Source organism: Okeania sp. SIO1H4, from assembly GCF_010672695.1.
Lineage (GTDB): Bacteria > Cyanobacteriota > Cyanobacteriia > Cyanobacteriales > Microcoleaceae > Okeania > Okeania hirsuta.
In genome coordinates this window covers 1-54,301 of sequence record NZ_JAAHGB010000049.1, presented here as the reverse complement: position 1 = coordinate 54,301, position 54,301 = coordinate 1, and the positions used below count along the sequence as shown (strand labels likewise).

The 54,301-nt window shown below is 36.0% G+C and carries 37 protein-coding genes and 2 pseudogenes; 17 read left to right on the top strand and 22 right to left on the bottom strand.

What is annotated here, in order from left to right:
- Nucleotides 1–46: 46 nt before the first annotated feature.
- Nucleotides 47–487 carry a hypothetical protein gene (locus F6K06_RS24340; RefSeq protein ID WP_287243229.1) on the bottom strand — a complete coding sequence of 147 codons (441 nt, stop codon included), beginning with the start codon at nt 485–487 and terminating at the stop codon, nt 47–49.
- A 429-nt stretch (nt 488–916) separates the two neighbouring features.
- Here F6K06_RS24340 and F6K06_RS24335 point away from each other — a divergent pair, with 429 nt between their 5' ends.
- Nucleotides 917–1,672: a class I SAM-dependent methyltransferase gene (locus F6K06_RS24335; protein ID WP_287243228.1), complete on the top strand. Its 756-nt coding sequence runs from the start codon at nt 917–919 to the stop codon at nt 1,670–1,672.
- 61 nt (nt 1,673–1,733) lie between these two features.
- Entirely contained in the window at nt 1,734–3,095 is a 1,362-nt protein-coding gene (locus F6K06_RS24330) for a phenylacetate--CoA ligase family protein (protein WP_287243226.1), read from the top strand.
- Between the two features lie 894 nt (nt 3,096–3,989).
- Here the strand turns inward: F6K06_RS24330 and F6K06_RS24325 are convergent.
- On the bottom strand, nt 3,990–5,999 hold the full coding sequence (locus F6K06_RS24325; RefSeq protein WP_287243224.1) for an FAD-dependent oxidoreductase: 2,010 nt from the start codon (nt 5,997–5,999) through the stop codon (nt 3,990–3,992).
- 630 nt (nt 6,000–6,629) lie between these two features.
- On the opposite strand from F6K06_RS24325, the gene F6K06_RS24320 reads away from it, so the two are divergent.
- Both F6K06_RS24320 and F6K06_RS24315 read left to right on the top strand, forming a co-directional pair.
- A complete protein-coding gene (locus F6K06_RS24320) occupies nt 6,630–8,435 on the top strand; it encodes an ammonium transporter (protein ID WP_124143232.1) in 1,806 nt (601 codons plus the stop codon).
- Nucleotides 8,436–8,445: 10 nt separating this feature from the next.
- The gene (locus F6K06_RS24315; RefSeq protein WP_124143233.1) at nt 8,446–9,333 is read left to right on the top strand and encodes a GTPase family protein; all 888 of its coding nucleotides are present in this window, start codon (nt 8,446–8,448) and stop codon (nt 9,331–9,333) included.
- A gap of 181 nt (nt 9,334–9,514) precedes the next feature.
- On the opposite strand, the gene F6K06_RS34230 is transcribed toward F6K06_RS24315, so the two are convergent.
- From F6K06_RS34230 to F6K06_RS24285, 5 genes and pseudogenes are all read right to left on the bottom strand, one after another.
- Nucleotides 9,515–10,618, bottom strand: a complete 1,104-nt coding sequence (locus tag F6K06_RS34230; RefSeq protein ID WP_124143234.1) for a DM13 domain-containing protein — start codon at nt 10,616–10,618, stop codon at nt 9,515–9,517.
- A 920-nt stretch (nt 10,619–11,538) separates the two neighbouring features.
- The gene (locus F6K06_RS24300; RefSeq protein ID WP_124143235.1) at nt 11,539–12,069 is read right to left on the bottom strand and encodes a hypothetical protein; all 531 of its coding nucleotides are present in this window, start codon (nt 12,067–12,069) and stop codon (nt 11,539–11,541) included.
- A 387-nt stretch (nt 12,070–12,456) separates the two neighbouring features.
- Complete coding sequence (locus F6K06_RS24295; protein ID WP_124143236.1) at nt 12,457–12,699, bottom strand: PEP-CTERM sorting domain-containing protein; 243 nt, start codon at nt 12,697–12,699, stop codon at nt 12,457–12,459.
- Between the two features lie 312 nt (nt 12,700–13,011).
- A pseudogene (locus F6K06_RS24290) lies at nt 13,012–13,991 on the bottom strand (IS5 family transposase).
- 146 nt (nt 13,992–14,137) lie between these two features.
- The gene (locus F6K06_RS24285) at nt 14,138–16,816 is read right to left on the bottom strand and encodes a bifunctional serine/threonine-protein kinase/ABC transporter substrate-binding protein (RefSeq protein ID WP_287243222.1); all 2,679 of its coding nucleotides are present in this window, start codon (nt 16,814–16,816) and stop codon (nt 14,138–14,140) included.
- A 117-nt stretch (nt 16,817–16,933) separates the two neighbouring features.
- Between F6K06_RS24285 and F6K06_RS24280 the strand changes: the two are divergent.
- Nucleotides 16,934–17,068: pseudogene (locus F6K06_RS24280) on the top strand (IS1 family transposase); the annotation flags it as partial.
- 265 nt (nt 17,069–17,333) lie between these two features.
- On the opposite strand, the gene F6K06_RS24275 reads toward F6K06_RS24280, so the two are convergent.
- The 10 genes from F6K06_RS24275 to F6K06_RS24240 form a co-directional block, all read right to left on the bottom strand.
- Nucleotides 17,334–18,476 carry a DegT/DnrJ/EryC1/StrS family aminotransferase gene (locus F6K06_RS24275; protein WP_124143238.1) on the bottom strand — a complete coding sequence of 381 codons (1,143 nt, stop codon included), beginning with the start codon at nt 18,474–18,476 and terminating at the stop codon, nt 17,334–17,336.
- Nucleotides 18,477–19,161: 685 nt separating this feature from the next.
- A complete protein-coding gene (locus F6K06_RS34225; RefSeq protein ID WP_353734894.1) occupies nt 19,162–19,242 on the bottom strand; it encodes a hypothetical protein in 81 nt (26 codons plus the stop codon).
- Nucleotides 19,239–19,760, bottom strand: a complete 522-nt coding sequence (locus F6K06_RS24270) for an L-histidine N(alpha)-methyltransferase (RefSeq protein WP_287243220.1) — start codon at nt 19,758–19,760, stop codon at nt 19,239–19,241. Before F6K06_RS24270 ends, F6K06_RS34225 begins: the two co-directional genes overlap by 4 nt.
- A 230-nt stretch (nt 19,761–19,990) precedes the next feature.
- A complete protein-coding gene (locus F6K06_RS24265) occupies nt 19,991–21,157 on the bottom strand; it encodes a glycosyltransferase (RefSeq protein WP_287243219.1) in 1,167 nt (388 codons plus the stop codon).
- Nucleotides 21,158–21,417: 260 nt separating this feature from the next.
- Complete coding sequence (locus F6K06_RS24260; RefSeq protein WP_287243218.1) at nt 21,418–21,777, bottom strand: class I SAM-dependent methyltransferase; 360 nt, start codon at nt 21,775–21,777, stop codon at nt 21,418–21,420.
- Nucleotides 21,778–22,030: 253 nt separating this feature from the next.
- Nucleotides 22,031–22,696: a glycosyltransferase 61 family protein gene (locus F6K06_RS24255; protein WP_124143241.1), complete on the bottom strand. Its 666-nt coding sequence runs from the start codon at nt 22,694–22,696 to the stop codon at nt 22,031–22,033.
- A 40-nt stretch (nt 22,697–22,736) separates the two neighbouring features.
- Nucleotides 22,737–23,597 carry a hypothetical protein gene (locus F6K06_RS24250; protein WP_124143242.1) on the bottom strand — a complete coding sequence of 287 codons (861 nt, stop codon included), beginning with the start codon at nt 23,595–23,597 and terminating at the stop codon, nt 22,737–22,739.
- Nucleotides 23,598–23,812: 215 nt separating this feature from the next.
- The gene (locus tag F6K06_RS24245) at nt 23,813–26,383 is read right to left on the bottom strand and encodes a chromosome partitioning protein ParA (RefSeq protein ID WP_124154102.1); all 2,571 of its coding nucleotides are present in this window, start codon (nt 26,381–26,383) and stop codon (nt 23,813–23,815) included.
- 18 nt (nt 26,384–26,401) lie between these two features.
- Nucleotides 26,402–26,620, bottom strand: a complete 219-nt coding sequence (locus F6K06_RS34220; RefSeq protein WP_353734893.1) for a transposase — start codon at nt 26,618–26,620, stop codon at nt 26,402–26,404.
- 36 nt (nt 26,621–26,656) lie between these two features.
- Entirely contained in the window at nt 26,657–27,010 is a 354-nt protein-coding gene (locus F6K06_RS24240) for a hypothetical protein (RefSeq protein ID WP_124143244.1), read from the bottom strand.
- A gap of 1,124 nt (nt 27,011–28,134) precedes the next feature.
- Between F6K06_RS24240 and F6K06_RS24235 the strand changes: the two genes are divergently transcribed.
- A complete protein-coding gene (locus F6K06_RS24235) occupies nt 28,135–29,616 on the top strand; it encodes a tetratricopeptide repeat protein (protein WP_287243216.1) in 1,482 nt (493 codons plus the stop codon).
- 1,076 nt (nt 29,617–30,692) lie between these two features.
- On the opposite strand, the gene F6K06_RS24230 is transcribed toward F6K06_RS24235, so the two are convergent.
- Nucleotides 30,693–32,072 (bottom strand): aldehyde dehydrogenase, encoded by a 1,380-nt coding sequence (locus F6K06_RS24230; RefSeq protein WP_124154104.1) that lies wholly within the window; start codon nt 32,070–32,072, stop codon nt 30,693–30,695.
- Between the two features lie 1,030 nt (nt 32,073–33,102).
- Nucleotides 33,103–35,370, bottom strand: a complete 2,268-nt coding sequence (locus tag F6K06_RS24225; RefSeq protein ID WP_124143247.1) for a bifunctional (p)ppGpp synthetase/guanosine-3',5'-bis(diphosphate) 3'-pyrophosphohydrolase — start codon at nt 35,368–35,370, stop codon at nt 33,103–33,105.
- Nucleotides 35,371–36,142: 772 nt separating this feature from the next.
- Here F6K06_RS24225 and patD point away from each other — a divergent pair.
- The 3 genes from patD to F6K06_RS24210 all read left to right on the top strand — a co-directional run bounded on the left by patD (nt 36,143) and on the right by F6K06_RS24210 (nt 39,622).
- A complete protein-coding gene (patD, locus tag F6K06_RS24220) occupies nt 36,143–36,520 on the top strand; it encodes a heterocyst frequency control protein PatD (RefSeq protein WP_124143248.1) in 378 nt (125 codons plus the stop codon).
- Between the two features lie 8 nt (nt 36,521–36,528).
- On the top strand, nt 36,529–37,137 hold the full coding sequence (locus F6K06_RS24215) for a zf-TFIIB domain-containing protein (protein WP_240038768.1): 609 nt from the start codon (nt 36,529–36,531) through the stop codon (nt 37,135–37,137).
- An 826-nt stretch (nt 37,138–37,963) separates the two neighbouring features.
- Nucleotides 37,964–39,622, top strand: a complete 1,659-nt coding sequence (locus F6K06_RS24210; protein ID WP_124143249.1) for an ABC transporter ATP-binding protein — start codon at nt 37,964–37,966, stop codon at nt 39,620–39,622.
- A 147-nt stretch (nt 39,623–39,769) separates the two neighbouring features.
- On the opposite strand, the gene F6K06_RS24205 is transcribed toward F6K06_RS24210, so the two are convergent.
- Nucleotides 39,770–41,008: a transposase gene (locus tag F6K06_RS24205; RefSeq protein WP_240038769.1), complete on the bottom strand. Its 1,239-nt coding sequence runs from the start codon at nt 41,006–41,008 to the stop codon at nt 39,770–39,772.
- 157 nt (nt 41,009–41,165) lie between these two features.
- On the opposite strand from F6K06_RS24205, the gene F6K06_RS24200 reads away from it, so the two are divergent.
- The 8 genes from F6K06_RS24200 to F6K06_RS24165 all read left to right on the top strand — a co-directional run bounded on the left by F6K06_RS24200 (nt 41,166) and on the right by F6K06_RS24165 (nt 51,707).
- Entirely contained in the window at nt 41,166–41,363 is a 198-nt protein-coding gene (locus F6K06_RS24200) for a nitroreductase family protein (protein ID WP_240038770.1), read from the top strand.
- A 113-nt stretch (nt 41,364–41,476) separates the two neighbouring features.
- A complete protein-coding gene (glyA, locus tag F6K06_RS24195; RefSeq protein WP_124143250.1) occupies nt 41,477–42,754 on the top strand; it encodes a serine hydroxymethyltransferase in 1,278 nt (425 codons plus the stop codon).
- A gap of 814 nt (nt 42,755–43,568) precedes the next feature.
- The gene (locus F6K06_RS24190; RefSeq protein ID WP_124143302.1) at nt 43,569–44,627 is read left to right on the top strand and encodes a glycosyltransferase family 4 protein; all 1,059 of its coding nucleotides are present in this window, start codon (nt 43,569–43,571) and stop codon (nt 44,625–44,627) included.
- Between the two features lie 338 nt (nt 44,628–44,965).
- Nucleotides 44,966–46,231 carry a competence/damage-inducible protein A gene (locus tag F6K06_RS24185; protein WP_287243208.1) on the top strand — a complete coding sequence of 422 codons (1,266 nt, stop codon included), beginning with the start codon at nt 44,966–44,968 and terminating at the stop codon, nt 46,229–46,231.
- 292 nt (nt 46,232–46,523) lie between these two features.
- Nucleotides 46,524–46,658 (top strand): hypothetical protein, encoded by a 135-nt coding sequence (locus F6K06_RS24180; RefSeq protein WP_275670273.1) that lies wholly within the window; start codon nt 46,524–46,526, stop codon nt 46,656–46,658.
- 28 nt (nt 46,659–46,686) lie between these two features.
- Complete coding sequence (aroQ, locus tag F6K06_RS24175) at nt 46,687–47,133, top strand: type II 3-dehydroquinate dehydratase (protein WP_124143251.1); 447 nt, start codon at nt 46,687–46,689, stop codon at nt 47,131–47,133.
- An 884-nt stretch (nt 47,134–48,017) separates the two neighbouring features.
- Complete coding sequence (locus F6K06_RS24170) at nt 48,018–49,157, top strand: ADP-ribosylglycohydrolase family protein (RefSeq protein ID WP_287243207.1); 1,140 nt, start codon at nt 48,018–48,020, stop codon at nt 49,155–49,157.
- A gap of 30 nt (nt 49,158–49,187) precedes the next feature.
- The gene (locus tag F6K06_RS24165; protein ID WP_287309009.1) at nt 49,188–51,707 is read left to right on the top strand and encodes an HD family phosphohydrolase; all 2,520 of its coding nucleotides are present in this window, start codon (nt 49,188–49,190) and stop codon (nt 51,705–51,707) included.
- Nucleotides 51,708–52,366: 659 nt separating this feature from the next.
- Here the strand turns inward: F6K06_RS24165 and radC are convergent.
- Both radC and F6K06_RS24155 read right to left on the bottom strand, forming a co-directional pair.
- A complete protein-coding gene (radC, locus tag F6K06_RS24160; RefSeq protein WP_124143254.1) occupies nt 52,367–53,098 on the bottom strand; it encodes a DNA repair protein RadC in 732 nt (243 codons plus the stop codon).
- Nucleotides 53,099–53,947: 849 nt separating this feature from the next.
- Nucleotides 53,948–54,079, bottom strand: a complete 132-nt coding sequence (locus F6K06_RS24155; protein WP_275670274.1) for a DUF6653 family protein — start codon at nt 54,077–54,079, stop codon at nt 53,948–53,950.
- Nucleotides 54,080–54,301 lie beyond the last annotated feature (222 nt).

The following is a 54,301-nucleotide window of genomic DNA, read 5'->3' as shown; positions in this document are numbered from 1 at the left end:
GTCGGGAGGTAGACAAACATCTTGATCGAAGCGGATCAACATTTATTTATGTAAGGGGGTGCTTTCCGCCCCACCCTGTGGAGGAGTGGGGAAACCAGCACCCCCTTACCAACCCCCTTATGGTTGTTACATAAGAACTATCTTCAACAGAGAATAAAGATGCAGGATCTGTAAAAGAAAGAATGAGAAATTCCAGTGGATTAATATCATCTTCATCAGAATCAAAAGAAAAAGAAGAAGAAGAAGCAAAGACATTAACGAACTCGACACCTTCAGGAAAGTTACCAGAAGAAGGCTCGACAATTGCTTGTGAACCCCCTGGTATAAAAACAAAATCTGGAGCTTCACCATTAAGCTCAATTTCCAAGTTTACCTGATCTCCAATCAAAGATGCTTGAGCCGGAATTTGTCCTAATAATCCTAAGCTTAATGCTAATGCAGTCATACTGCCAGCAGCTTTAGCAATCTGTTGAAATTTGTTACTCATGATTTTTCTCCAATGTTTTTAAGTTTGTACTAATTACAATAACTTGATTTTTTCTTAAAAGCAAGGCTATTTTTCCTTCTTCATCAAATCTTCATGAAATCCATATAAGCTTCATGAAAACTTCATATATTCAGGATTAATATGGTTTAAAATTAGAGAAAATTGAATACTGTAAGTAAGTAGTTGAGGATAAATAAAGATATAAAAATGAGGCCAAAATAAAGTTTTATATCTTATTTTTAACTTATTAAATTTTCATCACTATTTTACGGATAATAAAACCAACTTACCTATATAGCATAATAATTAGTAATGCATAGGTTGTACTTAAGAATGCTTTTATTATCAAAATAAAACTAAAATAAGTGGGATATGATCAGGATTTAACATTAGTAAATACTAGAGCATAATTCTTGGAGGTTGCTAACGATGTTTGATAGTTATAAAGATATTTTCAATCAAAGAGGGCTTTCGTATCATCAAGCCATGATGACCTATCCTTTGGCTAGAGCTGAAGAATTTAATCAAGTGTTAAAGCTAGCTAAAATTAAAGATGACAACGTAATTTGTGATGTGCCTTCAGGGGGTTGCTATCTGAGTAATTTTATACCTCGATGTGCCAAGTTAATTTCAATAGAAACTTCAGAAAAATTTATTGAATGTTCTCAAAAGAAAGACCACAACATTGCTCTAGTTTGTGAAAATATTAGTCACATTCCTTTGCTTTCAGAAAGTATTGATCGGGTGATTAGTTTAGCTGCTTTACATCATGTAGATGATAAGTTTGGTTTTTATCAAGAAGCTTACCGTTTACTTGCTCAAGGAGGAATTTGCTGTCTGGCAGATGTCAGGAAAGGCTCGAAAGTAGCTGACTTTTTAAATATCTTTGTTGATCGATACAACTCTATGGGGCATCAGGGTGCATTTTGGGACAAAAATACTGCCAATCAGTTAGAAACAGTAGGTTTTCAAGTGCTTGTTCATCAAGCAATTTCCTTTGATTGGCAGTTTGATAGCTTAGAAGATATGGTGAACTTCTGTAAGTTACTGTTTGGTATTGACAAAACTGACAACTCCAAAATTTTAGAGGGAATTGAACAATATCTGAGCTATCGCATTGAAGAGAATCACTATTATCTGTGTTGGGAATTAGAATTTTTCCAAGCTCTCAAATCAGGAATTTAATGCTCTCCCTGCTAGATTAATAAAAACTAATAAAACAAAACCAACAATTCTTTAATTAAATATGCCAATTCCTATTTCTGCGATCAAAGGAGTTATTTGGCCAGCCTTACCAAACCCTAACAATTCCTTGCTTTTGGCCTTGCAATATCAGTTAGAACAAACTCAATGGTGGTCTCCTGAAGAAATCCAAAAGTGGCAGATGTTCCAACTCACAGCACTCCTTGCCCATGCTGATCACACTGTTCCCTTCTATCGTCAACGACTGGGTGTTTTACTCGAAGTACGCGATCGCTTCCTCAACTATAGTGACCTACAGCAGATTCCGATTCTGACTCGTCAGGATATTCAACAGCAAAGCAAGGAGATGATTAGCACTGCCTTACCCAAAGAACATTTGCCTACTTCAGAAAGTCAAACTTCTGGCTCTACAGGGCGACCAATTACTTTTCAAACAACCAAAACAAAAGGAATTTTTTACCGAGCATTAAATCTTCGCAGTCATCTATGGCATCAGCGTAACTTTTCGGCAAAAGTGGCAGCTATTCGAGTGCCTCGCTCTAAATTACGACAGTCCAAGCAAAAACAAGAGGGTAAGAAAATTTGGGCTGATGCTTTTCCCAGTGGTGCGCTCGTAGAATTGGATAGTGGTAAAACAATTGCAGAACAGTTAGCTTGGTTAGAAAAAGAAAATCCCGAGCATATACTAACTTACCCTTCTAATCTCCTAGCTTTAGCAAAACAAGCCAAGAAGAAAGGAATAAAGATACCAAATCTTCAAGCTCTCAGCACATTTGGAGAAGTTGTTACCCCGGAAATACGTCAGGTTTGTCAAGCTGTCTGGAACATTTCCATTGTTGATATCTATAGCTGTCAGGAAATTGGTCTGATTGCTCTGCAGTGTCCCAAACACGAACACTATCATATTCAGTCTGAAAGCGTGATCGTAGAAATTTTAGACGAAAATGACCAACCTTGTGCTCCTGGTCAAATTGGGCGGGTAGTACTAACAGATCTTCATAACTATGCCATGCCCTTTATTCGCTACGAAATTGGAGATTATGCAGAAGTGGGTGAATATTGTTCCTGTGGCCGAAAACTACCAGTGTTGCGACGAATATTAGGACGAAGCCGTAATCTACTGGTTTTGCCATCGGGGGATCTTATTTGGCCTTCATATATACTCAGTAATTGGGCTAAATTAGGTCCTATTCTCCAGATTCAGGTTATACAGAGAAGTGTGGAAGTTATTGAAGTTCGGATGGTGCTTTCCAGAGCAATAACTGAGAATGAGGAAGCAATTCTCCATCAACACATTTGCGCAGATTTAAAAAATCAATTCCAAGTCAAGCTTTTGTATGTTGATGAAATTCCTAGAGCTGCTAACGGTAAATATGAAGATTTTATTTCAGAAGTAGTGGTTTGATTTTAGGTGATGATCGAGGCTTTGTTGCATACAGGATGATTAGACATCAGGCAACAGCTCATCTGGCAACAGGCAACAGAGAATTAATAAGCTGTACTTCACGCTTCCTAAAAAGTGCTGTAACCATTCTATAACTGTTTAACCGGACTTAATATCATGGGTAAGTCCTAAAATTGCCAAAGAAAAACTACCTGCACTTTATTCATCTGGCGTTGGTGATTTGAGGTATGATATCATGTCCTGATAAGAGTTCTATAGAACTCCGTGACCTTTACGCGACCAAAAAACTTTCTCCTTCTACATCCTGTTTCTGATTCTTTATTCCCTCCTGAGGAGGTCCTCCTGACTTCCCCTCCTGGGAGGGGAAGTCAGGAGTCAGGAGGAGAAAGAATTACAAAGATGAGGGTAGTTATGACGATTGAAGATTTTTTTTATGCCCAATTAAACGGATTTGATATAATTAAAATTATAGCAATGTGCGCTGGCATATTTACAAATTACAGTAACTGTCCAATAGCTAAAAGCCTGATATTATCGGTTTTTTATTCCCCCAGATGAGCTGTTGCCAGATGAGCTGTTGCCTGCGCACAGCGCTTTGAAGAAGGAGACAGGAGACAGGAGACAGGAGACAGGAGGAAAATTACTTATGGATTCGCTCCCCCAAGTAATTTTGAACACCCTGTAGACGGTGGGGTATTAAACCCACAAAGAAAATGATAATGGTAGTCCTGTATGGGTTTTGGTGAAGATATATATTTTTTAATTTCTCCCATACTCCCCATCTCCCCATCCCCCCATCTCCCCACACTCTCTCTACCATTACTATGCACCACCACCAAATTAATATCATACACGCGCTTCACCAACGCCATTCATCTCAACTAAGCAACAATACTATTTCCATTCATCCCAAGTATTATTAAAAATAGAAGTTTCAGGAAAAGCTGTGGGATTACCATTTTCTTGTAAGCGACCTTGTAAAACCTCCAATTCCCATTCCTTAGAAGGCATATCATCAATCAATTCATCAGGAAAAATACCTCGCTCCAAAGCAAAATCAATTGTTGTACCAGCAGCAGCACCAGCAGACCATTCAAAAGAATGAACCCGATAAGCAGCAGCAGCAATATAACTTGTAGCAATAGTCTTCCCCGCTACCAACAAATTATCAATTTGCTGAGGGATCATTGCCCGTAAAGGAATTTGAAAAGGATAAGCAGAACCTTGACCCCTCCTAATACCTGCTCGTTCAGAATTACCAGGTGCTTCTGCCGGACTTTTTGTCATGCAGGGATGAAAATCAATTGCATAATGACCAATACCCACACTATCAGGAAAAATAGTCGCCCGAGCACGTTGAGGCATTTCTGCCATTGAGTTAATTTGTGCATCTGGAGGTACAAAAGCAGAAACAGCTCCCCACAAATAATGTAATGTATCCGGTGCTAAATTTTGCAGATAAAAATCATCCCGAAAATTCTTTTTAGCAATATCAACCTCTGCCACGGTAAAACCTTCTGGATGAGTCTTTCCCCGACGACCAATAATACGTCTTCCCTCTCGCATATAAGGATATTTTGACAACCCGTGAGCTGTTCCCATCGGTGCATCAAACCCACTCAAAAAACGATTATTGGGATGTTTTTCTTTTACCCCTGCTCCCAATTGAGAGTCAGTAGTTCCCTCAACCAACCAATGGAAATAACCGAGAGCATTTTCCTCACCTCGACGGAGGGTTTCCGCACGCAAACCACCCATCCAACCCCCCGGTTGCAGTTGACCTGTAGCTTGTAGTTGCCCTCGACTGTAAATCAAATTGTCGTCGCGGTTGCCAGGACGGTAGTCATTACCCCAAGTCCAATTTTGCATGGAAATATCACCGGGATAAATAGTTCGTTTTCTGTAGTCGGGGGGTTGGGGTATATCTGGTTGCATTGACCAAATTTGCCGATAGCTGAAAACTAGGTTGAAATTAGCTAATCTGGATAATTCATAACTATAGTAGGGAGCATACTGAGAATAAAATGGCGGTTCCACATGAATTTGAGGTGTTTCAGTTGCCTCCATCGCGAAGGTGTAGGTAAAACCTTGAGTGCAGTAGGGGTCTCTGGTGTCAACGGGAGATGAGGGGTTAACGTAAGTTTGTGGATCGATACCGAGACGATAGGGAACATCTGCAAGAGCAATAATTTCTCCCGTTTCAGTTGCTTCCACAACATACCAGTCAGCACCACCTGTTTTTTCTGGGGATGGTTGGGGTACAAACTGAATTATGGTTTTGTCAAATCTTGCTGAGTTTTGGTAGCGGTAAGCATCTTCAATAATCTGAGATAGGGGTTCGGTGTTTATAGGTGGGGTGTTACTTACTGGTTGATGTTGGATGGCGATCGCTCTATTAATTTGATTATTAGATATATCTAATTCTTTGATAATAGTATTGGGAAACCATTTTAATGTACCTCCTCCTTTTTTGGCAGCATCCTCTAACATTTGAAATAGGATACCGTGACCATCGTAAGGCATAAAACAGGAGACACTTACCCAACAGGTGCCGGGGTTAAGTCTACCGTATTTTTCCTCAATGCGTTCCCGTAATTCTAAATAACCGCGCGGATAAAATAGGAGACTGCGTTGAGTTCCGCGTTCGTCGAGAGCGGAGGTACCTTGGGAGGAAATTTGACCGCCCACCCAGTCGGTAATTTCGGTTATACAAACAGTGCGCCCTACTAATAGTGATTCGTAGGCGCTTGCCGCTCCTGATAACCCACCACCGATGACTAAAATTTCGCAGGTTTCTTCTTTATCTGGGGTACGGGGTGGTGCTGCTAAGGTGGGAGCGATCGTTGGAGTTAGGGAAAATAAGCTGAGAATTAGACTAATTATTGGTTTAGTTTTTTTGAGCATAATTACAGTTGTATTGTTAATAATCAAATACTGAAATTTTAGATTAATTTGAACAAGCTTGATTAGACTTCCATAGATTTATCTGGCCAATTGAATAATTACTCCATAGTTGACGATTTTTATTTTTGGAGGATATTATAAATACTGTACATTTTAAAAATAATAGAGTTATCGTTCGATCAACGTAAGAGACTGTTTGTAAAAAAAAACTAAAGGTGGCCATAAAAAAGTATTTAAGGTAGGGAAATAAAAAAATCAATGTCCCGAAAATCTTATGGCAGCGCTCCAAGTGGTTTCCTTTGGGATGCTACGCGATCGCGAGTTGGAACTACTCAAATCTTTACTACTAGATTCAATATAAGGGATTTTCAGGTTAATAAAGTACCAATTATTCATGGGAAAAAATCCCCGTAGCTGTCATTGCGAGGCGGCTATATTAGACTAAACCTCAATAGGAAAGAGTCAAGTCAGCCGTAGGCGAAGCCTTCTCGCAGAGTAGCAATCTCTACTCTATACAATTAAATGGTAGTCTATTTTTTGGTTATCCCTAACAGTGGTGCATTAACTGACTACCCAAGAAGTAACAACGTAGTGATTTTTCATCTATATCTACTAATTACACAGAATTTTATGCAAACTGTTCCAATAGATATTGTCTTTATTATATTTTGTGCAATCCTAGTCATTTTAATGCAGCTAGGTTTTGCTCTTTTAGAAGCAGGGTTGCTTCCTTCCAAGCACACAGTCTCAATCATATTCAAAAATTTTGCTGACTTTGGCGTTAGCTTTATCGCTTTTTTCTTTTTTGGTTACTGGATATTGAAGGGTTTTGATAATTCCTTACATCCCTTCAATATTATAGTATCAGAACCAGGAAATATTGAGAATGCAAAGCACTTAGTAGATTTTATTTACCAGGGAGCTTTTGCTGCAACCGCTGCAACTATATGTTCAGGAGCGATCGCTGGTAGGATGAAGTTGTCTGATTACTTAATAATGAGTAGCTTCATTTCTGGCATTATATATCCCCTCTCAGGTTTCCTATTGTGGGAAGTTTTCGATGAAGTATTTAAAGATTACGCTGGTTCAGTCGTAGTACATGCAACTGGTGGAGCTACAGCCTTAGCAGCTACTTTACTTATAGGGTCGCGACCTGTAAGAGAAAGACGACTACCAGCTCATAATATTCCTCTAGCGACAACAGGTGTGTTTCTATTGCTTATCGGATGGTACGGCTTTAATATGGGCAGTACACAATTATCTGTCGGGATGGCAGAAGGTTTACATGAAATTGCTCGTGTTGCGATTAATACAACCTTGGCAGCGACTGTCAGTATGATGGTGACAATTTTTCTGAGTTGGTTCAACAATATTCCGAGGCTAACGATCGCAATAAATGGCTTACTGGGTGGATTAGTCGGAATTACAGCTGCACCAGATGTAGCAATGATTTGGTATCCATTTTTTGTTGGCGGTGTTTGTGGTTGGCTAGTTTTCTCATATTCAAAATTTATTATTGAGGATGAATTTTCATGGGAGGTAATGGATGATCCGGTTGGCGCCGTGATTGTTCACTTGGTTTGTGGTGTAGTAGGAGGTTCCGCTGTAGGAATAATTAGGCTTTTTGAGAATGAGCCACATGGAAGAACTCAAATTGGGATTTCTGTGCTAGCTCCCATCTTGGTTTTCCTTTGTTTCATAATATTTTTGTTGGCTTTGCACGGGATGGTTGCATCTAATCGGAAACCAAGATTACCAAAAAATCAAGATGAAGGTCTTTTCGCAATGCTTGGTATTCTTAATCGTCTTCGCAGTGAAAACTCTGAAATAGATAGGGGTTTAGATTTAGCAAATCATCAGGAGACAGCTTATGATATTCCTGGTCCTCTAGAAACTCCTCGGCTATTTCAAGAAAGGATAGATGCCTTATTCATTCAGTATATTCAGAAAGAGAAAAAGAATGAATTTATTGCAGGGAAAATCTATCCTTCCAGAGAATATGGGAGGAGCCATTTTACATATAAAAATGCTGCTAAGGCAAGAAATCTTCCAGACGAAGCGAGTACCAGAATAAGAGCTAATCGTCAACCTTTTGATGTAGCTTTAGAGTCATGGCTTGGGGAAGCTTCATCACTTGTTGAAAGGTATTTTAAGCTTTATGGTGATGTTATCAAGATTAATGATGAAAATTTAGTTGAAAACTTTAAGAATGCAATTCAAGAGGTTGAGCAATATCGTTTCCAACTTAGAAGAAATAGAGAAAATTTCTTTAATCAAAAAATGAACGAAGTTATTAAGCAGTTATGGCATATTAGAACGATAGCTAATACACATAATGAGCTTACTCAAGAATCAGTAGAAAAGTTGACATATATGTCAAATGAAATATCTAAATTAAAACAAGAAATTAGGGCTTTGAAGGGTAGAAATAGATAGGAGTTTAGACATGAACAACGAAATAGATCGAGAACTGAAGAAAATAGAAGAAAGACTCAAACCACCAAGTATTGCTCTAATTGGTAGAACTGGTGCAGGAAAGAGTAGTCTAATTAAAGCTATTTTTGGGCTAGATGATAATGAAATCAGAGTAGATGTTGGGTTGCCAGTAACAAAACGTTATAACAAATATCCAAACCCATATAATCCAGATATTCCAATCATACTCTATGATTCTGCTGGTTATGAAGTTAGCAAAACAGATGATTTTTTACAAGAGACTTTAGGATTCCTTGGGGAAAAATCTCTTTCCAATACCCAATCTGTAGATGACAGTATTCACCTTGTTTGGTACCTCATTCATGCAGGATTAACTAGGATTGAACATTTCGATCTAAAAGTGATTGAAACAGCACTTAGCTTAAAAATTCCTGTAATCATAGTGTTAAGTCAGTGTGATATTGCTAAACCAAAAGAGCTTTCTGAACTAAAAAAAAGGCTGAGTGACTCCTTAGCTGAAATTGAACAGAGAGCAAATACTCAACTCAAAATTATGGAAGTTTCTGCCGATCCTATTGCAGGCAAGACAGTTTCAGGTCTAAAAGAATTAACAGAAGCGTCTATAAAAGCCATTCCTGAATCATATTCGCAAGCATTTATAACAGCTCAGGCAGTTAATGTCAAACTAAAAAGGACAGTAGCATACTCTCTTGTTGCTACAGCAGCTGGGGTATGTTTTGGTTCAGCTTTTATTCCTATTCCAGGTTCTACTCCACTGAGTATTATTGCAACTCAGCCAACTTTACTAGCATCTATTGCCAAAGTTTATAATCTCGATCGTTTTCTTAATAGTTGTCGCATAAGTGCAACGGTAAATAGTAACTCATATTCAGTATAACAGTTATAATTGCTCGTAGTTTTGCTCTATAGTCCTAAAGGGTTTAGCATCCTTTTATGGTTGTTAATGATAGTTGTGCGCCAGCAAACGGCCGTTTCCTCCGCGACATATTTGCGTAGCATTCCGCAGGAAAATACCCCTACTACTAAATTGAAGTGAGGTTGTTCAACCAGATTTAATATCACTTAAGTTTTGCTGATCCAAAAGTGACATCAAATTTTTCACACCAGACCACAACATTTGGATAATCTTGCCAATTTATTCCTTCTGGAATGTCATAAACTTGTTCTCCTGTAAAACTTTTTAAATCTCCCAAACGCACATAATTTTCTGTGGTATAACTTTCCGGACGATTTTCTTTATGTAATAACAATTTTACTGCCGGACCTTCAATGGCAGAAAAGTTTTCCGCTAACCGAACTTGAGTTTTATTACCTGCTTGAATAATTTCTGCTGTACCTTCGGTATCTTCCCCCGGAGTAATAGTTACAAATTCTCCAGAAGCTAAAACAGTATTTGTCTGAGCTAAAGTTGGATAATTAGAAATAGAAGCAACAATTATTTCTGGTGATAAAATTTGTGATTGTGCATCTGGACAAACTTGTTTTTCCCAATCACATTTATATAAATATTTTTCTTGCCAACTTAGAGAAATTTCTAACAAATCCCGACTTCCTGTTATTCCTTGCCCTAAAAATACTAGAATCGCCAAACAGTTTAAAGCAGTATGAATTTTGCGCCATTTGTGAGTCCTATCTTTATATATTTCCGGCACAATAGTCAAAGAAAAAATCATCAATATTGAAGCTATTATACCATAATAAAAATGAGAAACTGCCCACTCATAGTCGCGTCGGAAAACACCATCTTGAAAACCTAAAATTACGATACCTGCTCCGGTTAAGGTCGCAAATACTCCTCGCCATAATTTAGTTTTAGCTTGATAAAGAAATATTAGAGAAGCAACCGTAGTCATAAAGATGGTTACTATTAATATTGCTAGGGTCATATTTTCACTTTTAAAATCTTTAAAAATACCCTTAAAATATATTGAGTAAGCAATAGCGACTAAAGTTATTCCCACAACGGAACCCGTCAACAAATTACCTATTTTTCTATGTTCCGGTCCTACCACTGGAGGAATTTTACTTTTACTTTTATCCGCAGTTTGTAGCCTTCGTTGACGAGTCTGCCAAGCCAAGTTGAGAACTATACCAATGATTGGGAAAACCACCACAACTGCCAATGCTGGATGTATCAATCCCGCAATATCCTTTGCATTCATAATTTACCTCTCAGATATAACTTTACATATTATATTTAAGCAGGTTGAGTGTCGGTTAAATTATTTTTTGCTGAAAATTTTCTAAAAATTAGGTGTTAGGGGAATTTGGCAAGATTGAGAATAGTTGAAAGGTCTTAAAATCTATATCCTGGTATTAAAACTCTATTGTTACTGAAGCATTCTCATAACTGATAATTAGAGATGATCATTTCTATAAAAAGAGTAAATTATGTGGTCAATAAAAATGCAAAATATTGCTTTAATTTCAGCAAGAATGAAACAAATAATTCTCTGAATAGAGCTTTTCAATTTACTGTAATAGATCGAGTTCTTTAGATTAATCTATTAAAAAAGATAGTTGGTGTAATTCATTAGCTCACTATTGCAAAATGAGGGTAATGAAAGTGCTATTCAGTTTGAGAAAGCCATCAACCAGGAGATAATTAAAACTGTAGACTTTGAGATCAAATACGCCCGGGTTCGGTATAAAAAAATGTTTCATTGTCAGCCAGATCGCAAATATTTCTACATTTTATTCCCTCCTGACTCCTAATTAACTAATCTAGTTATACCAATGCTACCGGATTTGATATAAACGGACGATATTCACCTCCAAAAAGTCATTCTCTGAAAAGTTGGTGGGAAAATACTTCTGAGGACTCACTCATATCATGTCCGTTGGTATCGTTTGTGTAAAAGTTAGCGTGGATATCTACAGGAAATTTAAGTTTTTTTCTTGCTCAATTGCCTTCCTGTCTGTTGCCTGTTGCCTTCCGGAGCTGTTGCCTACCTTTGCTATACAATGCCGATGCTACCGGACATAATATCACGCATAACAACCAAATATAGTAGGGGTTAACGGCCGTTAACCCCCTACAAATAGTGTATAATTCGTATGCGTGCGTAAGTCCTGATAAAAATCAACTAAACCAAACTAACCCACTAACAGTCAGAATTATTAGTACTAACGCCACCCAAACAAATTGATTATCTTTTGTGTTAACTTGACTAGGATCGACAACTTCTAACTTCAGAGTTTTTGGCTTCGGTGGCCGTGATTTCACTTGGGAAACCATAGTGCTACCTCGACGATCTTTAGCATCACTTTCACATATTGCCCCCAAGTCAGGAATTTTAGTCATCCATTCTTGCCTGGTTCTCAGTACAGGTGCTTCGAGAATGGCTAATATACGTTTTGCTTGTTGGCGGGTTTCTAAACGAGGATGACGAGTTAGTTGTTTACAAAGGGCAGTTGCTTCTTGAATTTGGCCAGCCGCTTGATATGCTGTCACTAACCAGATTTGTACCTCTCCCCCAAATCTTGAATTAAGCTCAATATTGTCTTTAGCAGTTTCTAAATGTTGCACTGAATTACGGTATTGACCTCGCTCAAAGGCATATTTGCCAGCTTTATATTCAGTTTCAAATAATGTTAGGTTTTCTGAAGTCACAATCCCTGTTAATTAGTTTTTGATATATTTAAAATTAATCTTGGTTATTATATCAATTTTTTGATCGAAGAATTTTCAACCCACTGTGATTGTAGCAATTTACAAAAGTAATGCTAAACTTATCCTCCTGATATTTTAGCCTGATGGGGAAATAGAAAACTAAGTATAGCAAAGTTTTTGCTCATTGGTACTATAGGAAATAGTGCTGCAATTCCGCATTGGTCAGATGCAAGTGGCCTTTGTTCCCTATTCCCTACTATATATCTTGATAACAAAAAAAATCTGAGATTCTCCTGTTTCGTTTTTAGGAGAAACCCAGTTATAGAATTTTTATTTATTTGTATCCAATATTAAAATTTATAGTAGATGCAATTATAATTTAATTTCTTAGCGAGACTGGCGACGACGGGAAAGGAACATTCCACCACCAATGAATGCTAAAGCTGCAATGCTATTAGGATCTGGTACACGCACTTTTGGATCTGAAAGGAAATCACTGTACATTTTTTTGTATGTTAGTTCAGAGATGGCACCATTTATACCAATTCTTTGTAAAGCTGCGCTTAATAATTGTCGATCGGACCTTATTGCACTGACTATTCTCATCTTTAATATTACAGCGGTTTTCATTTGGGTAGACCACAGTAGGAACTTTCCATGGAATGTCCCTACAAAGTTTTGTTTGTGAAGATGTGGTTCATCAATTTGAAAAGCGCTGTAAGTGCAACTTCATGGAGAAATGGTATTATACCGTTAAAGTTAACTTCTAAACTCCTAACTTGTCCTAGTTCTTCTCCGAAGTAAAAATCCCAGACAGAGTTTTCGTATTTTTCACCAGCATGCAAACCGTTATCAGCTTTCAAGGAGAGGTAATAATTAATTATTAATGGCTTTGTTGCATGAAAGTTGCATTCGCGACGGCTCCCCCGAAAATTCCATCAACTAAATTTCTACTTTGTAGCTTTCAGGTAACCCAAGTTGAATCATGTGGTTAAGGATAGCGCACTGTATAAATAACTCCACTGCTTGAGTCTCAAATTTTCGTCGTCGCAACTTGCCTCCGAATATCACTTTGAGCCTCAACATTGTTGTTTTCCTACGGAATGCTACGCAAACGGATCAGGAGCGCCGATGGTATCCACTCTCTCGTTTCCATTTTTGACGTCCCACTCTACGAGTCTCTCTGAGATTTGAGTTCCTGGGATCAGCCGGAGCTTTACATTTGCCATGCTGCCAGATGACTGCATTTTGACGCGGTGGTATGGTTGGTTTAGCTCCCCTTTTACTGGCTGCCTCGTAGCACTTGCGTTGATCATAGGCTCCATCACCAGATACTTGCCCAATCTCACCCTCTACTCCCTCCAATCAGTAGCAAAACACTTGATCGTCACTAACATTGTTAGTTGTTACCACAGCACTAACAATTTCCCCAGTTGCTTCATTGACACCTAGATGTAACTTACGCAATTGTACAGGTTTACTTACACCATGAACTCTTGTTTTCCATTCCCCTTCTCCATACACTTTCACCCCTGTAGAGTCTACGACTAGATGCATGGCCTCTTGGGCGACGGGCTGGGACTACTGGTATCTCAATATTCAATTTACTCAGGCGACGGGACAAGGTACTGTGATCTGGTACTGGTAGCTCTAACCCCATTCAGGTAAATATAGATTCCAAAAATCCCTCGGTTTGTCGTCCTACCAAGCTCAACAGAGTAGCAAGAGTTGCCATTAATTCCATAGCAACCTGACTATAGGTATGAGATGCCCCCCGACGTCCAGTTTTCTCTGTTGTCAGCCACTGCTCTATCATTTGATTACTCAGCCAAAATGTTAGACTCCCCCTTTGTTTCAAGGAAGCATCGTATTGCTGACCAGTTACTTACTCTGTATTGGGATTTGGACTTGGACTTACTCATATCTAGTCGGTGCAGATTTTTTGTACCATAACCATAACCATATCTATACTCTATGTTCATCTTTTGTGCAACAAAGCCATTATTAATTATTAATTATTAATTGTTGAATAGTCACTACCTAACCCTTATCTCCTCTAAATAACGAATCAATCACATTCCAAAATACTAAACTTGCTGACAGGATAATCTAGGGGCAGAAATGTATAGCCTAATGGCGAACAACTAGATTTCACGACTCTAGTAAAAATAATTCTTGATTCCTGGCGATCGCCACTTGGTAAAAAAGTTATTTCTCCTGTAGCACCCTCAGAACTAAAATTTTCACTTGCTAAAATTTGTTGCAGGGCGATGCGATTTAACTCTTGACGTTCTGGAAGTGATTCTAATGCTGTAATCAAGGCTCTAGCTGCATCATAAGCAAAAGCCGTACGCCAACTAACAGTTCCTCCCCAAATGTTTTTTGCTTGCAGTGGAAAATCTGGATCGGGGCTATTCAAGCTGTGCCACGGTGTAGCTACTACAACATTTTTCTCTGCTTCTTGAGCACCAAACTTGAGAGTATAGTTACTATAGAGGTTTTCTCCAGTAATTATCGGTAAATTGAGCTGCCAATTTGCTTTGATTACCTCTATTGCCTTCGCTAAAGTGGAAATATCTGGCAGTAATACAATTGCAGTAGCTTTTTGTTTTTCTACTCTATTGTTCGCAGCACTGGCATTAAAAGAAGTCCTTGATAAATCAAAACTGTCATTCATATCTTTAACTATTTTGCCACCACCAGCACTCAAACTAACCATAAATTTATTTTTGAGAGATTCACTGTAAATATCATTAGGATTATCAAACAGAGCTACTATTTGCTGTTGATCAGTAGATTTATTAATTAAGTAACTTGCCATTGCTTGAGCCATTGTGGCATCAGATGGTATCATCCTAAAGAAAAAATCATTGCGATTTGATAATTTAGAAGCACTAGCAGTGGGAGAAATTAAAACCAGTTTATTCTTTTCATAAATTGGAGCTACTTCCATCGTGCTTTCACTAAAAGTATGACCAATTACTGCCAAAACTTGACCTGTTAAAACCAGATTATTTGCTATTTTTACTGCTTGCTCTGGAGAGTTGCCATCATCAACAATAATTACAGTTAAACCCTTGCCTCCAATCAAATTATCGCTCAGGTTTATGGCATTCTGAGCTTGAGCAACTCCCCGTAATTTTTCTAAACTATAGTTGAGAGCTTGTGACTCACCTGTCATTGGTGCTACTATGGCTATAGTATAAGCGTCAGTATTGCTAGCAGCTAGTCTGGCATTATTCAGATAAATCAGGATTTCTGGATCGTTAAAGTATTTTTTTCTAGCTGTTTCTAAAAGTTTGACTGCTTGCAAATAATCACCATCAGCAAAAGCTTTAACTCCCTCTTCTTTTTCTTTGGGTGCGGAACCTGGAATCAGAATTTCTTCCCCACAACTCAAATTATCATCCAGTTTTAAAGGACAAGTTGTTGGTGCTTCTGGTAAAATAGCAATTAAGACAGCGATCGCTCCTAGTGTGAAAAGGGAAATATTGCCTAACCATTTATTGACTTTGGGTGTGGTTTCTTGATATTTACTCTTGAAGTTCTGTATTTTTTGCTGCAATGGAAAGTCAGATAAATAGTTTTTCTTTGCGGGAGCGGGTTGTTTGCTCTGGGTAGGTTCAATTTCTGCTTGTACTTGCTGGTTGTAGTTAGCAAGACGTTCCAAAATGTCTTCGGTTGTTTGGGGGCGACACTGAGGTAAATTTGCCATCATCTCATCAATTAAGTCTGCTAATGTTTTTGAGATTTGAGTAGCATGGTGTCGCCACATTAATCTACCACTCTGAGGATCGGTAGGCAAATTAGTAGGATCTTGTGCTGTGACTAAATAAACTATAGTTCGAGCAATGGCAAATACATCCGACTGTCGTGTGATTTTCCCTTCATACTGTTCTGGGGATGTGTAACCTTGAGAAATCATCCCAGTCACATCTTTGCCTTCAAATTGCCTTAAATATGTTTCTGTAACTTGCCTAGTCGCACCAAAGTCAATTAATGCTAGTTGACCCCATTTCTGCTTTTGGGAATCTTGTTGATGGTCAGTGTGATTTTTTTCATTTTCAACCTCCTGTTTGTGGTCTAATGTTTCTCTGGTTTGTTCTGGATCATTTCCTAGCTGTGCAACATTTTCTTCGGTAAGTGAAATGGAAGATAAATTATTTGCTCTGCTAGCTTTTCCATCTGTTTGTTGACTAGCTTCTTGTTTAGGCAAATTTTCATAAGATCCAGAGGGTTGTTTGGCTCCATTATGATTGGAGTTTTGTGCTGGGAAGCTACGCAACATGATATTTGTTGGTTTAAGATCCCGATGGATGCAATGATGCTGATGAAGTTTAGCAATGATTTCTACTAATTGTGTGACCCAGGCGATCGCTTGCTCTTCTTCTATGGGTTGATTATGATGAATTTGTTGTAACCAGTCAGATAAATTTATACCCTCAATTTTTTCCATTACCAGACAGTGTAATGGTTCATCTCCCGCTTCTGACCAGATAAAGTATCCTTCTGGTTCAACTTTTGGTAATCCAGGTTCATGTAAATATGTTAAAACTTTTGCTTCTTGCTCAAACAAAGAAATTACTTGTTCTATTTCTTCGTCTTCTATTTCCCTTGGCACTTGCAATATTTTCATAATTTTTATCGTACCACCATCATCAACTTCCCAAGTTTGACCAAAACCACAGTCTCCAATAAGTTGAATCGCTCGATAGTGCTGTTGTAATATTTGTCCAGGATTAATCATCTTCCTACAAGTCAAAAATCAAAAGTCAAAGGCATATTAAAATATACAGTCACCTAGTCATCATATTAAATCTGGTGTTGCACAATAGAGAATGATATTCTAGAATTTGATTGAGAGATGGATTTTCTTGATTGTCAAAGCCATAAAAGCTTGAAAAATAGTCATTGTCACGGAAAACAGAGTTATCTGTGCCGTGACTGTGGCCGTCAATTTCCAGAAAGCCCCTGTCCTGCGGGTTATAGTTCTGAGGTGATATGTTGTACAGATCCATTCCCTTGCTGCTCTATGATTTGAAACATCGGCAAATTCCTCAATTCTCGTAATCATTCGTCACTGTGCAACGCCGGAAAATGCTATTGCTGCATATCATCTAGCATTGGAAGTTCGCACCAAAAAAGATTTTCCTATCGATTGGGCAGGGACTCAAAAAAATCTAGGTAACGCCTACAATAACAGAAATCGTTCTACCCAATCTACAAATTACTATCTATATTTTCTGAGACCAGTTCCCAAAACCTTATTGCAAATGCCTAACTAAAGCTTCCCCCACTCGTTGAGCATCGGCCTCCGTCATGCCAGAAGTCAGAGGTGGACAGATATGATTCGGACACCAACGTTCGGCACCAGGAAAACTCTCACCTTCACAAATACCTGCAAAAACTGGTTGTTTGTGACAGGGTATTTCATATACTGTTCCTCCTAAAAATATCTCTTCTTCTGCTAATGCTGTTTTGATTTCTTTGGCATTTTTTCCCTCTGGCAAATGAACAATCAATTTGTAATTACTAGCGATATCCATTTTTTCTGTAGATACAAACGATAGACCAGCTTCTTTGAGAGGTGCAGTAATTAATTCATAAGCTCGCTCACGTTTTTTCAACATCTCTGGCAATTTTGCTAAATGTATCCGACCAAGCAGAGCATTCATTTCCGTGATTCGCATACTATTACCAAAGTCCGTGTGTAAGCCACCAAAGTCCATGCCTCGCTTCCCTTGGTTTCTCAAAGAACGTGCGATATAGTCTTCCTCTTCATTATTCAGAGTTATCATTCCTCCCTCACAAGTTGTCATTACTTTAGTCGGGAAAAATGAAAAAGCAGCACCATCTCCCAAATTTCCAGCACTTACATCATTGATTTTACTACCGTGAGCATGGGCAGTATCTTCGAGGACAAATAACCCTCGTTGGTGACAATATTCCACCACTTGCGGAAACTCTGGAGAAATGACGCCCCCAACATGAACCCACATTACTCCAGAAATCTTCTGTGGGAGATTATTACCCTTTTCTACTGCCTCTTGCACCATCTGTAGAGAAGGAGCAAATGTTTGTTTGTCCATATCCAGATATTGAACTTTTCCTCCGGCACGAATTACTGTAGCAACAGTAGCAAAGTTGGTATTAGTAGGAACTAAAACAGTTGTTGCCTCAACTTTTTTCAAGCGTAATAGAATTTCTAGTCCAGAGGAGCCACTATTAACAGCGATCGCGTATTTTGTACCAACATATTCAGCGAATGCTTGTTCAAATGCTTTGGTATGTTCCCCTAAAATTAATTTTCCAGACCGTAAAATTTTCTCTGATTCTGATAAGAAATATTGAATTTCATCATCTGTAATATCGAAATAAAATGGTTTAATTGTTTGATTTACTGTCATGTTACTCTCTCTTGAAAATTCGTGTTCTTACATTAAATAAATTTACATATTTATCGAACTAAAATACGATAATCAATCTAGTTTTTTCCTCTTCCATAAAGTAGGAATTATACCATTTTTTCCAAGTAATACTAGAACCTATCTATAGTTTCATCAAAGGCTGATTTAGTAAAAATTTATTAATTGCTGCCTTTTATGGCAAATAACACAGCAAAGGCAGCAAGCAAATTAGAGTGATTAAAAGAGCGTTAAACGACTAAATTGTGTGATACACATTATAGCTAATTTGTACAGTGTGTAACTCAATAGTTATGCTGCCGAAATGAGCTAGGGATTCATTGCTTCAATTACTTAGCTACTAAAACATGAATGACCATAGGTTCATTTTGATGTGCAAAATAATCTAGGGGTTTGAACCCTGCTTTTATCGCCAGATCTTGAAAATAGTCCACTGGATATTTATCATAACTTAAAAAGTGAAATTTTGTGCCACTCTTTATATTTATTGGTCTTTAGTTGCTCTCAAATTATGCTTTCCACAATGAGTTTAAGCCACCCAATTAAATTCATAATTAAATGCAGTAGGGTCGAATCCAGAAACTGGCAAATCACGATTGATAAAATATAAAATACTGAGCGTCAAATTCCCCATTTTTCCATGATCATCAGCTCCTTTTAATGACGACTAATTTTGATTTGAATCAACACCAACAATGAGAATACCATCTGGTTGTAGTGGTTGTAAAATTATTTCAAAAAATTTCAGGCAATTATTTGTAGAAAGATTGGTAATTGTACTTCCTTTAAAAAAACTACGGGTTTAGTAAAGTTTTTAATCAGATCGATTTTCTTAATAAAGTCTGTATTGATTTTCTCAACTGATATTTCTGGTAACTCTCGGCTTAAAATTTCCTCACTCTGATCCAGATAAGTTTGACACAAATCTATAGGAACATAGCTTTTCAATTGTTTAATTTCTTTAAGGAAGGGCAGACTTTTATTTTTGAAAGCTATATCTGTACCCAGACCAAATTCTATAACATTAGATCCTGGTGGAACATAAGCAGCTATTTGGCTAGCCTTATTATTAATTAATTCGATTTCTTCCTTGTAAAGATAATAATTTAAATTTTGAGATATTAGTTCTTGGTAAAATCCTTCACCATTGGCAGAATCGTCCTCAATATTAGGAGTACTGTACAAATAAGGAGCTAGATTTTCTTCCTGTTGCTGCAAAAATAGAGATTTTACATCACAAAGAAATGAGGTTTGAAAGTCTGTCATAATGATTTTTCTTTGTAAGTAAAATATAATAATACTATAGAACTTCTCATTTGATGAATAAAAAAAACAGTGGATATGATACTTTTAGATTTTTTGCCTAATTTTAACTAGCTATCAGCTATTAGCTAGCCTCCTACAGAGGAACTACGTTAACAGCTATCAGCTTAAAAACTTGTGCATAGATAATTGTATCTGTTTGCGAAGCATTCCGTCAGGAAACGCTTTTAAAATTATTTCTTGCTGAGAGGAACCATTTTCCCATTATTAATTAATTTATACTTAATGCCACGCCATACTACTGTACGCTTAGTCAACGCTAGAGCAAAAAATATTAAACCAAAAAGATCGCGCAAAGGCAATAAGTAAAGACTTTTCAAACCTTCAGCATCTTTCAATTCTTTTAAAATTATCCCACTGGTCAGAAGTCGTAAACCAATTGTAATCCCTAATACTCCTAGCCCCAATAAGTCTCCCATTCGTGCCACAGCGAAGAAAATAGCAAAAGGTACTGCTCGGATTAATATAGTTGCAATAAATGGCCCAGAACGTGCTAAATATGTATTCTGATCCCAATAAATTTGATGAGTCCACCATTGTCGCCAATTCTTCAAGTCTACAACTACATCAATAATATAAGGTAAAAGCACCATTTTTTTCCCAGAAGTCCAAACCCTCCGTCCAAGTTCGTAGTCTTCTACAAGATAATTTGCTAGACTCTCTAAACCACCAAGTTCTTGTAGTGTGGTTTGATTTATGGCTATGGAAGGTCCCAAACAAGCATTGGATGCTCCCGTAACTGCTGCAAATATCACGCTAGGAATAAAGTCTGCATTCATAGTTAATAGTTCCATCTTCTCAAACCATCGGTAAGCACTTTTGGCTTTAAAGAGAGTACAGACACATCCCACATCGGGATTGGATAGAGGGGCTATGATATTTTTGATATAGTCAGGTTTGAGATTTGTGTCACTGTCGCTGATAATAATGATATCGTGGTGTGCCTCAGCTATGGCACCAAGTAAATTATTGACTTTACCATTAGCTCCTCCTTGAACATTGCTAATGACAACGAAAATCTTCTGAGTGTCTACTTCTGCTTGAATATCCTCAAGAATAGGGAGGGCTAAATCTTCAGGGTCTTGAACTGAATAAATTACCTGATACTCAGGCCAATCTTGAATAGAAATGCTACGCAGGTTTGACTTGAGGTCTTTTTCAATACCTCGTACTGGTTTCAGTACAGTGACAGGTGGGTGAAATTTTTCTGTGGCATTTATGTCTGGGGTGGTTTTCCTCAAAAATTGTCTAGTAGTCCATACACTGAGGATTGAATATACAGACCCACCGACTATCGGTATCAGGCAAATTATTTGAAGCACCTCTACAGGGGTTAACATTAATTAATTCTTGTTTTCAATTTTTCAATTCAAGTATAGTTATGTGATTATAATTTAGCAACAGTAGCGATCGCTCGCCAATTTGCTCTAGCCTCGAAAAAACAAAATAAATAATAATACCATGAGATTTTCCCATAATATCATGTGCCTCTTTCAGGGGAACTACGCTATCGGTTGAACAGTTATAAATAATTTTTAGAAGTGAGATGGGGAGAGGAGGGAGAAAATATATGAGGGTGTTTTTCTCATATTATTAATCACTATAATTGTACTGTTTGTCCATGATCTGGGAAAGTGGCGAAACTATACTGAGGAAAAAAATCATGTATGGCAGCAACTATTTTAAATACATCACCCATCCAAGCAGCACTTTTTTCCCCAGAAAAATTCTGTATTTGTCGGCAACGCTGTAGTGATGATTGTGCTTGAGCATAACTTCTCGGACAAGTATCATCAATTAACCATATAGTTTTTGAGTGTGCCACAGCAAGGGAAGCACAAAAGTCTCGAAAAGTTTGTTCAAAAGTATGCAGGCCATCTAAGTAAATTAAATCGAATGATTCAAACTCTTTGGCATAACTTCTAAAAAATTCATCACTGGAAACTTCTAGAAAGACCACTTTTCAGTGGCATATTTATCCTTATTTAATCTGAACTGAGGATCGACGGCAACTTTATTGGTAATATTTACTGCATTAAAAGTTATACCTTTTGATACTCCTATTTCTAGATATCTGGATGATTGATTAATACTAGCAAGCTTGTTGAGGCGATCGCTGCGACTTTTAATGAAACATAACCCTCATCAGTGAACAGAGTCTCAAAATACTTTTCTCCTGCTATAACTCCACTAAAAGGGATATGATTTCTTCCTCAAAAAAGCCGTTGTGGTTGATCTTTTCTCAGGTTATTTGTTAACTCAAAAATCCTGTGCTGTAGTTTTTCTAAATAAGAGAAATACCATTTCTTTTGTCCAAGTGTTAGCTCACTACCCGGTTCTGGAATGATAAGATTTTCAAAAATACAGTCGTTATTTGTAACTAAAACACATTTAGCTAGCGGTATGCCTATAATTTCTAGTATTTGAGTAAACCATAAAGGAAAAGTATATTCAGCTAGGGAGGTATTGGGGGGTTGTGAAATAGTAAAAACAATGCCATTATGAATACTGATATCAAATGCCCAAAGACGATGAATACTTTCAGTCAAAGCGTGCCCAAAGTGTGGATGAAAAGGACCTCCGTAGATATATGTACCATGGTAAGTTTTTGAACTATCAATCTGATGAGTATCACTGTTGTCGCTGCCAAGATTATTTTTTTTATTCACTTCTATGAACTGATCTAAGTAGACTATTTCTTGCTCTAGACTACCACCGCGTTGATCACGGAATATTTTTTCTTGATCTAAATTGATATTGCTTCGTCGATGACGGAATATTTCTGGCATATTATTGGGAAAAACTACACCCCCTGACCACTTATTATGTTGTTCCTGAATCTGAATGGGTTTGACTATGGCATTATGTATTTTGAACAATCGATTTTGCTCATCTGAATGCTCTAACAGTTTCTCACTCTTAATCTACCTTGAACTTAGTTTGGTCAGACTTAGTTTCCTCCAACTCCTTCTTTAATTGAGACTTTGACTCTGACTGCTCTTTCTCTTTCAACTGAGTTTCCTGAAGTTGAGAATAATACTTCTCCAACACATCCATTGTTTCACTTAACTGGGACTGCGACTGCTCCAATAACTGCTCGGTTTCCCGCAACTGAGATTTAGTTTCCTCCAACTCTTTGTGCAACTCCGAGTCCGATCGTGGCTGTTGTTGTTCCTGTTTCTCTCTCAACTGAGCTTGCTGCAATTGTGATTGAGATTGCTCCAATACTTCCATTGTCTCACTTAATTGCAACTGATACTCATCTAACAACTGCTCAGTTTCCCGCAACTGAGACTTAGTTTCCTCCAACTGTTTGTGCAACTCAGACTCTGACCCCGACTGCTTCTGTGCTAACTCTGCCTTAACCTGCTCCAACTCTTCCTGCTTCTCCTGCAACTTTCCTTGCAACTCTTCCAATGTCGCCATCGTTTGCTCCATTTGAGACTGATACTCTTCCAACACTCCCATCGCCTCACCTAACTGCGACTGGGACTCCTCCCATAACTGTTTGCTCTCCTGCAACTTGGACTTGGTTACTGCCAATTCCTGCTTAACTTCTCCATCTGATTCTGACTGCTGTTGCTCTCCTTTCTCCTTAAGCTGATATAACTCAAAGTGGGTTTGCTCCAACTCTCCTAATACCTCATCTAATTGAGATTGCGATCGCTCCAACTCTTCTCTCACATCGTGCAACTCGGACTTAGTTTTGTCCAACTCTTGCTGAGTTTGTTGCCATTTAGTCTTAGCTTCTTCTAGTTCTTTTTCTGTTGTTGCTGCCATTAATTTATATTCCCCTTAATTTCTTCAAATATTACCAATATCTTGATAAAATCAAATTCTAAAAATAAGTTAACTATACTGAGTAAGTGACTTTATCCTACCTCCATTTGTTCCCAATATTCCTGATTTAATTTCTTCTGTTGAATATTTATGTAGTATTTTTGCTCATGTTTTATTTGTCTAATTTTATTTAATTAAATCTGTCTTCTACTCACTTATTTTTCACTACTTACCAAAACTTTATGCTGAATTTTCATAGTGCGCTTCATCAATTTTTGCCATTCTTCAGAATTTGTCAGCTTTTGACTATCTAACTCTAGACCTTTTTGCTGAGAGAAATTAGCAAAACTATCTAACCATTCCATTACTATTTCTGCCCGAGAGTTTTCAGTATATTTCAAAGATTTCTGAAGGCGCTCTTGCATTTCAAGCAAATTACCTTTTTGATAAGCATACCAAGCTTCCCAAACTAATAGTTGATATTCTGTTTGACTCTCGGATTTAGAATTTATCAGAATGGCTTGTTGATACTGCAATTTTTCCAATTCAGACTGAGTTTGTGTTAGTTGAGACTTTGTTTTAACTAATTCTTTTTGTGCATTTTGTTGTTGAGATTGAGATTGTTGCAATAATATTTCTGTCTGCCTCCATTGAGTCTTAATTTGTTGCAATACTGTCTGATTTTCCTGTAATTGTAGTTGCTGTTTTTTGCGTTCTTCATCAGTTTGATATAGCTGATTTTGAAACTCTTTTAATAATGTTTTTGTCTGTTTCATTTGAGATTGAGATTGTTGCAATAGTGTTTCTGTCTGTTGCAGTTGTGAATTAGATTCTACTAATTCTGTTTGAACTTCTTGCATTTGTAGGTTAGTTCGCTTCAATTCTTGCTTTGCTTTATGTGATTGAGATTTAGATTTTTCCCATTCCTGCTGATTTTTTTTAATTTCTTTGAGTTGTTTTTCTGACTGTTGCAATATTGTTTCATTTTGTTTGAGTTGAGAGTTAGATTCTGTTAACTCGGCTTGAGTTTGATTTAGCTGAGATTGAGTTTCTTGTAATTCTTGGCTAGTTTTTTGTAGTTCAGATTCAGACTTTTCTAACTTTTGTTCATGCTTTTGTAGTTGAGAATTAGATTCTGTTAACTGAGACTGGTAATATTCCCACTCTTCTTGAGTTTGGTGTAACTGATGTTTATAAACTACTAATTCGTCTCTAGTTTCACATAAATTATGTTTTGTTAATCCTAATTCTGCCTGAGTTTGTTTCAGTTGTGAGTGGGAGTTTTCTAATTCTGTCTCTACATTGTTTAACTGTTCTTGATATTGTTGTAAACTCTTCTCATTTGCCATTAACTTAACCTGAGAATCTTCCCAGTCTTCTTGAGTTTGGTGTAGCTGATTTTGGCAAACCTTTAATTTAGCTTGAGTCTCATACAAATTATGTTTTACTTTCCCTAATTCTGCTTGAGTTTGTTTATTTTGTGATTCGGACTTTTCTAACAATACTTCTGTTTTTTCTACCTGAGATTGAGATTTTTGCCATACTGATTCTGTTTGCTGAAGTCTATAAGTAAATTGTTCTAGTTCTTCTTGTGTTTGATGTAGTTGTGACTGATTTTGTACTAGCTCTCCTTGAGTTTGGTGTAGTTCAGATTTTGTTTGTATAAGTTCTTTTTCTATTTGATCAAATCTGGTTTGAATATGTTCAACTTTTTTCAGTTGAGACTGAGTTTCTTCTAATACTGTTTCTGTGTGGTGGAGTTGTTTTTGAGATTCTAATAATGTTGTTTCGGTGGTATCGAGTTGAGAAGCATATTTTTCTAACTCATCTCGTGTTTGTGTTAATTGAGACTTAGTTTGTGTTAGTTCTAATTGACTTTGTTGGTATTGATTTTTATATTTTTCTACCTCTGCTAATAAGTTTTTATTCTGATTTTCTACACTACACAAATTCATCCAGTCTTGAAAAGCCCAAATTCTATAGGGAGATGATTTGATTTTTTCTTGCCAGGAAAAGTCTGGTATTTCATCGGCTGGTTTCCAGGATCTTGCTTCTAATTCCTGGTACATTTCTATAGCTTCAGGAAAGTAATAATCTATGAGAGTGGATCTATGGTCGTCTGCTGATAATTGATTATTAAATAATGATGGTTCGTAGATATTGGCAGCGGGATAATTAAAGTTTGTCTTAAATTTTTGATTAATTGCTTCAATAAATACTTGTTGGTTATTTATGATTGTTTGAATATTTGTCAATAAACAATAATTACCAGCATGATTATAAAAATCAATAATTTTTTGATTGTAGTGTAACCATAATTTTACTGCTAATTCCGGTTGACTTTGAAATATTTTATCTTGCCGACTATACAGATAATTAACTACTTCCCAAGGAGAACGATAAACTAATAAAAATTTGGCATTTGGCAGTAGATTTGCCCAAAAATCTAGAAATAAAGTTGTACGGGTTTCTTTCCATCCCCAATTTCCACTTATAGAATTTTTGGCGATAATTTCTTTTGCTATTTCTACAAAATTTTCTTCTATATCTATTCTTTCTTGGAGAGTCCAACCATCTGCATCTATTCCTTGAGATTCTAATACTTGTTTATGAAATTCATAGAAGTCTAAATTTTCAAAATATCCTTGAGGATTAGCTTCTGTTTCCTCTGTTAATTTCCGACCAATATGTAAACCAGAACCTTGGAGGATGGAAGCTGTTAAAGAACTTCCTGAACGGTGCATACTGGTAATAATTAGAGTTGATTTTTCTGTTTTTTGCATCATATAGATTTTGATTATGTATTAGTTATTAATATTACTATATAATTTTTTTGATCGTCTTGTTAACTTTTTGGCATATTGATTAACTGCTTTAAGTCCTCTACAATTATAGATTTTAGGCTGGTGGTTCGGTAAGTTTGTGCTTAAAGTTGCCAGATTGTTTAATCCTAAATCGATAGCTGCTATCCTAGTTTGAGTTAAAGGTTCTGTTTCTATTTCCTGTTTGTAAACTAACTCAATTATCTCAGCATTTTTTTTAGGAATAATTCTAACTTTTTATGATTTTTTAACTCTTATTTTCAAATAAATATTAGTTTTACTAGGGCGAATTAATCCTTTTTTTAAAGCTTTTTGACTAAGAGCTTGATGATGATAAATTACCACATATCTACCATTACTTCTATCTCCAGCACTACTTTGATAATTAAGATTTTTTGGCCTCACTTTAAATTTACTTGGGAAAGCTTTATCTTCTCGGTAAGCACTATAATAACTTTGCCATACTTTCAGAACCATTCTGAGAACTTCTTGACTAACTTTACGAGGTAAAACTCTTAGTATATGACTATTTTTGATCTGATAATAAACAGTAGTAGCATCCGTTTTTGACCGGTAAAAAAGTTTTGACAATCTAAATAATTCGCAGCATTGTAGAGATTTTTCGTCAAAAAAGATAAACCATCGCCCTCGGCGAAAAGTGAATGATTTTTTTTGATCAAATAATATTCTACTAAGAGCATAATTGTTTATATACTTGAGTCGGTCAGAAAAAAAAATTAACTAAAACTAAATATTTTGTCAACTACCAAAATAAAAAGCTATGTTTAAGTATATCTGACTATATTTTTATTTCAACTTTACTATACAAAATTTGCGAACTTAAACAGGTCTAATATTAATTAGGATCAGTTAGCACCGCTATATAATTTTCACTTCCAATACCATTATTCATATAGATTTGTCAATGATTTATATTAATTTTTTGGTTGTTAGCATTTATCCATTTTTGTCTGAATTTTCAGTTAGGACAGACTCAAATAAATTTAGTCTTATTTTGATTTACCTAATTTTATCATCTTCTCGATCCACTAAGAAAATCTGATTAAGTTCCGACTTTTGACTTAAGCTAAGACACATTTAGATTTTATGTTCTCTGTTAAACCTTAAGGGTTTACTTTTACAAATAACTTACAGCAGTTTCCCACTTTCCGTAGGTACAAAATTTTGGGTAGTAGGCAACAGCTCATCTAGCGAAACAAAAGAGGGAATAGAAATTAATCTAAAACTGTACCTCACCATCCATCAAAAGTGCTGTATATATAGCAATATAATTTAAGTTGTGAGTATTGGAAACTTTTAGGGAACAGGGGACAGGAAACAGAGAAAGAAGAAAAAAACGTATCATCTGAATATGATAACTGCTATATTCTATACTTTTAAGGAACAGTCAAATTATCACAAATGATTTATAATTGCTATAGTTTAAATGCTTAAGGGCTTACAATCAAACTGTTTCTTGATAAAAATTCAGCCTATAATAAAATTTTTAATTTACTCTGGTAAATTTAGTAATATTGCCTCAAGTAAGTGACATAGGAAAACATTTACTATATGATGTTAACTACATTAGGTTAATTTTATTCTATCGAAATTGATAGGAATAATCAACCTACTAAAAAACTGTAGAATATCAACAGTTAATCAGCAATATTACCCAATCCATAACTATCAAATAAAGGATTTTTTCAATAATAATGTCAACCTCAACAATAGCAACAGAAACAGAAAGCAGTGTTCACTATCTTCATACTGCGAATAAACTACTCAGAGAAGGTGATTTAGCAGAAGCTGTTGATGCTTACCAACAAGTAATTAAACTTAATCCTAAATCAGTAGTAGCTTATCAAAACTTGGGAGAAGCTCTTAGTTTACAGGGAAATTTAGAAGCAGCAGCAAATATATATCACCAAGGAATTCAACTGCAACCAAACTATCCTTGGTCTTACTATAATTTAGGAGAAATTTTAATTAAACTAGATAGATTTGATGAGGCAGTTATTTATCTAAATCAAGCGATTGAAATTAATTCAGAATTTCCCAAATTTTATAGTAGTTTGGGATTTGCTTTGGCAAAACAAGGATTATTTGATGAGGCAATAGTTGCTTATCGTCATGCTATTGAAATTGATCCAAACTTTGCTTTAGTTTATCAATATTTAGGGGAAACTCTAGCAAATAAAAAAGAGTGGAATGAATCCATAGATGCTATTAATCAAGCTATTGAAATTAATCCTTATTTGCCAGAATATCATTTTAGTTTAGGTAAGGTTCTAGAAGACTCTGGTCAACTCGAACAAGCGGTTATTTCTTACCGTCATGCTCTTGATTTAAACCCAAATTTACCAGAAGCTTGCTATTATATTGGTCTAGGTTTAACTAAGTTACAAAAATGGGAAGAAGCCATTGATGCTTGTATGCAAGCTATTTCCCTAAATCTCAAAAATGCCGAAATTTATCATCATTTAGGAGCAGCTTTAGTCCAACTCAAAAAATGGGAAGAAGCTATTGCTGCCTATCAAAATGCAATTGAATTTAATCCTAATTCAGCAATAATTCATCATCAGTTAGCTTATGCTTTTGCTCAACTCAAAAAATGGGAAGAAGCTATAACTGAATATCGTGAAGTTCTCAAAATTAATCCTAATTCAGCAGTTGTATATGACCAGTTGGGAGAAGCATTAACAGAAATGGAAAAGTGGGAAGAAGCAATAAATTGTCATCAAAAAGCTGTCGAAATTAAACCAGATAATCAAAAGTTTAATCAGCATCTACAAGAGGCATTAGCGAGAAGACAACAACAGAATAAAACAGTAATAGATTCTCATTTGAAATTAGCAGAAATGATGGAACAACAAGGGTTTATTGAGGAGGCTATTTCTGCTTATCGTCGAGTGATAAATCTTAATCCCACTGCTGCCGATATTCACCATAAATTAGGATATGCTTTGGCAAGTTTGGAAAAGTGGGATGAGGCGATCGCTTCTTATAATCAGGCAATTGAACTTCATCCAAATTCGGGTATTGTACATTATCATTTGGGTGAAGCTTTGACTAATTTAGGCTTAGATGAACAAGCAATATCTTCTTTAGAAAAAGCTATTGAACTTGCACCAGATTTATCTAGCGCTCATCAAGCTTTAGAAAATTTACAGGCAAAATCAAAGAATAGGGAGTAGGGGAGTGGGGGAGTAGGGGAGTGGGAGAGAAGTAAACATAAGAATAATTAACATTAATTTGGGTAAAATTAGCAAAAAAATTCCATGGGCATAAGTTAATTACTTAATAACTGAAGTGTTGCTGAATAATTAAGGTAAAGATTCTCTCTTTTAAAGGAGAAACAAGCGGTCGGGGGATGGCGAGGTCTCCTCGCCATATCCAATCGACCAAGAGAGAAAAAATTTTCCTTTTATTCAATCCTCTTCCTTTTAGGGAGAGGTAATTATTAATTATTAATTATTAATTGTTCAACATCTCGCCACTCCCTACCTTCCCATTTCCCTATCTACTCAGTTACAAAGATATATGGCTATATGGCAAACTTTTTGGGATTTGATATTATCCGATGTCTACAAGTCAGGAAGTTCAACCAAAGCTGAAAGCTATTAGTTAACTGCTAGTTAAGTAGATAGGGAAAATTATTTGCATATCTACTACTAAGATATATTTTATGATGTCTGAATCTTCTCTTTTCCCTATCTCCAACAAATGTTAAATTACAGCATTTTTTAAAATAGTGAAATACAGTTGAATTGCAATTTATGTTCCCTATTCCCTATTCCCTATTTCCTGTTCCCTAAAACATAGAATTTTTTCCTCACACTTTTCAGGCATTACTACAACCTACATTCTGCACTTCAAAATCTAGTATAAAAAAGGAGTCAGAATTTCCTAGGTCATGGTCCGCAAACAGCAATTCTGCAATTCAGGAGGAAATAATAGGGGTAATTATCAATTATCAATTATTGAAATAGTATAAATACCTAGCAAGCTACCGATTTTTATACTACTTTTAATGTTATACCATTTTGAAAAAAGAATGTTACGAATAGTAAGAGCGATAAAAAGACAAGTGCAGGAGATGTCCCTGTGAGAAAGTGGTGCAACCCCGCGACGACAACAGTCGCACCTGGTAGCACACCAAGAGAAAAAGATAATTTACGCCTTAAAAAATGGTATTAAAGCCATTCCCATACGACTCCTGACTCCTAAGAAATACCCTAGATATTTGTAGCAAACATTTATCAATTTGGTATTACTTAAAAATAACTTTTTTAATCAAACTTATTTTATTTTTGTACGGAGCATATCGCCAACTTAAATCAAACCATAAACCCTTTTTCAACACACTTTTGTAATGAGAAAAAGTGTCAAAACTAGCCTTGCCATGATAACGACCAATACCACTATTGCCTACACCGCCAAATGGTAAAGATACTACTCCAAATTGCATCACAGTATCATTAATACAAACATTTCCAGAAGAAGTTTCTGTTAAAACTTGCTCTTGCTTTTGTTTGTTTCGAGAAAAGAAATAAAGTGATAGAGGTTTAGGACGAGAATTAACCATAGCGATCGCCTCTTCTAAATTACTGTATTCTAAAACAGGTAAAATAGGTCCAAAAATTTCCTCTTGCATAATTAACGAATCCCAAGAAACCCCCTCAATAATTGTTGGAGCAATGTAGCGATCCTCTGAATTAGTTTCACCGCCAATAACTATTTTTCCATTTTGCAGTAAGTTAGTTAATCTACTAAATTGTTTTTCATTAATAATCCGACAATAATCTGGACTATTAGCAGGATTTTTACCATAAAATTCAACAATATATTTTTTTATTTTATCTAATAAATCTGATTTAACTGCTTGATTTACTAATAAATAATCAGGAGCAACACAAGTTTGACCAGCATTAATAAACTTTCCCCAAGCAATACGTTTTGCCGTATATTCTAACTGAACATCAGAATCAACAATACAAGGACTTTTTCCGCCTAATTCTAAAGTAACAGGTGTGAGATTTTTAGCAGCAGCTTCCATCACTATTTTGCCTACCCTTGTGCCTCCAGTAAAGAAAATATGATCAAATTTTTCTGCTAATAACTGTTGAGTTATTTCTACTCCTCCTGTAACTGTAGCAATATAAATAGGGTCAAAAGTATTAGCAATTAAATTAGCCACAACCTCAGATGTATTAGCAGCTACTTCTGAAGGTTTAATAATTGCACAATTTCCTGCTGCAATAGCACCTAATAAGGGAGATATTACTAACTGAAAAGGATAATTCCAAGGACCAATAATTAAAACTACCCCTAAAGGTTCTGGATAAATTTTTGCTCCAGCAGGAAACTGTTCAATTGGGGTAGAAACTTTTCGATGTTTTGTCCAATATTTTAGTTTTTTAATTGCATTATTTATCTCTTTGACAAAACCAAGTTCAAAATAACCTTCAAAAGTTGGTCGATTCAAATCTGCTTTAATAGCAGCTATTATTTGTTCTCTATCGTCTGAAACAACCTGTTTTAAAAGTTTAAGTTGTTCTATTCTAAATTCAACATTTCTAGTTTTTCCTGTGGCAAAAAATTGACGTTGTTTATTTAATATCTTACTGATTAATGATTGGTTGAAATTCATAGTTTTTCTCTTAAATCAATCTGATATAGCGCTGTGCGCAGGCAACAGGCAACAGGCAACAGAACAGCTCATCTGGGGGAATAAAAAACTTATAATATAACCCACATTCCGCATCACAAAATGTAGTATCGAAGAAGGAGTCAGGAGTCAGGAGACAGGAGACAGAATTTTAGAAGAAAATCATAGCTGCAGTGATTGAGTAATCAATCAAGCAAGCAAGTATTTATGCTTAATTATTTACTCGGAATTTGATCAACGAAAAAAGTAATTGAGATGATTTGCATAGTATAAATACCTACCAAGCTACGGATTTATATACTACTTTTAATGCTACAAATTGACGTACGGAATGTGGGATATAAGACTTTTAGCTATTGGACAGTTCTTGTAATTTGTAAATATGCCAGCGCACATTGCTATATAGCAATTCCCAAAAAGCGTGAGGTACAAAATTTTAGGCTTGAGGGAACACCGGATCTGGGAACAGGGAACAGGGAATAAAAAGACAAAAAGATAACTGTACCTCACGACCTTGGGAAACGCTATACCAATTTTATGTGAAGCTGTGTTAGGTGGTAAGTAGTAGGTGCTAGGTGTTATACCAATTTGAAAAAAGAATGCTTAACTTAAGTAGCACTTCAGTTATTAAGTAATTAATACTCTTATTCAATAACTTTTTTGATAATTACCACGCCAATTATTGTTAATTATTCTTATGTTTATTTATCCCCTACTCCTCCACTCAATAAAATGTAGCAAACATTTATCAAAATAATTAGGCCGAAAACCCCGCCTTTTAAGGCGAAATATTTTTGGAGGGCGACTCAAATCCCCTACTTCCCCTCCTGGGAGGGGGAGGGGCCAGGGGTGGGTTAACTTCTAACTTCTAACTTCTGACTTCTGACTTCGTTAAGTCAGGTGCCATAGAATTATTTTTTCCTTCTTCCTTCTCTCCTAGATAACTAAAGCCTTCTTCCTTCTTCCTTCTCTCCTAGATAACTAAAGCCTTCTTCCTTCTTCCTTAAAAAAACTATTCAACTTGACTAAGACGACGTAAATTCAAAATATCGCTCATATTTTTAATCTGAGTACAAGTCTTTTCAAATTGTTGACGACCGCTCACTTCAATACATAGATTAATAATTGCTGGGTGACCGGGATTTGTTTTAACTTGAGCATTTTGGACATTAACATTATTATCCATCAAACGAGACAAAATATCTTTCAAAACTCCCACTCTATCCATCACTTCTATACAAATATTAACTGGATAAGTTTGAGGTCTTCCTTGATTTTCATTAGTAGAATTCCAACTAACAGGAACTAACCTTTCTCCGGGTACATTTTCCACATTAGAACAACCTTGACGATGAATAGAAATACCATGAATGCGAGTTACACTACCAATAATAGGTTCACCTGGAATAGGATTACAACAACCAGCCAAATGATACATTAAACCTTCAACTCCAGCAATGGGATGAGATTTATCTGAAGATGAAGTTTGAGTTGGACGAGGTAGCATTAAAGTAGATTTATGCTCAGAAAATTCTTTACAAATATCTGAATTTTTCTCAACTTGTGTGACTTCTTTAGTTGCATCTCGTAACCGATTAACTACTAAATTTAAAGTTACTTCACCGTAACCTAAAGCTGCTAGTAAATCTTCCACATTATGGTAATTAAATCTCTCAGCAATAAGTCGCATTTGCTCAGACTTGAGTAAAGATTCAAAACCTTTTTTACCCAATTCTTTTTCTAATAATTCTTTTCCTCTAGATATATTTCCTTCCCGATGAGAGCGTTTATACCACTGACGAATCCGGTTTCGCGCCCCACCAGTTACAACAAAATTTAGCCAATCTAGACTAGGATGCCCATTTTTTTGAGTTAATATTTCAACAATATCACCATTTTTTAATTGAGTATCTAAAGTGACAATCCGATCGTTCACTTTAGCCCCTGTACAATGGTTTCCTACTTCTGTATGAATACGATAAGCAAAGTCTACTGACGTCGAGCCTTGTTTAAGAGAAATTACATCACCTTTTGGTGTAAATACATAAACATCTTCATAGAATAAATCACCTTTTATAGTTTCCAAATATTCTTGATCGTCTATCAAGTCGCTTTGCCATTCTAATAACTGTCTTAACCAGGTAAATTTTTCATCTTCAGCATTAATTTTAGTATTACTCGATCCGGTTTCTTTATACTTCCAGTGAGCGGCAATTCCATACTCAGCAATATGGTGCATTTCTACAGTTCTAATTTGTACTTCTACAGGGCGACCTGCATTACCTATTACCCCTGTATGTAATGATTGATAACGATTAGGTTTTGGCAGACCAATATAGTCTTTAAATCTTCCAGGAATGGGGCGGTAAGAGTCATGAACAATAGCTAAAGTTCGATAACAATCTTCTCTTTTATTCACAATAATTCTTAGTCCGGCAATATCATAAACTTCGTGAAATGCTTTTTGTTTTAAATGCATTTTCCGATAAATTCCATACAGATGTTTAGGACGACCACTAATGTCGTAGCATTCTATTCCTGCTTGGTCTAATTTTTGTCGTAAATTTTCTGTCATTTCTAACAGTTTAGCCTCTCGGTCAGCTCTTTTATCTGCTACCAATTCTTGAACTTCTCGATAAGCTTCTGGTTCTATATATTTAAAAGATAAATCTTCTAATTCCCATTTGATTCGACCAATTCCCAAACGGTTTGCTAAAGGTGCAAATATTTCCCGTGTTTCTAATGCTTTACTTAACTGTTTATGACGTGGCAAATGTTGCAGAGTTCTCATATTATGTAACCTGTCTGCCAGCTTAACAACGATTACTCTAATATCCTTTGCCATTGCCAAAAACATCCGACGAAAATTCTCAGCTTGTAGCTCTGTTTTACTAGAAAAATTAAACTTAGAAAGCTTTGTTACACCTTCTACTAATAAAGCTATTTCCGAGCCAAATTTTTGTTCTATTTCTTCAATAGTTACATCAGTATCTTCAACAATATCATGTAGAAAACCTGCAGCAATCATCGCACTATCACCACCGAGATATTTCAACAATCCCGCAACAGCTATAGGATGACATATATAAGGTTCTCCTGATTTACGATATTGTCCTTCATGCAACTTATAAGCCAATTCAAATGCTTGACAGATTAATGCTGTATCTAGGGAACAGCTAGTTAAATTATCAGTGTTATTTTTGCTATTGATACATTCTTGTAGCCAGTCAGGAATTACACATGAAAGTACAGGTTTAGGTGCTAGAGTTTTTGTCTTCATAGGAGTTAGTTTATAAATCAGATTAATTGGTTGTTTCTTTAGCTAATTTAGACTAGAGATGCCAGAGTTATATTTTGGTTTTTTCTTAACCTAAATTATCAATTTATAGTTGATGAGAAAGCGGTCTTAATTTTAATTAGCTTTGTACTTTATAGTTACAGATTTTTTGAGATTATCTGTTATTTTTTATACTTTAATTCTGATAAAAAAATATGGAAAACTATGTATAATCATTGGGATAAGATTATATTATCAAATCGGGATTGATGTCTACGGATATCTACAATATAACTTAATAATTGAAGACATAATTACTCTTGAGTATAAATAGATTATGACTCTAAAAAAACTATCAAAAATACTCATCAAATCAGTAATCGTAGAGTGAAATTAATTTACAGAACAATTAAAACTAATTCTGCAACTTTACTGAGATTATGAATATCCTATATTATTACCTTGTAGATTAATAATATAGTCTTTCTCAAGTGACTGAGGTACAGTTGTTTTTCTTCTTTTCTCTCTTGGTGCGCGTTCCCTCTCTTGGTCGGCATTCCCTTGCGACTGGCGTCGTCGCGGGGTCCGACCGCTTGCGCCTGACGGCGACGCTGGGTCTGACCGCTTGCGTCTGTCGCACCCCGCGGGGTCGCACCGCTATTCCTTGTTTCCCAAGTTTCCCGAATTACTGCTCCCCACTCCCTAAAAATTACGAATGCGCATACCTCACGCTTCTTGGGAATTGCTATATATACAAATTTAATTGATTTATATTATGTTACCAAAGGAGCATAATCAACGATATCAAAAATTCACTCAACTGCTGAATCAGTTACAAGAACTTATGGCCCAAGAAAATCTAGAGCTAGAAAAAATTTCGGCCATGAGGAAAGAAATCCAACAGTTTTTCGAGATTAAGATTATGAGTCTAGATAACTTAGAACTAGATCTATCTATTGTATTCCAGATCAAGTCTTACCTAACAGAGATCCACAAGGAACTTCGACTCTTATATGTAGATTTAATTTTTTTGCAAGCATCTCGAAATCCTCAAACAACACAAAAACGATTGGCCACTATCAAAGACCGCCTAAAAACCCTCATAGGCTATTGCGGAAATATACTTAGTCAAACAAAATTAACACAGGATTAGGAATATATATGATGAAAAGTCCCAAGTACGATGTAGATTTAGAAGATGCCGTTTTGAACGATATTATCCCGGTAAAATATTGCCCAGAATCTAAAGGTTTTTGGATGTCGGGAAAAAATTATGAAGCTTGGTTAGACAGTTTACCCTCATGGTATGCCCCAGAAGAAATCTTACCCTATAATCAATTTGAAGATTTTGTCCCCTCCCCTTTTGATGGTAAGGCAGGGTTATGTCCAGAATGTGGTACTTATTTATCACGCATCAAAATAAATATTAAACAACCTTTTTATATAGAACGTTGTTTACATGATGGTGGTATTTGGTTTGATAATGCTGAAGAGTGGAAAATTTTAGAATCCCTTGGACTGCATACAAAAATACATGAGATGTTTTCTCGTCGATGGCAAACTAAGGTGCGTCAGCATCAACAAGAAATGATTAATCGTCAGACTATTATTGATAAATTGGGAGAAGAAATAGCTGAGTATGTTTTTCAATTAGCAGATATATTAGAGGATAATCCTCATGGAGATTGTGCTGCTACTTATATGTTACGCAGATTTGAAAATAAAAGAAAGGAGCTAAATGGGAAATTTAGTGTAGGAAGTCAAAGTTAATATTTTATGAAAGGAAGAAGGAAGAAGGAAGAAGGAAGAAGGAAGAGGGAATAAGGAATAAGGAAAAAATAATTCTGCGCCACCTCACATAAAGAAGTCAAAAGTCAAAAGTCAAAATTTAAAAGTAATATTTTGAGGAATTAACACTTTGAAACTACAGTAATTTAACCGAAATTATTTCATATTTAAAGGAGCGAAACTAGAAGTTAAAAGTCAAAAGTCAAAAGTCAAAATTTAAAAGTAATATTTTGAGGAATTAACACTTTGAAATTACAGTAATTTAACTGAAATTATTTCACATATATATAAGAAGCGAAACTAGAAGTAAAAATTTAAAAGTTAAAAGTTAAAAGTAATATTTTGAATACTCAAAACTTTGAGGATACAGTAATTTAACTGCAATTATTTCATATCTATAAGAAGTGAAACTAGAAGTCAAAAGTCAAAATTTAAAATTTAAAAGTAATATTTTGAATACTCAAAACTTTGAGAATACAGTAATTTAACTGCAATTATTTCATATCTAAAGGAGCGAAACTAGAAGTTAAAAGTCAAAAGTCAAAAGTCAAAATTTAAAAGTAATATTTTGAATACTCAAAACTTTGAGAATACAGTAATTTAACTGCAATTATTTCATATCTAAAGGAGAGAAACTATTAGTAACATTCTTTTTTTAGCTGGTATAACACCTAAGTGCTTAGGCAAAATGAATTGCCTAATTTTATTCTCTATAATTTTTACAACATCAGCTTTTTAGCTTGAGAGTATGTGTAATTAATTTTGCATGACTACTTAAAACCTATGAACTACCACCTACCACCTAGTAATGAATTCCTTACTTGATATAAAAAATCTACGAGTAGCTTATCCAGAAAAACGTGGAAAATCTCATTGGGCAGTAAATGATGTCTCCCTCACACTTCAACCAGGTGAAAAATTAGGATTAGTGGGAGAATCTGGATGTGGTAAATCTACTCTTGGACGTGCTGCTATGAGATTATTACCCAAATCAGTACAAGTTGAGGGGTCTATAACATTTGGGGGAGAATACATATTTGAGATGAACCCCTCTCAACTGAGAAAATTTCGTGGAGAAGCAGTAGCATTAGTTTTCCAAGACCCCATGACTCGCCTCGATCCATTAATGACTATTGGGGATCATTGTGTAGAAACAATTCAAGCTCATCAACCCAATATATCTAAATCTCAGGCACAACAAAAATCTACAGAAACTCTTGAAGCAGTAAATATTCCTGCCAGTCGTTGGTCTCAATATCCCCATGAATTTAGTGGAGGAATGCGACAAAGGGTGGCGATCGCTCTAGCTTTATTACTGGATCCTAAATTAATTGTTGCGGATGAACCTACTACTAGCTTAGATGTAACTATAGCGTCTCAGATTTTAGGGGAACTTACCAGACTTTGCCAAGAACGTCAGACTTCCTTATTATTAATTTCCCACGATTTAGCAATGGTAGGAGAATATTGTGACCGTATTGCTGTAATGTATGGAGGTGAAATAGTAGAAACAGGTTCAATTAAACAAGTTCTCTACAATCCCCAACATGAATATACCAAATCTCTGTTTCAAGCTGCTTTACATATTCAAGTAGTTGAATCTACTCCTGCTCAAATTCAACTAGAAAAATCTGAATCAACGGAACTTCCCAAAATCCTCAAACCAATTTTGCAGATCAAAAATTTACAGAAGCACTACACCTTAGAAAGTAATTTTATAGAGCAGTTATTATTTTCTGGAAAAAGTAAACTTATCAAAGCAGTAGATGGAGTTAACCTAGACCTCTATCCAGGGGAAATAGTCGGATTAGTAGGAGAATCTGGGTGTGGTAAAAGTACCTTATCTCGGACTATTTTACAATTAATCAAATCTACTTCTGGCTCAGTCGAATTTCAAGGCAAAGACTTAACGAGTCTCTCTTTATCCGCATTGCAACCCTACCGTCGCGAAATGCAAATGATATTTCAAGACCCCCTTGCTTGTCTTAACCCGATGATGACTGTTGACCAGATAATAGCTGACCCTCTATTTATTCATAATTTGGCTAGTGTAGAGAAAGCTAAAATTCAAGTGGAGCAAATGTTAGAAAAGGTAGGTTTGACTCCAGTAGCAGAATATGGCAAAAGATACCCCTCAGAATTATCTGGAGGACAACAACAAAGGGTAGCTATTGCTAGAGCTTTGATTACTAATCCAAAACTGATTATTTGTGATGAACCTGTGAGTATGTTAGACGCTACTATTCAAACTCAAGTTTTGGAATTGATGTTGGAATTGAAGAAACAATTAAATTTAACTTATTTATTTATTACTCATGATCTATGGGTAGCTAGATTTATTTGTGACAGAATTGCTGTTATGAATAGTGGAAAAATTGTTGAGGAAGGGAAAACAGAAGAAATATTTAATTATCCTCAACATCCTTACACTCAGACATTGTTAAATGCAGCGCCGTTACTATCGTAAGCATTCAGCTTTCAGCTATTAGCTATCAGCTAGCTCGGTAATTTTTTGTGGAGAAGGAGTTAGTGCTAGCTACTACGAGATGAAGCTCAACGTTCAATAGGTATGGCAATGCAGAGTTTGTAAGTTTATAGACAAATATTCATCTATCTACCAACTCACTTTTCCAGGTGTTACCCTGAATGGAACTACTCCTAATCCCTCTATTCCATCAGCATAAGCATTTGGAACTGCTTTTCGTAGTATGTTGTAACTACCGTTGAGGTCAGGATTAATCAACAAGCCATTTTTCGATTTATATAATCCTCTTTTTATTCTTTGACCACTAAATTTATGTTTTACTCCCTTTTGATAATTGGGGATATTATCAAGATCAAGAAAGCTAGCTTTTGATGTATAACTTTCTTCGTTGATAATTACTTTTATGCCTACTAATTCAGCTTTATACGTCAATTGTTCTATAAATTTATGATGAGGAATTTGAACAAAATTTTGGTTATTTCTTTTCCCTATATTAATCTCTTGTTTCCATTTTTGATTATTCCCTATTACTAATGTCCCAATCTTGTTTTCTCGAAGATTATTAATTATTTTTCTACTTGCTTGATGTAAATATGTCTCTACTTTTAAATTACGTTTTCTTGTTAATTTATTGATTTTATTTGAATTGAAACATTCGACCCCTTGTTTTTGTAATTTACTTTGTAATTCTCCTCTCTTTTTATTATAATATTGATTAATTGATTTTAAAGGTTTACCATTGATTATAAATGGTTGAAATTCCTTCACATTTGAGGAAACTGTTGCTAAATTTGATAACCCTAAATCAATTGCTGCCACTCGATTATTATCTATTGGTATTCCTGATTCTACTTCATAAACTGCCTCGAATATATAATAACCATTACGAGGTACTAATCTAATTTCATTGACTTTTCCTTGAATTTTTGTTGGGATTGATATATTTGTTCCTGAAGGTTCTAAGAATCCCTTCTTTAAACCTCTTTTACTAATCGCTTGAGCTGGATAAATCGTCACACACCGACCTTTTAGCTTATCTTTATATCTTGGTAAATTTGGTTTGCCTAGATATTTATGAGGGTTTTCTGAGTAGTCTTTGAGGGAGGCAAAAAACGAACTCCAGCACCTATCTACTAATCTAATTATTTGACAACTTACTTTTCTAGGTATTGCTTTATAGTCAACAGACTCTTTAATTAAATGATAAGTTTGAGCTGAGTTTAAATACTTCTGGTTGAAGATAAATTCTTGTCTAACAATATAATTAACTGCATTAAATAAATTCTTTGATAAAAAGCATAACTTATCGATTTCTTTATAGTTACAATGGTTAGGCTTAATTATATGTTTTTCAATCAGTTTCAGCATGGCAACTCCTGAGTCCTGTTTCTGTGCTTTTATTTGTCGCCCTAGATCGTCTATACATTCTCACACTAAGAGAAATAGAATGTATCCTCAAGTATGAATGCAGTAACATAATTGTCCGTAAATGTCTAGATCTTGATTGAAATTAAATAATACCTTAATGTTAGCAGCAAAAACCATGGGTTATGATTCCTGCCCAATGATTAGTTTTGATATTCAAAAAGTAGCAGAATTAATTAATTTACCTGAAGATTATGTAATGGGTCCTATGGTAGCCATTGGCAAAAAAGTTAAAGGTCCTTGGCCAAAACCAGGACAATTACCATTGAGTGAGTTAGTGATTGAAAATAAATTCTAAAAGAAAATTAATTATCACTCTGCTAGTTTAAACTAAATTCCTCCGCCCCATACTGAAAACCTAAGTTCCGGTATGGGGCATATACTTTTAATGTAGCCCAAAAAATATACAACATGATTAACGCTAACTTTCTAGCTGATACTGACCCCCTAGTCGCCGAACTAATTCAAAAAGAATACGGACGGCAACAAGACCACCTAGAACTAATTGCTAGTGAAAACTTTACCTCTGCAGCAGTAATGGCTGCCCAAGGTTCCGTACTCACCAACAAATATGCCGAAGGTCTCCCAGGTAAACGTTACTACGGTGGCTGTGAATTTATAGATGAAATTGAGCAAATAGCTATAGACCGTGCCAAACAATTATTTGGTGCTGCCCATGCCAATGTACAACCCCATGCAGGTGCCCAAGCTAACTTTGCCGTATTCCTTACCTTGTTAAAACCAGGGGACACAATTATGGGAATGGACTTATCCCACGGCGGACATTTGACCCACGGTTCCCCAGTTAATGTTTCTGGTAAATGGTTCAATGTTCATCATTATGGTGTCAGTCAGGAAACAGAAACCATAGATTATGACCAAGTTCTCGAACTGGCAAAGCAACATAAACCTAAACTACTAATTTGTGGTTACTCCGCCTATTCTCAAATAATTGATTTTGAGAAATTTCGGGCGATCGCTGATGAAGTTGGAGCTTATTTATTAGCAGACATTGCTCATATTGCAGGTTTAGTAGCAACGGGTCATCATCCTAACCCAGTCCCCCACTGTGATGTAGTCACAACTACTACCCACAAAACCTTAAGGGGACCACGAGGCGGTTTAATCCTGACCCGCGACCCAGAATTAGGAAAAAAACTGGACAAGTCAGTATTTCCCGGAACTCAAGGGGGTCCGTTAGAACACGTTATTGCAGCTAAAGCAGTAGCATTTGGAGAAGCTCTCAAGACAGAATTTAAAGCTTATTCCGGCCAAGTGATTGAAAATGCTAGTGCCTTAGCAACTCAACTGCAAGAACGCGGATTAAAAATAGTTTCTGGTGGTACGGAAAATCACGTTATGTTGGTGGATCTAAGGTCAGTAAGTATGACAGGGAAAAAGGCAGATAAATTGATGAGTGGAGTTAATATTACTACGAATAAAAATACTGTACCTTTTGACCCACAGTCTCCTTTTGTCACCAGCGGCCTCCGACTAGGTTCTCCAGCAATGACCACAAGAGGTATGAAAGCTCCTGAATTTACTGAAATAGGCAATATTATTGCGGAACGGTTACTCAATCCAGAAGATGAAGGGGTAGCTCAAATGTGTCGAGATAGGGTAGCATCATTGTGCGATCGCTTTCCTCTCTATCCTCATCTCATGGCTAAGGTTCCCAGTCTAGTCTAAATAATTTTGGATGGACAATTGAGGATTTTTCCGAAGTTGAGGTTTTATGTATAGCACTATAGTTTTAGTGACTATACATAGGGTTTGCTTATGGAAAGTCTTTTTGCTGGGGTAGGAGACAGGAGACAGGAGACAGGAGACAGGAGAAATGGGAATGAGTCAGGAGGTAGGAGCTAAGTTTTGTCCCAAGATTGTTCTGCCCAACTATGCGCCTAAAATACTAGCTTTTTGAGCGTTTTAGACTGAAATAGGTGCACTGCAATTCGACCCCAAAAAGGCACTTGTCTTTATATGTCAATGCTTTTAGATTTAATCAGCAAGCCCTACATAAGTATCGTAAATCGGTAACTTCCAATTTGGGATTGATTTCTAGTCTTGAGCTACTAGCAAATTAAAATACTAGATTTAATCCCCAACCTGTATATTGCAATATTCATTAGTAGAGGCGTTCAATACAATGTCTCTACCATTATAGATAAAGACTAATTTATCGGCATAAAATACTATAGCGCTGTGCGCAGGCAACAGGCAACAGCTCATCTGGGGGAATAAATTGCTGATAATATAAGACTTTTAGCTATTTGGCCTTTCCTGCAATTTGTAAATATACCAGCGCTCATTGCTATATATTTACAGTAGCACTATAGTTTAAGCCCACTATATATGGAATTTAGACTCAGGTTTTACGAGCAAAAATTCAAGTATTTTTATAACTATATCCAATTATTTATATTTTATATAGTAGCAAAATATCCTAATAATGCTAGACAAAATTAATAATTTCTTATTAACTTTTAACCCCCCATTACTTCAGATACCTCATTATCTGTACCATTTGATTACCTTAATAATTTCAACTTTTGTTGTACTTTTAATTACACCAATTATCCGCAAAATTGGTTTAAAAATTGGACTTGTAGATAGTCCAGGTGGTCGAAAAATTCATAAACAGCCAATGGTACGTTTGGGAGGAGTTTCTATTTTTATTGGTAGCCTAATTGCCCTTTTAGTTGTTTGGTGGTTAGGAGGATTTATAGATACTAATGGCAATATTTTACCTCCAGAAAAAGAGTTTGAAATCTGGGGTGTAACAATTGGTAGTTTAGCTTTTTTTCTAATTGGTTTAGCAGATGATTTGTTTGGTTTATCTCCCTTATTTCGGTTATTCATGCAAACTATTGCTGCTAGTATGGCTTGGATAGTAGGAGTACAAATTGAATTTCTGACAATTCCTTTTTATGGGTTAGTACATATTAATATTCTGAGCTGGCCTGTAACTGTTATCTGGTTAGTGGGGATGGCAAATGCGATTAATTGGATTGATGGTGTAGATGGGTTAGCTGCTGGTGTTTCTGGTATTGCAGCTTTTGTGATGTTAATTGTAAGTATATTTATGGATCAACCAGCAGCAGCTTTAATTGCCGCAGCTTTAGCTGGTGGAACATTAGGTTTTCTTCGTTATAATTTTAATCCAGCTCAAATATTTATGGGGGATGGAGGAGCTTATTATGTAGGATTTACTTTAGCAGGAGTAGGAGTAATAGGGTTAGTGAAAACTACTGTGGTTACTTCTGTTATTTTGCCATATCTAATACTAGCAGTGCCAATTATTGATATGTCTGCTGTAATTCTAGACCGTTTACGAAATGGTAAATCTCCTTTTATTGCAGATAAACGCCATCTTCATCATCGTTTATTAGATGCTGGTTTATCTCAAAGATTAACAGTTTTTTTTATCTATTCATTAACACTTTGGGTAGGAAGTTTAGCTATGGCTTTTTCTGGTATTCCTAGTGGCGCAATTTATGCTTTTAGTGCTACAGGTTTACTGGTTTATACGAGTTGGAAAGTGTGGAAACACAAACAAGCTTAAATGTTTTATTGACCAGGGGAATTGGGGAGTGAGAGAGTGGGGGTAATGAGGGAGAAGTAAACATAATAATAATTAATGTGCTCTTAGGGTGTTATACCAATTTGAAAAAAGTAAGTTTGAATTTTCCTTGGAGACTAATTCCTCCTGAGCTTGTGATAATCAGTTAATAACTCATAGCTGTTAAAAAGCGTTTCCCGAATGCTCCCCTTGCCAGATACCATTATCGTCCGCACTGCCTTTTTAGGCTGATAGCTGATAGCTGACTGCCGAATGCTTACTAATTAATTAATTTGAGAAATGCGATAAAATTAAACATCAAATTAGGACTACCATTTGATATGATTGCAGAAATTATATGTGTTGGAACAGAACTACTATTAGGAGATATCCTGAATAGTAATGCTCAATTTTTAGCCCAAGAACTAGCAAGATTAGGAATAGCTCATTACTATCAAACCGTAGTAGGAGATAACCCAGAAAGAATCAAACAGATACTAGCGATCGCTACCCAACGCTCCCAAATATTAATTTTCACAGGAGGTTTAGGCCCGACTCCAGACGATTTAACCGTGGCCACCATCGCGGACTATTTTAATACTCCACTGATGGAAAGACCAGAAATAATAGAAGATATTACCAAAAAATTTGCCCATCGGGGTCGCACCATGACCGCCAGTAACCGGAAACAAGCCTTAATTCCGCAGGGAGCAAGTATTTTGCCTAATCCTATTGGTAGTGCTCCAGGAATTATTTGGCAACCAGTGCCGAATGTAACAATAATGACCTTTCCCGGAGTTCCCACTGAAATGAAATTAATGTGGCAAGAAACTGCTGTACCTTATATGCAGAATCAGGGTTGGTGTGGTGAAACTATCTATAGTCGGACATTAAAATTTTGGGGCATTGCAGAGTCAGCTTTGGCAGAAAAAGTTGCCCCATTGTTGGAAATGAAAAATCCTACTGTTGCTCCCTATGCTAATTTTGGAGAGGTAAAATTACGAATTTCTGCTCGTGCTAAGTCTCAGGAATTAGCAGATAAATTAATTTTGCCTGTAGAACAAAAAATACGAGATATTGCAGGAATTGACTGTTATGGCATTAATGATGACTCTATAGCTTCAGTAGTAGGAAAATTATTGTTAGATGCAGGGGAAACTTTAACTGTGGCCGAATCTTGTACTGCTGGAGGTTTAGGTAGTATGTTGACTTCTACTCCAGGTAGTTCGCAATATTTTTATGGTGGAGTTATAGCTTATGAAAATATTGTAAAAATTTCTTTGTTAGATGTTAGTCAGGAAGATTTAGCGACAGAAGGTGCTGTGAGTCATGCAGTGGCAAAACAAATGGCAAGTGCGGTGGTGAAGAAGTTAAGAAGTAACTGGGGAATCAGTATTACAGGTATTGCCGGACCTGGAGGTGGAACAGAATTTAAGCCAGTGGGTTTAGTTTATATTGGTATAGCAAAAATAACTGGTGAGGTAGAAAGTTTTGAATACCGCTTTGGTGCTTTACGCAGTAGAGATTGGATTAGAAGAGTGAGTGCCTGTACAGCTCTCGATCTGTTGAGAAGAAAATTATATTTATCTGCTGGAAGACTACAATAATAAAATACTTGATTATAATAAAACGATAATAAATAAAATTGTGGATTTTTATCCATGTTTTTTAAGACAACTTAACCGAATCGTTGCTGAATGGCCATATACCCCGACAGCAAAGATAGTGTTAATATAAGAGTAAAGATAAACAAACGAAAGGCCACAATGACTATTGATCATTTTGTGGCTGAGTTGTTAAAATCTTTCAAAACTTTTGTATGAAAAGGGAAGCGGCAGAACCCGCCCCGCTTACCCCTCACTATAAAAGGTGAGAGTATTCAGCGGGAATAAAATATTGATGGATTTCATTGACAAGGTAATAGAAAAATTAAAGGAATGGACCCGCAAGCTGGTTGATTCTTTATTAGGTCCAGAACCAGAACCAGAACCAGAACTCATTCCCATTCCAGTCAAAGACCGCTCTCGTCGCTGATAATTCTATCATTCAAAGTTTAAATTATTTGTTTAGCATTTTAGTTTTACATGGGCCAAATTTGAATCTCCTGGGTCTGCGAGAACCAGGAATATATGGCTCTGAAACTCTAGATAATATAAATGGACTGTTAGAGCAAGAGGCGGAAGCCCTGGGAATAAAAATCTCTGTATTACAGTCTAATCATGAAGGTGTCTTGGTGGATGTAATTCACTCAGCTAGTGAGCAACACCAAGGCATAGTTATTAATGCCGGGGCATATACTCATACAAGTATTGCCATTAGGGATGCTATTTCTGGGGTTAATATTCCCACGGTAGAAGTACATCTGAGTAATATTTATCGTCGGGAACAATTTCGACATCATTCTTTTGTAGCACCAGTAGCTGTGGGTCAGATCAGTGGCTTTGGTTCAGAAAGTTATATTTTAGGGTTAAAAGCAATAGTTAATTATCTTCAAAAAACTATCAGTTAAATAATTGCCTAAATCTAAATATGGCTGGAAATTTTATATTTGAAAAAAATATATCAATTACAACACTTTTCATTTAAGTAGACTACAAAATTATTTTGGGTTAGGGAGTAGGGAGTAGGGAGTAGGGAGCAGACAGCAGGATTATGCTTTGGCAACTGTAGTCTATCTATTTGAAAACCGCTATAAATTATTCAATAATATTTAATAAATAAAATAGCGTAAACTTTAACGATTCATTCAAGTAATAACTATGTAGCTCAAATCATAGAATACTATAATTACTCAAAGAATGAGAGAAACAAATTTTTTACAACTTTTATATAAAAAATAATACTTATTCAATAATAACTATTATTAATGGCATCAATATTAAGAGAGTGTTTGTTAAATAAATATTAGATAGTTTATGGTACGAAGCTTTTTAGGTAACGCACTCTTCCCACAGCAAGCAGAGCGTGGCAGTAAAACTGACTATTATTCTATAAATGTTAAACGTACCGTCACACACCCTACTTAATCTTTTTTTGACAAACAGTATCTAATGCCAGTCACAAAAATTAAATTATTCATATAAAGAACATTTATTTTGAGAATAAGTAATAGTATAAATCTGTACAGATGACATAATAAAATTCAATATAGATAGCGACCTTAAATAAGTTTTGAATAAATGTTAGTCTGAAAAAGCATATATAAAACTTACAGCACTTTTGAGGAAGCGTGAACTACAATTTAATACTAATCTCTATTCCCTATTCCCTCAACTCGTAAAACTTTTTACCTCGTAAACTCCAAAATTGCTGTAGGTCTAACTTGATTAAATTTACCTATACTACTCATTACCTATATAAGAAAAATAAATTTATAGAAGAAATGAATAAATAATGCAGCATTCTCTATTAACAAAATTCCAAGGTACTTTATTAGGAGCAGTTTTAGGTAATCATTTAGGTTATTACTTTGAGCAACAACAAACAGAGAAAGAACGAAAAAATTATAAAATATCGATAAATAAACATAAATTTAACCTAGATTTAGATAAACAAAAATTGCAAAAATGGGGAGAAATTACAGCTAATTGTGCAAATAGCCTAATTAGAAATCAAGAATTTAATCAAAAAGATTGGCAGAAAGTTTATGAAGAATGGCAATATAATTGGACTAATAAAAAAGACCAAAGTGGCAAAACAAGTCAGGTAAAATATTCTCAAAAAAAAGTAGAAAAATTTCCAGAGATATTTGATAATGAATTGGCCGATATTTACTATATAGATAAAGATGATGTATTTTATCCTACAGCTAGTAATGCAGTTATAGCAAGCTTGCCAGTAACCTTGCTATATCACGAAGATGAATTGAAACTGGAAAAAAAATTACAGCAATGGGGAAAAGTTTGGCAAAATTACTCAGATATCAATCCAAGTAACTTAGCAATTGGATATCTTATAGCCCAAGCTTTGACAGAAAAACTAGATCCCCGAACTATAATACCCAAAATTATCGACTATATTGGAGAAAAAGAACCATTAGTAGGGCAACTAAGACAAGTAGAACAATTGATTAATCAAAAAGCAAATTTAGATACTGCAATAACTAAATTATCAAAAAATCTTAAATCTTGTTCAAGACAGGATATATTTTCTGAAGAACAAGAAAACTCTATCTCTTGTCCTTTTTTCTTACCTATCTGTTTAGCCTTATACTGCTTCCTCAGTACCCCGGAAGACCTGAGTTTATCAATATTACGAGGTTCAAGAACAAAATGGGCAACCGAAATCTGTACTATAGTAGGTACTTTATCAGGAGCTTATAACAGTACTACTGGAATTCCTGTAGAATGGCGACAAAAAATGGGAGCAGAACTTTTGGGAATAAATGAAGCAGAAATTCTGAAGTTGGCCAAAAAACTTTGGGCAGTTTGGTGTGGAGTTTATGACCCAAATAATATGACACAAAATATAGTGCCAGCAGTTGCTGCCAGGAATATAATTCGTCCTCGCCCACGCAAAGCTAGTGGATATTGAAAACTCTATGATGTTTAGACATCAACAAACATGCATCTGACACATTTAATTGGGAAATTATTGAAGCCCCAGAAAAAACAACAATTACCGAGTTGGTCAACTCTGGCAACTTCACCAATTTTAGTGGTGTTGACAATAGCATCTCTAACAGGTACTATGGGTCAACGTTACTACAGTCAGCCAAAGTTAGATGAGGGAACTGTTGCTCCTCAAACTATCCGTGCTCCGAAAGGTGCTATAGTTCCCGACAATAAAGTAACTGAACAGCAGCGCAAATCAGCTAGACTGGGTGACATCACTGTATTGATGATTAATGAGTCAGTCAATCAAAGAGTTGACAAAGAATTAGCTGAAATACTGGCACTAGGTAATCAAGTCAGAGAGATAGTTGTTAATTTTCCATTTGTGAATACAGGTATATTATCAACAAATACTCAGCTGCACCTACAGCAAGTTTCCCAAGAAAAGTGGGTGGCTATTCAACAAATAGTAGAGGAAGAGTTAAAAGAAAGACCTCCAGGGCCTCAACCAGGAATAAATGCTGATTCTATATTAACTAAAAACTCAATAGAACTTGTCAGTAACAATGATAACGTTATAGACGATCGATTATTGACTAAGGTATCAGTCCTAGCAGACTATCAGGAATATAGTCAAAATTCTATAGTTATTAGTAGTAAGGATCGACAAGCAATTTCAGAATTATTAGCTTATCGCAAAAAAAGTTTTTTTCAAAACTATGAAAGAGTTTTGGAGGAGATTTCACAAGCTCGTGATTTGTACAAAGACGCAACAGAATATCTGGCTAAACAGCAGGAAATCGAAGGTTATGAGGTATACGATTCTACTTTATTAGAACTGTCTGACACTGACTGGCAAAAAACTCAAACAGGTATTGAAATTGTAAAAGAGCGAATGCTGGCTCAAGGAATATCGCCAAATCTACCTAAGCAGGAATGGGTGAAAGCACTGAAGTTACAAGTAAATGATGTAGTTCCTGTGGTGGCGGAAGATTTAGCAATCAATGTTTTGAAGGTAGCTTTGGAAGCTAATTTATCTCTAGATTCAGAAGGCACTAAACAATCAGTTGAACTGGCAGCACAAGAGATTGAAACAGTAACATACAAAGTCCGAAAGAATGAAGTTATTGTCAGGAAGGGGAAAAATATTAGCCGTAAGGCATTTGTGTTACTAGATCATTTTCGCTTAAGTCGCCGTACAGTTAATTGGCATGGTTTGGGGGTTTTGGTAGGTATTGTTAGTGGAGCTGTAGGTATAGTAGTTCTAGTAGAAAGGCAATTTAAATCTGGTCTAAGGCACAGAGATAATATACTTTTGTTGCTTTTGAGTTTGAGCGCACCGTTACTGATCGCCTTGAAAGTACCATGGAGTAGTTTACCAGCAATTGGATTATTGGTAGGAACTTTCTATGGTTCAACTATGGGAGTGACAGTGGTGGGATTAATCTCTGTGATACTACCTATTGGGATGGATGTTGACAAAATAGATTGGTTTGCCAGTGCTGCTGGTGCTATTGTTGGCAGTGTAATAGCTGAAAAAATGCGATCGCGTGAAGAACAAGCATTGTTAGGTTTAGGGGTAGGGTTAACTCAAGGTACTGTTTATTTGTTGATAAATTTGATTGTCCGTGAAACACCAGGATTACTATGGTATGCAATCATAGGTCCGGTAGGTTCGCAAGCAGTAACAGGTGCAGTAACAGGTTTGGTTTGGAGTATTGTTGCTTTGGGTTTGAGTCCATATTTGGAGCATTTGTTTGATTTGATTACTTCGATTCGTTTGTCTGAATTGGCTAATCCTAATCGCCCTCTGTTGAAGCGTTTGGCATCGGAAGCACCTGGTACTTTTCAGCATACTCTGTTTGTGGCAAGTTTGGCAGAAGCGGCAGCACGAGCAATTGGTTGTAATGTAGAATTGGTGAGAACGGGTACTTTGTATCACGATATTGGTAAAATGCACGATCCATTAGGATTTATTGAAAATCAAATGGGTGGACCGAATAAACATGATGAAATTAAAGATCCGTGGGTGAGTGTGGAAATTATCAGAAAGCACGTTACGGAAGGATTGGTAATGGCTCGTAAACACCGATTGCCAAAGGCTATTAGGGCGTTTATTCCTGAACATCAGGGTACAATGTTAATTGCTTATTTTTATTATCAAGCTAAACAAAGATCTGAGAAGGGAGAAAAGGTAGTTAAGGAAGAGATGTTTCGCTATGCAGGACCGATTCCACAATCGCGAGAAACTGCTATTGTGATGTTGGCAGATTCTTGTGAGGCAGCATTGCGATCGCTCAAAGATGTGACTCATAAAGATGCTTTACAGATGGTGAAGAAAATTATGCGGGCACGTTGGCAGGATAATCAATTGGCTGATTCTGGTTTGACAAGGGCAGAAATGTCAACTATTGCCGAAATTTTTGTACAAGTTTGGGAACAGTACAATCACAAACGTATTGCTTATCCTAAAGCGGCAATGAATCCAAACCAAGTAAAAACTGTAAAGTCAGTTGTTAGTTCTAATTAAATGTTTTTCAACAAAGAAGGAAGAAAGAAGAAAGAAGAAGGAAAAAGGCGATTAGTTATAGCAACCGCCAAGTTGGTGTTTGACAATTAGTGCGAGCATCTTGCTCGCGTAATGAATCATCATAATTGCCTGATATCCTAACTATAGTATAATGGCCACTGCTATATATTGGCGATCGCTTTTCTCTAATACAAGGAAGAAGTAAAAAGCAAGAAGGAAGGAGGCGTTTAGTTATCTAGGAGGGAAGGAAATATCTTGCGTTGTCTGAGTTTTAAGCTTTTAATATGTCCGTGCCCTTTCCTTCGACTGCTATAAAAATTAATAATATCAAATCCTAACTATAGTGGCCACTGCTATATATTGGCGATCGCTTTTCTCTAATACTTTGAAAATATGCTTATGATAAGCACTACACAAATAAGTTAGGAAATTCTTCTATTTCCTGTTCTGTGCTACCTACTCCCTTTTCACTCAAATTTATTGTCAAATGCCAAAGAACCTACTGCTATAGCAGTCGAAGCAAAGCTTAGGACATTCCTAAATGCTCAAACGAGGGTCAGAGATCGCTTCTGTAGGGGCGAATGGCCATTTGCTAACGCAGAGCTGCCGCTAACGCCCCTACTTACTTCTGACTTCTGACTTGCGCGTAGCGCTATATATCAATCTCCTTGAGGATATTCTTCCCATAAATTAGTCGCTTGGCGCAGACTGGAATGTTCTCCATTACCCATAATGATATGGTCGAGTAGAGGAATAGCTAAAAATTGCGCTCCTGCTAACAATTGGCGTGTTAAGTTGATATCTTCGGGACTAGGTTCCACATTTCCCGAAGGATGATTGTGGGAAATAATAACTCTGGTTGCACCCTGGCGAATCACTTCTCGAAAAATTTCACGGGGATGAGCTAATGTTTCTGTTGCGGTACCGATGGTAATTACTTGAGTTCCGAGTAAGCGGTTATTTACATCTAAGAGTAAAACTGCAAATTTTTCTTGGGTTTGCCACATTAAATCTTGACTTAAAGCATCTGCAGCAGCTTGTGGACTTTCAACAAGAGCTAATTCTGGAGGGCGAGATTGAAATACTCTTTTTCCTAATTCAATGGCAGCCAAAATAGTTGTTGCTTTTGCTGTACCAATACCATGAATTTGAGTTAATTCTTGAACTGTAATATTACGGAGAATTGAGAGGGGGTCGCGCTGATGTTGACTTAATTGATTGAGTATATATTGTCCGAGACCTACAGCAGAAAGTTTCCCTTTTCCCTGACCTGTACCTAAGAGAATAGCAATTAATTCTGCAGTGGAAAGACTTTTCGGACCAGAGGCAATTAATCTTTCCCGTGGTCGTTCATTGCTCGGTAAGTCTGCAATTCTAAGACTGTAGGTCATTTCAGTTATCAGTTATCAGTTATCAGTTATCAGTACTTCCGGCTTAAGTGGGAGGCTTGAAATACTGAAGTTTCTTTTTTCATCCCCTTTAAAGGGGAGGCTTGAGACCTGATATTTTGGTCATTGATGCACTATGAAAAAACTAAGGTCAATAATTTCTAAACATAACATAAGTTATTCCAAGAAACTAGACACAAAACAAAAACTTCATACAACTCCGTATTATTTTGGATACCTAGAATTTTTACTGCCAGATTATGTCTAAGTTATCTCAGGAGGTGAGAAGAAAACTATAAGTACATGTGCAAAATTAATTTAATATTTGTCAGTAGGGAGTAGGGAGTAGGGCATAAAAAATATACTTTTGTGTACAATAAATCAATCTAAAAATACAGCAGATTCCACCAAGTGTGAGGTACACCCATAGCGGGCATCTTGCCTGCACTGAGAACATTTAATTGTTAATATCTGTACTTTATATACAACCGAATATGCTGTATTTTTTCCTACCTATTTAAGCTAACCATCAAATATACAATAGACATCTCCAATAATAAAAAATAAAATTAATATCGTACAAAAATCATTAATTATTTACTGTATACTTCCTACTGACCTTCCATGGAAGGTCCCTAATGCATACTCCCTACTCCCTCTTTTCTGGAGATGTCTAATTAATATTGCTTGACTATTTAAAGGATAAATAGAAAAAAAGTTTTGATAAATAATAGTTTAAGACCAATATCAAGCTGATTAAAAATTATTAGGAGTTGGTAATTGCCAAGGGTTAAATCAGCAATATCGTCAATTTTCCTCTAGATTTTTCTGCATATAATTTTCAGGTTATTACTAATACAACCAACTCTGATATTCTGAATTAGCATCTTTCATTTCTTCATATAACCAAACCATGCGATCGAGAAACCACATCTTACTTAAAAGTACTAGAACAACTCCTAATAAAATCGGCCAGATATTCAACTTAATTAATCCCTAAATACAAAAGATTAAACCAACTGTTGAAATGAGATTAAGAATATTAATTACGGGTTGATGATGTTTGGGAGTTTCAATACTGAGACTTACACAACTTAACTGGTAAAATTAGACTATAATGCTTGTAAATCAATAATTTTACGTCGAAGCGCTCGCTACGGGACTTACACAAAATTTTAGAGCTGCCGAAATCAAGTAAATATTAAG

Excerpts from the sequence above, each read along its gene's own strand:
- F6K06_RS24200 (WP_240038770.1), top strand. The coding sequence starts at position 41,166 with ATGTTAGCAGCAAAAACCATGGGTTATGATTCCTGCCCAATGATTAGT.
- F6K06_RS24320 (WP_124143232.1), top strand. The coding sequence starts at position 6,630 with ATGCAAACTGTTCCAATAGATATTGTCTTTATTATATTTTGTGCAATC.
- F6K06_RS24250 (WP_124143242.1), bottom strand. The coding sequence starts at position 23,597 with ATGGCAGCAACAACAGAAAAAGAACTAGAAGAAGCTAAGACTAAATGG.
- F6K06_RS24295 (WP_124143236.1), bottom strand. The coding sequence starts at position 12,699 with ATGAAAACCGCTGTAATATTAAAGATGAGAATAGTCAGTGCAATAAGG.
- F6K06_RS24265 (WP_287243219.1), bottom strand. The coding sequence starts at position 21,157 with ATGTTAACCCCTGTAGAGGTGCTTCAAATAATTTGCCTGATACCGATA.
- F6K06_RS24315 (WP_124143233.1), top strand. The coding sequence starts at position 8,446 with ATGAACAACGAAATAGATCGAGAACTGAAGAAAATAGAAGAAAGACTC.
- F6K06_RS24180 (WP_275670273.1), top strand. The coding sequence starts at position 46,524 with ATGGATTTCATTGACAAGGTAATAGAAAAATTAAAGGAATGGACCCGC.
- F6K06_RS24270 (WP_287243220.1), bottom strand. The coding sequence starts at position 19,760 with ATGACAGACTTTCAAACCTCATTTCTTTGTGATGTAAAATCTCTATTT.
- F6K06_RS24215 (WP_240038768.1), top strand. The coding sequence starts at position 36,529 with ATGATGAAAAGTCCCAAGTACGATGTAGATTTAGAAGATGCCGTTTTG.
- F6K06_RS24245 (WP_124154102.1), bottom strand. The coding sequence starts at position 26,383 with ATGATGCAAAAAACAGAAAAATCAACTCTAATTATTACCAGTATGCAC.
- F6K06_RS24230 (WP_124154104.1), bottom strand. The coding sequence starts at position 32,072 with ATGAATTTCAACCAATCATTAATCAGTAAGATATTAAATAAACAACGT.
- F6K06_RS24330 (WP_287243226.1), top strand. The coding sequence starts at position 1,734 with ATGCCAATTCCTATTTCTGCGATCAAAGGAGTTATTTGGCCAGCCTTA.
- patD (WP_124143248.1), top strand. The coding sequence starts at position 36,143 with ATGTTACCAAAGGAGCATAATCAACGATATCAAAAATTCACTCAACTG.
- F6K06_RS24165 (WP_287309009.1), top strand. The coding sequence starts at position 49,188 with ATGCATCTGACACATTTAATTGGGAAATTATTGAAGCCCCAGAAAAAA.
- F6K06_RS24235 (WP_287243216.1), top strand. The coding sequence starts at position 28,135 with ATGTCAACCTCAACAATAGCAACAGAAACAGAAAGCAGTGTTCACTAT.
- F6K06_RS24275 (WP_124143238.1), bottom strand. The coding sequence starts at position 18,476 with ATGACAGTAAATCAAACAATTAAACCATTTTATTTCGATATTACAGAT.
- F6K06_RS24335 (WP_287243228.1), top strand. The coding sequence starts at position 917 with ATGTTTGATAGTTATAAAGATATTTTCAATCAAAGAGGGCTTTCGTAT.
- F6K06_RS24185 (WP_287243208.1), top strand. The coding sequence starts at position 44,966 with ATGATTGCAGAAATTATATGTGTTGGAACAGAACTACTATTAGGAGAT.
- F6K06_RS24325 (WP_287243224.1), bottom strand. The coding sequence starts at position 5,999 with ATGCTCAAAAAAACTAAACCAATAATTAGTCTAATTCTCAGCTTATTT.
- glyA (WP_124143250.1), top strand. The coding sequence starts at position 41,477 with ATGATTAACGCTAACTTTCTAGCTGATACTGACCCCCTAGTCGCCGAA.
- F6K06_RS24170 (WP_287243207.1), top strand. The coding sequence starts at position 48,018 with ATGCAGCATTCTCTATTAACAAAATTCCAAGGTACTTTATTAGGAGCA.
- F6K06_RS34230 (WP_124143234.1), bottom strand. The coding sequence starts at position 10,618 with ATGAATGCAAAGGATATTGCGGGATTGATACATCCAGCATTGGCAGTT.
- F6K06_RS24285 (WP_287243222.1), bottom strand. The coding sequence starts at position 16,816 with ATGATTAATCCTGGACAAATATTACAACAGCACTATCGAGCGATTCAA.
- F6K06_RS24210 (WP_124143249.1), top strand. The coding sequence starts at position 37,964 with ATGAATTCCTTACTTGATATAAAAAATCTACGAGTAGCTTATCCAGAA.
- F6K06_RS24205 (WP_240038769.1), bottom strand. The coding sequence starts at position 41,008 with ATGCTGAAACTGATTGAAAAACATATAATTAAGCCTAACCATTGTAAC.
- F6K06_RS24340 (WP_287243229.1), bottom strand. The coding sequence starts at position 487 with ATGAGTAACAAATTTCAACAGATTGCTAAAGCTGCTGGCAGTATGACT.
- F6K06_RS24225 (WP_124143247.1), bottom strand. The coding sequence starts at position 35,370 with ATGAAGACAAAAACTCTAGCACCTAAACCTGTACTTTCATGTGTAATT.
- radC (WP_124143254.1), bottom strand. The coding sequence starts at position 53,098 with ATGACCTACAGTCTTAGAATTGCAGACTTACCGAGCAATGAACGACCA.